A 57,123-nucleotide genomic window follows, 5' to 3' on the forward strand; every position below is an offset into this window, starting at 1 on the left:
CCCCCCCCCGGCCGCGGGCGCGGGCCAGTGACCCGCCCCCCCCGCGGGTGTGCGCAACCCCCGCCCGGGGGGGGGGGGGGGGGGGGGCCCCCCCCCCCCCCCCGCGGCCGCTGGCGTTCAGGCCGAGCAGCTCGCCTTCGTGCCAGACCAGGGCGAACAGGTCGCCGCCGATGCCGTTCTGCGTCGGCTCGACCACGGTCAGCGCGATCGCCGTGGCGATGGCGCTGTCGATCGCGTTGCCGCCCGCATACAGCATGCGCAGGCCCGCCTGCGCCGCGAGCGGCTGGCTGGTGGAGACGACGTTGGACGCCAGCAGCGGCATCCGTTGGGACGGGTAGGGGAAGGACCAGTCAAATGGCAGCATGGCGGACCTGGCTTGTGTCGTGAAAAAAAGGGGCGAAGGGGTGCGGCGCAGGCTTGCGGCGCTCAGATATGGAGGTCGACAAGGAACGGGTCGGGCCGCGCGAAGCTGCCCTTCAGCAGGTCGGCAAGCTGCTCCAGCGAGGTGGCCCGGGCCGCCTCGACGCCCATGCCGCTGGCGATCTGCACCCAGTCGATGTCCGGCGTGGACAGGTCAAGCATCCGCATGGCCGTCTCACCCGGCGATGCGCCGACGCTCTTGTACTCGTTGATCAGGATGTTGTACTTGCGGTTGTTCAGCAGGATGGTGGTGCAGGGCAGGTTCTCGCGCGCCTGCGTCCACAGCGACTGCAGCGAGTACATCGCCGAGCCGTCCGCCTGCAGGCTGATGACACGGCGCTGGCCGCCCGCGGCGATCGCCGCGCCGGTGGCGACCGGCAGTCCATCGCCGATCGCGCCGCCGGCCAGATGCAGCCAGTCGTGCGTGGGCGCGGAATGGGTGAACTGGTAGAAGCTGCGCCCGTAGCTGATGCTCTCGTCGGAAACGATGGCCTCATCCGGCATCAGCGCCGCCAGCGTCTGCGCGAGCCCTTCCGGCGTGATCGCGCCGGTCGCCGGCGCGGGGCGGGCGCCGGGATCCGGCATGGCGGCCGCCGGCGCATCGAGCGCCGCCACCAGCGCGGCCAGTGCCGCGGTCGCGTCCTGGTCCGGGCGGCACAGCGCATGCAGCTCGGTATGCGGCGCGGTTTGCCGCGACGGCTTGCCGGGATAGGCGAAGAACGCCACCGGCGGGATGGCGCCGACCAGCACGATATGGTCGAAGTCCTTCAGGAAGGCAACCGCCTGGTCCGTGCTGTACGGAATGCGCTGCAGCGGCAGGCAACCGCGACCCCGCCGCAGATGCGAGGTAATGAAGTCCGCCCGCAGCGTGGCGCCGGTGGCCTGCGCCACGCGCCAGGCCAGCGCCTGGCCTTCGGCGAAGACGGCGTTACCGGCCAGCAAGATCAGCACGTTCTTCTTCGTCCGCAACACGCGCGCGGCGTTCTCGACCGCGAAAGGATCGGTGGAGGCCGGCGCCAGCGGCGGCAGCGCCTGCGCGACCACGCCGCCATCGTCCCAGCAGGTATCCGAGGGCAGGATCAGCGTCGCAATCGTGCCGGGATAGGCGTTTGCCGCGTGCACCGCTGCCGCGCCATCCTTGCCCACGTCCTGCGCGCTGCCGGACGTGCGCACCCATGCGGACACCGACCGCGCCAGCCCATCGGTATCGCTGGTCAGCGGCGCATCGTATTGACGGTGCCAGCTCGCCTGGTCGCCCACCAGATTGACGATGCCGCTGCGGGCACGGCGGGCGTTATGCAGGTTGCCCAGTCCGTTGGCGAGGCCCGGGCCGCAATGCAGCAGTGTGCAGGCACTCTTGCGCGCGATGCGGAAATAGCCGTCCGCCATGCCGGTGACGACGTTCTCCTGCAGGCCAAGCACGCAGCGCATGCCGGGCGTCTCGTCCAGCGCCGCGACGAAGTGCATCTCGCTGGTGCCGGGATTGGCAAAACAGGTATCGACGCCCGCGGCGAGCAGCGTCTTGACCAGGCTGGTGGCTCCGTTCATGGATCTCTCTCGTGCCGTGCGTTGCCGGCTCAGACGCGCAGCTGGGTGACGAACTTGGTGTTCAGGTACGGCTCCATCGCTTCGGCGCCGCCCTCGGAACCGTAGCCCGAGTCCTTCACCCCGCCAAATGGAACCTCGGGCAACGCCAGGCCATGATGGTTGATCGACAGCATGCCGCACTCGAGCGCCGCGGTCAGATCGCCGGCGATCCTTGCCGAGCTGGTATAGGCGTAGGCCGCAAGGCCGAACGGCAGCCGGTTGGCTTCCTTCACCACCTCGTCGAAGTCCTGGAACCGCACGATCGGCGCGACCGGCCCGAACGGCTCCTCGTGCAGGATCGCGGCATCGGCCGGCACATCGACCAGCACGGTGGGTTCGAAGAAATTGCCCGGACCGTGCAGCCGCTTGCCGCCGATGGCCACCGTCGCGCCCTTGGCGACGGCATCGGCTACCAGCCGCTCCATCGCCGCCACCCGGCGCGGGTTGGCCAGCGGTCCCATGGTCGTGCCTTCGTCCAGGCCGTTGCCGACGCGGATCTTGCCGGCCTCCTGCACGAAGACCTCGACGAAGCGGTCGTAGCTGGCGTCCTGCACCAGGAAGCGGGTTGGCGAGACGCAGACCTGCCCGGCATTGCGGAACTTCGCCGCGGCCAGCAGCTTCGCGGCGCGTTCGACATCGGCATCGTCGAACACGATGGCCGGCGCATGGCCGCCCAGCTCCATCGTCACGCGCTTCATGTGCTGGCCGGCTTGTGCGGCCAGCAGCTTGCCGACCTCGGTCGAGCCGGTGAAGGTCACCTTGCGCACCGTGGGGTGCGCGATCAGGTAGGAGGAAATGTCGGCCGGATTGCCGAACACCAGATTGACCACGCCAGCCGGCACGCCGGCATCGACGTAGGCGCGAATCAGTTCGGCGCAGCTGGCCGGGGTTTCTTCCGGACCTTTGAGGATCACGGAGCAGCCGGATGCCAGTGCCGCCGACACCTTGCGTACCGCCTGGTTGATCGGGAAGTTCCAGGGCGTGAAGGCGGCGACCACGCCAACCGGCTCGCGCACCACCATCTGGGTGACCTCGCGCGAGCGCGAGGGGATCAGCCGGCCGTAGGTACGCTTGCCTTCCTCGGCGAACCACTCGATCAGGTCGCCCGCAGCCAGCGTCTCGGCCTGCGCCTCGGCGAGCGGCTTGCCTTGTTCCAGCGTCATCAGCGTGGCGATCTCCGGCGCGCGCTGGCGAATCAGCGTCGCCGCCTTGCGCAGGATCCGGCAGCGCTCATGAGCGGCGACATCGCGCCACAGCCGGAAGCCGTCTTGCGCCGCGGCGATCGCCGCATCCAGGTCCGCGCGCCCGGCGTGGGCCACGGTGGCCAGGGTGCCCCCAGTCGCGGGGTTCAGTACCGGAATGGCGGTGCCGTTGCCATCGCGCCACTGTCCGTTGATGAGCAGCTTGATATCGGGGTACATGGTTATCCCAGGCAGACTTCGCGAACCGACGCCTCCAGCAGCGCCAGGCCTTCCTCGAACACGCTGTCGGAGATGGTCAGCGGGAACAGGAAGCGCACCACGTTGCCGTTGACGCCGCAGGCGAGCAGCAGCAGGCCCTTGTCCAGCGCGCACTGCTGGATGCGCTTGACCAGCTCGGCCGCGGGAGCGCCGGTTGCCGGGTCGGCCAGCTCCATCGCCACCATGGCGCCGAGCGAGCGTACCTCCTGGATATGCGGCACCGCCTTCTTCAACGCCTTCAGGCGGGTGACCATGGCCTCGCCCAGTGCGTTGGCACGCTCGACCAGACCCTCCTGCTCGATCACCTCGATGACGGCAAGCGCCGCCGCCACGGCGATCGGGCTGCCCGCGTAGGTACCGCCCAGCCCGCCGGGTGCGGGCGCGTTCATCAGCGCGGCCCGGCCGGTCAGTGCCGACAGGGGGAAGCCGCCCGCCAGGCTCTTGGCCATGGTGATCAGGTCGGCCTCGACGGGGTAGTGTTCGAGCGCGAACAGCTTGCCGGTACGGGCGAAGCCGGTCTGTACCTCGTCGACAATCAGCAGGATGCCGTGCTCGTCGCAGATCTTGCGCAGCCGAACCAGCAGTTCCGGCGGCGCGACATAGAAGCCGCCCTCGCCCTGCACCAGCTCGATGATGATGCCGGCGATCCGCTGCGGATCGACATCGGCACGGAACAGGTGCTCCAGTGCCTTGATGCTGTCTTCCACGCTGACGCCGAGCGTCGGCGCGGGGTAGGGCACGTGCCAGACGTCGCCGCCAACGGCGCCGAAGCCGGCCTTGTACGGCTTCACCTTGCCCGTCAGGGCCATGCCCATCATGGTGCGGCCGTGGAAGGCGCCGGAGAAGGCGATCATCGCCGAGCGGCCCGTGGCGGCGCGGGCGACCTTCACCGCGTTCTCGACCGCTTCGGCACCCGTGGTGAACAGCGCGGTGCGCTTGTCGAAGGCGCCTGGCGTCAGCGCGTTGAGCCGCTCGCACAGCGCCACGTAGCCCTCGTACGGGGTCACCTGGAAGCAGGTGTGATGGAACAGGTCCAGCTGCTTCCTGACCGCCTCGATGATCTTCGGGTGGCGGTGTCCCGTGGCCAGCACGGCGATACCCCCGGCGAAATCGACCAGACGCCGTCCGTCGACATCCCAGATCTCCGCGTTCTGCGCGCGTTGCACAAAGCGGTCGGTCTGCACGGCGACGCCCGGCGGGCAGGCGGCTTGACGGCGGCGTTCGAGAGCGGTGGCGTGTTCGTTTGTCGGCATGATGGTCGGCTGTCGAAGAAGGGCGTCCCGGGACGTCCGGGCCGCGTGGAGCACGACTCTACTATTGCCGTGAAAAAACGCAAGTTGTTTTTCACAAAGATGAATCGAGGCGGCCGCTGCCCTCCTGCCCACCCTGGACGCGGTGACGCGACGGTCGGGCGTGGCCGCGTTGGGCGTGAGGTAGAATCCGCCTTCATCCTGATGAAGACCCGCTGGACGGGTCGTCGATACGGCGTCATGAAAAGCGTCCAGACCAAAGGCAAGAAGAGCCCATCCCCCAGGGCACCGGCGGCAACCAGCAAGCGCCCGGTGAAGAAGCGCGCCGCCGCACCCGTGGCGCCGGCGGCGGCACCGGAAACGCCGCTGAGCTGGATTGGCGAGGAAATCAAGAGTCTGCGCAAGGCGAAGGGCATGTCCCTGCAGGAGCTGTCGCAAGGGTGCGGCAAGTCCATCGGCTTCCTGAGCCAGGTCGAACGCGGGCTGAGCGTGCCGTCCATCAGCGACCTGCATGGCATTGCCCATGTGCTGGGGGTGCAGATCGGCTGGTTCTTCCCGCAAGGCGAGTTCGCCGATCCGATGGAGCGCACCGTAATCGTTCGCAAGGCGCAGCGTCGGCAGCTGACCTTCGCCTCCGGCATTGCCGACTATCTGCTGTCGCCCAACCTTAGCGGACCGCTGGAGCTGCTGTGGTCCGTGATGGAACCCGGCGCGGACAGCGGTTCGGCCTACCATCATTCCGGCGACGAGGCCGGTGTCCTGATTCGCGGCGAGCTCGAACTGTGGGTGGGCGACCAGCACTACGTGCTCGGCGAAGGGGACAGCTTCAGCTTCCCCAGCGGCACGCCGCACCGCTATCGCAACCCGGGCAGCATCAACGCAGAGCTGGTCTGGGTCGTCACCCCGCCGTCCTACTGACGCACGCGATCCCCTGGCCGGGCCGCAGGTAGCCCGGGCAGCCGCTTCGTTCCGTCGCCCCTTCGTTCCCCTTCTTTACTCTTCTCTTCGCCACGGCTCGACGCGGCCCTCCCGCAAGGGCTGCCGCGGTCGTCCGTGCTCGCACTCGCTCCCGCACGCAGCCACCCGCAACCGCCCGCTTGGGCAGCCCTGTTTCGGCGCGTGGCTCCCCCGAAGCCGCACGGTAATGGTGCCCGCGATGCCTCATCCGGGTGAAAACACCTACTGTACTTTCGGGTTCGTGAAAAATAACATGCAGTTTTTCAGTGGCATGTAAGTTGCTGAACGAGATGGCTGCCATCGCTTCTGCGCGTGCCTTGCCGGGCAGGGCGGGAAGACGCAGCGACGGCCCAGTCCCAGGACTGGGAATGTCGGGACGGAAGCTTCACGCTGCCTGTCGAACGCTGCTCAACGTCTGGCCGCCCTGGTCCCGAGTCTGAAACCCTATGGTGCGTTGCATGACCCGAAGCCTTATCAAATCCCTCTCCGTAGTGGGCGCCATGCTGCTGGCGCTGGTTGCCAATGTGCAGGCCCAAACCAATGACAAATGGCCGACCCGGCCCATCCGCGTGGTGGTGCCGTTCCCGGCTGGCGGCGGCACGGACAGCGTCGCGCGCTTCCTTGGCGAGAAGATGGCCACGGAACTCAATGCGTCCGTGTTGATCGAGAACCGTCCGGGCGCCGGCGGCATCATCGGCGCGCAGAACGCGGCCAGCGCACCGGCGGACGGCTACACCGTCTTCATCGGCTCCAACAGCACGCTGGTGACCAACCGGTATCTCTATAACAAGCTGCCGTACGACCCCGACAGCCTCGCCCCGATCGGCCTGATCGGCGTGCAGCCGCTGGTCGTGGTGATCAACAATGCGCTGCCCGTCAAGACGCTGGGCGAACTCGTGGCGTACGCCAAGGCCAATCCCGGCAAGCTGAACTACGCCTCGTTCGGCGCCGGCACCACCTCGCATCTGGCCGCCGAAATGTTCAAGCAGGCGGCGGGGATCGACATGGTGCACGTGCCGTTCAAGGGCGCCGCCGAGGCGATTCCGGCGCTGCTGGGCGGGTCGGTGTCCGTCTACTTCGATACCATCGTGTCGAGCCTGCCCCATATCAAGGCCGGCAAGATGCGGGCGCTGGCGGTCACTACCGCCAACCGCTCGGCAGTACTTCCGGATCTGCCGACCATCGCCGAGCAGGGATATCCGAAGTACGAGATGTTCCCCTGGTACGGCCTGACCGTGCACAAGTCCACCCCGAAGGACATCCAGGCGAAGCTCGGCGCCGCCCTGGCCAAAAGCCTGGCCGACCCCGACCTGCGCAAGCGTCTGACCGAGACCGGCACCGAGGTCAGGTACGCCGATACCGCGGAATTCACCAGGCTGATCCAGTCCGACGGCGGCAAGACCGAGCGCCTGATCAAGACCGCCGGTATCTCCATCCAGTAATCGCGGGGGCAGCCGGCATCCGCAGCGGTCGCATCGCCTGCCGCCGGCCTGCTACCTGGAAGGGGAATGGCTTTGCAACAGGCATTCATCTACCCGGACGTCAAGGACCGGGTCAGTGCCGAGGAGTGGCAGCAGCGGGTCGCGCTGGCGGCCTGCTATCGGCTCCTCGCGCACTACCGCATGACTGGTGCGGGATCTCGGCACCCACAAGGCAATGATCCTGCGCACCCACGGGCTGTTGACCGCGGGCGGGACGGAGCGGGAAGCCTTCGACCTGATGTATTAGCTGGAGCGCGCCGGTCAGGCGCAAATCGCTCAGGGCGTGAAGAACGACACCGGCGTCATCAACCGGTTCTCCTGGCTGATCAGATAGCCCGCGTCCGCGCTCAGCTTCAGGTAGTCGCGCCACGCCGGGTCGTTCTGCAGCGCCTGGCGCTTTGCCTCGCGATCAGCCGCGCTGTCATAGACCCAGATGTGCATGTAACTGTTGACATTGCCGGTCTCGGTCTGCAGATAGGCCAGCGGCTTGCCCAGGTGCCGGCTCTGGATCGCGAAGCCGTGCTCGGCGTACAGTGCCAAGTGCTTCTTGATGGTGCCCGGGCGGCAGGTGTAGGTGCGAACGTCGTACAGCATGCGGTTTCCTTGATGAAGAGCGAGTGGGTAAATGAATGCGGCGGGGCCTGTTTCGCGCGACCTATTCCGCGGTGGCGCCTGACTGCTTGACCAGCTGTGCCCAGCGCGCGACCTCCTGCGTGACATACTTCTGGAACGCGGCCTGATCATCGCCGACCGGGTCCGCGCCCAGCCCCTTGAGCCGTTCCTTGACCGCCGGATCGGCGACGCTCTGGACGATTGCCTGCGACAGCTTCTCGATTGCGGCCGAAGGAGTGCCAGCCGGCGCGAACAGGCCGAACCACGAGCGCGCGGTCATCGCCGGGAACGGTGTTTCCGAGAACGCGGGTACGTCGGGCAGGGCGGCGTGGCGCTGGATTCCCGTCACCGCCAGCGCCTTGAGCTTGCCGGCCTGCACTTGCGCGAGGACCTCCGGCAGGTTGGCGAACATGACCTGCACCTGGCCGCCCATCACATCGTTCAGGGCCTGCGCGCCGCCCTTGTAGGGAACGTGCGTCATCCTGGCGCCCGCCAGCGTACCGAATTGCTCGCCGGCCAGATGGGAAGCGGTGCCGGTACCGCCCGAGGCGTAATTGACGCGACCGGCGTTCGCCTTGGTGTAGGTCGCGAGTTCGCTCGCCGACTTGACCGGCACGGAAGGATTGACGACCAGCAGCAGCGGCACCGACGCCAGGTTGGACAGTCCGACGAAATCGCGCGTGAGGCTGTAGCCCAGCTTTTGATAGAGCGAGGCGTTGATTGCGTGGCTCGACGTTGCCATCAGCAAGGTGTAGCCATCGGGCTCGGCCCGCGCGGCGGTGACCGCGCCGATATTGCCATTGCCGCCCGCCTTGTTTTCCACGACGATCGATTGGCCAAGCCGCGTCGACATGGCCTGCGCGACGGTGCGCGCGATGACATCGGTGGCCCCGCCCGCGGCGAACGGCACGATGATGCGCAATGGATGATCCGGGTACTCCGCCATGGCATGAAGCGTCGTCAGGCCCAACGCGGCGGCCACGGCAAGCCTCCGCAATCGCGCGATTGCTTTTTGCATGTCTGTCTCCTGTGCCTGTGTGATGGCTTTTGTTGTCTTTTGGCTTGACCGAACACCGCAACGCCGGGGCGAGTTTGCTCCCCTCGCCCGCTTGCGGAAGAGGGGCCGGGGGAGAGGGCATGCGGCGGCGGCCATGCCACCGTGGCCGAGAAAGACCAACCCCTCTCCCCGGCCCTCTCCCCTTGAAGGGGAGAGGGAGAAAACCAGACGGCACCGACGCTCGGTGTCGCGACCGACACGCCCGTATCGGTCAAGCCATGGACACCACTCTACGCAGCCGACTTCCCGAGGCGTTAGGACAGATCAGAGGCTGAATTGGACTTTTTCGCAGACCGCGCCGCGTGTCATTCCAGCGGGCGGCAGTGCTGGCGGCGGAAGTCGCCCGGCGTGAGGCCGGTCTGCTTCTTGAAGAATCGCGCGAAGTAGGCGGGATCGTCGATGTTCAGGCGGTACGCGATCTCGCCAATCCCCAGTTCGGTATTGCTGAGCCAGCGCTTGGCTTCGAGCACCACGCGTTCCTGCACCACCTGGCTCGCGGTACGGCCCATCGCGCGCTTGACCGCGTCATTGAGTTGTCGCTCGCTCACGCACAGTGCCTCGGCGTACTGGCCCACCGTCTCGAAGCGCAGGTAGTGGCTGTCCACCAGCATGAAGAACCGCCGGGCCAGCGTCTGATGGGGACCGGCGCCCCCGGACGGCTCCCGGTCCGGGCAAAGCCGTCCCAGGCGCGTCAACAGGATCAGCAGGCAGGCCTGCACCACATCCCGATACCCGGGCTGGCGATCCCGCACCTCGCGCTCCATTTCGGCGAGCAACGGCAGCATGTCATCATGCCGATCCTGGGACAGATAGAGACAGCTGTTGCCACGCATCGGATCGTAGAACGGCACGCGGGCAACGTCGTCGGCGCGCGGGAACATGCGCGCGAAGAAGTCGGTGCTGAAGTTGAGCACATAGCCGTGCGGCTTGACCGACGAGGTCCAGGCATGGACCTGGCCCGGCGACAGGAAGAACACCGAATGGTCGCGCACCTCCAGATGCGCGAAGTCCAGCATATGCGTGCCGCTGGCCCGGGTCATCCACAGCAGGTGGTAGTAGTTGTGTCGATGGAGGAAACCGCGCGGGATGTCGTCGCGGTCTTCCAGCCGCACCAGATCGAAGAAAAACGACCCCTCGCCCGCGAAATCCGACGTCTCGAAGACGGGGAATTCACCGGAGCGGATGGAGGAGGGGGCGTCGGACAAGGGCAATATTCGCTGCGCCAAGGGTGGCCGACGTCATGCTATGCCAAATCGAGGGGCCGTTGACTCCGGCATTCCCCTGATATTCCTCCAGGCTCCGATCGCGCGGACGACGCCCGTCCCTTATGCTCGCGCATATCGTCAGCAATGCCAATACAAGGGTGCAGCCATGCGGGTAAGGGTAGAGAAATGGGGTGACAGCCTTGCGGTTCGCCTGCCGGAGGATGTCGTGGCGGCGTTCGGCCTCAAGGAGGGCGACGACGTTGACGTTCGCATGGACGGCTCCGGCGGGCTGGTCGTCAGCAGAGCCTCGGGCGCGAGCGGCTGCGTAGCGCGACTTCGCCGCTATCGAGGGCGTCTTCCCGCCCACTACAAGTTCGACCGGCGCGAGCTTGAATAGACGTGTCGATGCGGGGATTGCCCCTTCCGCCGGATGCACGACGAAGGGGCAGGGCAAAGGGGAACCTCAACCCACCACCGTCTCCAGCGCAACCCCATCCCGCCCGGGATCGGCGCCGCCCTGCAGCTGACCGCCGGCCATGCGAATCGCATGCACCCAGGCAATGGTGTAGTTGTACGGGTTGCGGATCACCTCGTACCCCCGCGCTTCCAGTTCGCGCGTCAGATAGCGCGGAATGCGGTTGCTCACGTCGATGGCATTGCTGGTCGACGAGAAGCGTGGGGCCGATACCGCCTCCTGCATCGTCATGCCGAAATCCACGACGTTGAGGATGGCCTGCAGCACGCCCATCGCGATCTGCGTGCCACCCGGCGCGCCGAGCACGATTTCGGGCTCGTCGCCGCGGAACACGATGGTCGGGCACGATGAGGTGAAGCGCCGCTTGCCGGGCGCAATGCTGCCCGCGCGCCCCGGACGGGGATCGAACACGCCCATGCAGCCGTTGTACAGGAAGCCGAGCCCGGGCGTGATCACGCCGGACGGCATCGCCAGCGAATGGGTCATCGACACGCAGTTGCCGTCGCCATCGACCACCGACAGGTGGGTCGTGTCCTTCGGCACCGCGTGGCCCGGGTTGACGCGGGTGATGTCCACCTTCTCCCCGGCGCGGATGCGCTCGACCGCTTCGCGGGCGTAACCCTTGTCCATCAGCTTCTGCAGCGGTACCTCGACAAACGCGGGGTCGCCGACGTGCAGGTCCTTGTCCCGGGTGGCGTGCTTCATCGCCTCGCACACCACGCGCAGGTACTCGGGGGTGTTGTGGCCAATGCCGGCCAGGTCGAACTGCTCCAGGATGTTCAGCATCTGGATCAGCATCACGCCGCCGCCCGGCGGACGGTTGGTGGTGATGCGGCGATCGCGGTAGGTGCCGGTCAGCGGCGTGGTGCGCTCGACCCGGTAGTTGGCCAGGTCCTCGCGGGACAGCAGCGCACCGTGCGCCTCCAGGTCTCGCACCATCCGGTCGGCCATCTCGTGCAGGTAGAAGGCATCGGCGCCTCCGCGCGCGATCTGCTCCAGCGCGTCGGCGAAGTCCGGGTTCTGCAGCGGCGTGCCGATGGTCTTCGGCGAGCCGTCCGCACGGCAATAGAGCCGGCGGCCATCCTCGCTGAAGGCCAGGCGCTCGCGATTGCTGGCGCGGCCCAGGGTCGCCTCGTCGATCCAGAACGAATACATGCCCGGCCGCACGAACCAGCCCTCGCGCGCCCAGCGAATCGCCGGTGCGATGACCTCCTGCCACGGCAGACGGCCATAGTCGCGATGGATCGCTTCCAGTCCGCGCAAGGTGCCGGGCGTGGCGATGGACTGGTAGCCGATATCGTTGAGTTGGTCGCGGATGAAGAAGCCGAAGCCGTCGCGCGCCTCGCCCTCCAGCTTGTCGGCCCACATGTCGGCGGTGGCGCGCGCCGGTGCCGTGGCATGGAAGTCGATGTACTCGTGCGCCTGGTGCGACGGCATATAGACCGCCGCCGTGCCGAATCCGGCGATGCCGCACATCAGCGGATCGACCACCGTCTGCGCGAAGGCGCAGGCCACTGCCGCGTCGGCGGCATTGCCGCCCGCGCGCAGGATTTCGATGCCGGCCTCGGCCGCTTCCGGCTGCGGGCAGACCACCATGCCTTTTTTCATGAAGATTCCTGTCATGGGTCGGTGGGCGCTTAGCGGGCGCGCAGGTCCAAGTCGCCGATCGCGTTCTTCCACTTGACCGTGTCGTTCACGGTCAGCTCCATCAGCCGATTGCTCGGGCCGGGCATCGGCGTGATCTGCATCGAGCGCATCTTCTCGACCACGGCCGGGTTGGCCAGGAACTTCTGCGTGGCGGCATGCAGCGCCTTGACCGACCCGGCCGGCGTGCCGGCCTTGGCCGCGATGCCGGACCAGCCGATGTCCTCGAAGCCGGTCAGGCCGACTTCCGGCGCGGCCGGCACGTCCGGCAGGTCGGGCACGCGCTTGCCGGCGAAGACCACCAGCGGCACCAGCTTGCCGGCCTGGATCTGCGGCAGCGCGGTGCTCAGCACCGGCGCCATGATCTGGGTCTGGCCCGACACCGTGGCGACCACGCCGTCCGGCTCACCCTTGTACGGCACGTGGGTCACCTTGAAGTCGCGCTGCTTGAAGAGCATCTCGCCGACCAGGTGCGTGGAGTTGCCCAGGCCCGACGAGGCGAAATTGATCGAGCCGGGTTTGGCGCGCGCGGCGTCGATCAGGTTGTCCAGCGTACGCAAGCCGGTTTGCGGGTTCGCCACCAGCACGAACGGGACGTTGGTCAGCGTCGCCACCGGCACGAAATCCTTCTCCGGCGAGTAGGCCAGCGGGGCATAGGCAAACTTGTTCAGCACCATCTGCGACACGCCGGCCAGGAACAGCGTGCAGCCATCCGCGGGCTGGGACAGCACGCTCTTGGCCGCGATGATGCCGCCCGCGCCCGGCTTGTTCTCCACCATCACCGTGGTGCCCAGCTCCCTGCTGGCGTGTTCCGCCCACATGCGGGCGATGGTATCGGTGCTGCCGCCCGCCTGCTGCGATACCACGAGCCGGATCGGACGTCCGCCCGACCCGGGTTCGGCACAGGCCGCGGCCACGTTGAAGGAAACGAGGGCGGTGGCGGCAACGGCGGCCAGTTGCTTCAGGGCTGAAAAGTTCTTCATAGGTCGGCAGCGGAGAAGATCCACGGAGATGAGAAAAGATCGGAAAAACCCGTCGAGCGACGCCAGGTTTTCCGCATTATTTCCCCGTCGTGCCATCGCAACCAGTGAATTGTTGCGATACTTCCATTAGTATTTGCTCATGACTACGGCAATGGAAAGTGTCGCCTGGGCGCGCCGGTTGCGCATGCGGCATCTCGAATCGTTCCTGATCCTCGTTGACGCCGGCACGCTGTCGGCCGCCGCGGAGCGGCTGCACATGACACAGTCCGCCGTTTCCCACTGGCTCAGCGAGATGGAAGCGCAGACCGGAGCGCGGCTGGTCGTGCGAGGCCGCCGGCTGCAATTGACCCCGGCTGGCGAGGCGGTGCGCAAACTGGCGGTGCGCGTGCTCGGCGAGATCTCCCGCGCGCATCAGGAACTCGGCTCGATCGCGCGCGGCGCGGTGGCGCGGCTGCATATCGGCAGCGTCTTCGCCGGCGTCGCGCATCTGATCCCGCAGGCCATCATTGCCTTCCAGCAGCGCGAGCCGGATGTGTCGATCCAGGTCACCGAAGGCGTCTTCAATACCCTGCTGGAGCGGCTGGAGCGGCGCGATTTCGATCTGATCGTCGGCTCCATGGACGCCCGGGCCTATGGACCGCATCTGGCCAACGAGCTGCTGTTCGAGGACGCCATCGGCATCGTGGTGGGCCGGCACCATCCCCTTGCCGAGGTCGCGCAGCCGAAATGGACGGACCTGCTGGCCTACCCGTGGGTCATGCCGCCGCGCGAGACGCTGATGCGCACACGGCTCGATACCGTGCTGCTGGAGCGCGGCGCGGCGGGACTGCAGCCGCGCGTGGAAACCGGGTCGGTGCTGACCATCGAAGCGATGGTGCGGCACACCGACCATATCGGCGTCTGTTCGGCCGCGATGGCGCGGCATCTGGATTCGCTCGGCCTGGTGCGGGCCTTGCCGATCGCCGACGCGGAGCCGTTCGGGCCGGTCGGCGCGGTCTGGCGGCAGGGCGGGGCGGACGAGGTGGTGCACCGCTTCGTGCAGTGCCTGCGCGAAGCGGCGGCGCGGATCAGCCAGACTGCTTGCCTGCCTTCCGACGGCCGAGGCCGCGGTACCCCACGGTGACGCGCTCCCTTCCGGAGTTGGGGGTGCGCGTCAGGCGCAGACACCGCGGAGTTCCGTTCAGAACGTATGCTTGACGCCCAGCACCACACCGGTCTGGTCGACGCCCGGTGCAACGCTTCCGCCGTTTGCCACGCCGAGGGTCGACCCTCCCTTGTTGTCCATATATGCCGCGTTCAGGTACAGCTCCGTCCGCTTGGACAAGGTGTACCACAGCGCCGCCGCATAGCTCGTCGCATCGTCGGCGGAATCGCGGCGGTCGGCGCGATAGACGCCCGCGCGCAATGACAGGGCTGGTGTCACCGCGTACGCGCCGCCGAGCCAATACAAGTGCGCGCGCAATGAAGGGCTGGCAATGGTGCCTTGCAGGTAGCGATACCCTGCCATCGCGGAGAACGGGCCATCGGTCCACAGCAGGGCGCCCGCATAGCGGCGCTCGGTATTCCCCTGGGTGACCGCAGCCGTGCCGCGCCGCTGATCGAAGCCGAGGATGATGCCGAGCTTGCCCAGAGTGTAGGAGGCGCCCGCGCCGATCTCCTGACCGATGCGGTAGTTGCCGGGCACCTCGCCGCCATTGGCGACGTTGCCGTCGTAGCCTGCGCTGTAGAGCGCCGTCACGGTCAAATCGCCAAAGTCGGCGCTGTACTTGATGGCATTGTCCGCGCGGTTGGCGAATTGGCCGTCCTGCGCAAGCACGCCATAGCTGGCATAGCGCAACGGATCCGCCGGCACGAACAGCTCGTACAGCGTATTGATCTGCCGGCCAAGCGTCAGCCGGCCCCAATTGCCCTGGATCCCGAGCCACGCCTGGCGGCCGAACAGCCGGCCACCTTGCCCGGAGGTGCCGGCGTCGCTATTGAAGCCGCTTTCCAGTGCGAAGATTGCCTTGAGTCCACCGCCCAGGTCTTCGGTGCCGCGCAGCCCCCAGCGCGATCCAGTCACGTTGCCCGAGGACATCCGGTACAAGGCGCCGGAGCCGTCCGCGCCGGCATGGTTCAGGTATTCGATGCCGGTATCGACCAGCCCGTACAGCGTGACCGACGTCGTTGCCGGCCCGCGGGCTTGTGCCTGCGCGTCCGCCGCAGGCATGCACGCGAGCACGAGCGCTCCCACGGCAGGCAGGGTTGCCTTCCTCATGTCTCCTCCTTCTTGTTGTTGTCATGCTGCGCCGGTCTGCTGTTGCCTATGCCGGCTGGGGTGAGCGCGGCCAGCTGCGGCCGCTACATCGGTACTGGACCCGGGCTGGCCGCACCGGGCACAGACGTGGCCAGCGCCAGTCAATCGACCCGCGCCAGCGATGTGGTGTAAAGCGCGGCTTTGCGGGCGTATTCCTCGGCGTTGGCGCGCAGGTTATCCACTTCCTCCTGCGTCAGCTCCCGCACCGCCTTTGCCGGCGAACCGAGGATCAGCGAGCGCGGCGGAAACTGCTTGCCCTCGGTAACAAGGGCGCCGGCGGCCACCAGCGATTCCGCGCCGATCGACGCATTGTTCAGCACCACGGCCTGGATGCCGATCAGCGCGCCGTTGCCCACGGTGCAGCCATGCAGCATGGCCTGATGGCCGATGGTGACGCCGGTGCCGATGGTCAGCGGGCTGCCCGGGTCGGTATGCAGCACCGCGCCCTCCTGCACGTTGCTGCCGGCGCCGATGCGGATCGGCTCGTTGTCCGCCCGTATCGTCGCGCCCGGCCACACGCTGACCTGCCCGGCCAGTTCTGCGCGGCCGATGATGGTGGCTTCCGGGGCGACATAGGCGGTGGCGTCGATCGACGGCGCCATGTCGCCAAGCTTGTAGATGGTCATGATTGCGGGTTGCGTTGGCGTGGGGGATTACTCGACCTTGACGTTGGCCTTCTTGACCAGGCCCGCGTAGCGCTCGGCCTCGCTGCGGAAGAACTTCGCCGCTTCCTCGGACGTCGTGGGCTTGATCACGGTTGCCTGCTTGCGCAATGCCTCGACCACCTCCGGCGTGGTAAAGGCCGCGGCGAATGCATCGTGCAGCCGCTTGACTTCGGCGGGCTTCATCCTCGCCGGGCCGATCAGGGCGAACCAGCCTTCCGCGTGATAGTTGGGCAGGCCCTGTTCGGCAATGGTGGGGACGTCCGGCGCCAGCGGCGAGCGCTCGCTGCCGCAAAGCCCGACTGCACGCAGCGCGCCGGACTTCAGGTGCGGCAACGCGGCGTTGAGCGCCACCACGCCCATCTCCACCTGACTGGCGAGCAGATCGGTGACCATCGGGCCGGTGCCCTTGTAGGGGATATGACGCGCCTTGACGCCGGCCTCGCTGAGGAACATCTCGCCGGCCAGGTGAATGATCGTGCCATTGCCCGAGGACGCCAGGTTATAGCCATCCGGCTTGGCCTTGAGCAGTGCCACCAGTTCCGGAACGCTCTTTGCCGGCACCTTCGGGTTCACCACCAGCACCAGCTGCGTGGCGCCGATCACGCTGATGGGTGTGATGTCCTTGATGGCGTCGAACGGCATCGACTTGAACACGCTGGGATTGATCACGTGGTTGTTCGACACCAGCCCGAGCGTCGTGCCGTCCGGCTGCGCCTTGACCACGGCCGCCGCGCCGGTGATACCGCCCGCGCCCGGCAGGTTCTCGAACACCACCGGTTGCCCCAGGGCCTTGCCGAGCGCCGGGCCAGCGGTACGGGCGATCGAATCCACGCCGGAACCCGCGCTGATCGGCAGGATCACGCGCAGCGGACGGTCGTTCTGCGCCAGGGCGGGCGATGCGCCAAGCATCGTGCCGGCGCCAGCCACCGTCAGCGCGCCGAGGGCACCGACGGCGCCGAGCGTGCGAAGGACGGACCGCCGCGCGGCCCGCTTTGCGGGAAAGGAATGCATGGTTGTCTCCGTCGTGTTCTTGTCGGGTTGAGAGGCGCCGCAGGCGTCAGGCGCTGCTGGCGCCGCCGAGCTGGCCGAGGATCTCCTCGGTATGCTCACCGGCCCGCGGCAGAGGCCGCCGCACCCCCGGGCGCTTGCCGCCCATCAGCAGCGGCAGCAACACCGTCGGCGCCATCGAGCCGTCCTCGACCTGCATCGGCACCAGCCCACCGCTTTGCTTCAGGTGCACATCGTCCAGCAGCTGGTCCGGACGAACGATGGGCGCGTAGGGAATGCCCGCGGCTCCCAGTTGCGGCGTCAGGGCGTCGGCGCGATGGTGCTGCAGGATGGCGCCCAGTTCCTCCAGCAACTGCGGCCGCACCGCGACGCGGGCCGCGTTGTCGCGGTACTCGGGCCGCTCGATCAGCTCCGGATGCTGCAGCACCCGGCACAGCGTGGCGAACTGCTTGTCGCTGACCGCGCCGATGAACAGCTGCTCGCCATCGGCCAGCGTGAAGACGTCGTAGACGCTCCAGGCCGAGACGCGCGAGGGCATCGGCGGCGGCGCCTCGCCCGTCATGGCGAACTGCTGCATATGCTGCGAGGCGAGGAACACGCAGTTCTCGAACAGCGCGCTCTGGATCTCCTGCCCGCGGCCGGTGCGGTCGCGCTCGCGCAGCGCGGCGAGCACGCCGATGGCCCCGAACATGCCGCCCATGATGTCGTTGACCGAGGTGCCGGCCCGCAGCGGCCGGCCCTTGGGGCCCGTCATATACGACAGGCCGCCCATCATCTGCACCACTTCGTCCAGCGCAAGGCGCTTCTCGTAGGGCCCGGGCAGGAATCCCTTGTGCGAGACATAAATGAGGTGCGGATACTTCGCCGACAGCGTCTCGTAGTCCAGGCCCAGCTTCTGCATCAGGCCGGGGCGGAAGTTCTCCAGCAGCACGTCGCTCTGGCCAGCCAGTTCCGCAGCGGCGGCGCGCCCTTCATCGGTGGTGATATCGAGCACCACGCTTTTCTTGTTGCGGTTGAAGGCGCGGAAAAACCCGATGCCAAGGCCGGGCAGGTTGCGCGTCTTGTCGCCGCCGGGCGGCTCCACCTTGATGACTTCGGCCCCCAGGTCGGCGAGGATCATGCCGCAGGTCGGCCCCATCACCATATGCGTGAACTCGACCACGCGAACGCCGGCCAGCGGCAGGTTGTTGTCTTCGGATTGCATCGGATCGTCTCTTGGTCAAGCCGCGGCGCGTGCGGACGCGCCGGCGAAGTTCCTGGGCAAGCCGGCGCGCCACAGCGTGCCGTGCAGGGTCTCTCCCTTTAGCCAGCCCGCCACCCGGTGCCGCAGCGCAAGCAAGGCGCCGATATCGAGACCGGTGTCGATCCCCATGCTGGCGAGCAGGTAGGCAAGGTCTTCGGTCGTGACGTTGCCGCTTGCGCCGGGCGCATGCGGGCAGCCGCCGATGCCGGCAAGGCAGGCGTCGAAGCGGTTCACGCCGGTCTGCAGGGCCGCCATGACATTGGCCAGCCCCAGTCCGCGCGTATCGTGGAAGTGCCCGCACCACAGCCGCTCGCCCACCAGCGCGCGAGCGCGGCCGAACAGTTCCGCCACCATGCGCGGGTCCGCATAGCCGACGGTATCGGCCAGGCTCACGCGATCGGCGCCCGCATCGAGCAGCGCCTGCAGCAGGCGCAGCACTTCGTCGGGCGACACCTCGCCCTGCAGCGTGCAGCCGAACGCCGTACCGACGCCGCCTTCGATCAGCGTCCTGGCCCCGGCCGCATCCCGCGCCGCCCGGATGCGGGCGACCTCGGCCACCACCTCGTCGGGCGTCTTGCGCAGGTTGGCCACACTATGGGCGTGACTTGCGGAGAGCGGCACCAGCAGCAGATCGGCGCCGCTGGCCAGCGCGTTTTCCGCGCCGCGCAGATTGGGTACCAGTACCGAGACGAACAATTCGGGCAGGGTGCGGGCGAATGCGACCAGCTCGGCGGTATCGGCCAATTGCGGCAGCAGGCGCGCCGGCACGAACGAGCCGACCTCGATCTCGCGCTGGCCAGCGTCATAGGCCGCCTGAATCCACTCGCGCTTGTGTTCGGTGGGCACGATGGTCTGGATACTCTGCAGCCCGTCGCGCAACCCCACTTCGCGGATCACTGCGCGAGCGGGGAAGCCATTGGCGTGGTGGGTCGGATCGGGGGCGGTCATGGCGCGGTAAGCAAGCAGGGGCGACACACGCAATGTATGACGTTCTTGTGGCACACTGAAGCGATGTTTTGTGCACGCTATCGTTCCAAAATGGAAAGTCTCGACGTGGGGGCATCATGCGCGACCTCGACCTGACCACCTTGCGGCTTTTCGTCGCCGTCTGCGAGACGCAGAACATGGCCCGGGCCGCCGAAGAGGCGCATGTCGTGCCGTCGGCGGTCAGCAAACGCCTGGCGCAACTGGAACAGACCGTCGGCGCCAAGCTGCTGGAGCGGCGGCGCCGCGGCGTGGCGGCGACCGCCGCGGGCGAGATCCTGCTGGGGCACGCCCGCGCCATGCTGGCGGCGGCCAACCGCGTGGCGCGCGACATGGAGGACTATGGATCGGGGATTCGCGGCCAGGTCCGGCTGCTCGCTACCGTCTCGACCATGGCCGAGTCGCTTCCCGACGATATCGCCGCGTTCCTGCAGGAGCCGGGGCACCGCGACGTCGGCATCACCGTGGAGGAGAGCCTGAGCCTGGAAGTCGTGCGCTCGCTGCGCGAAGGCTCGGCGCCGCTGGCCATTTGCTGGGATGCGGCCGACCTGGAGGGCTTCCAGACGCGGCCCTACCGCTCGGACCATCTGGCCGCGGTGGTGCACCGCTCGCATCCCCTGGTCCAGAGCGGGCGCTGCAGCTTCGCGCAGACGCTGGAATACAGCCATATCGGCATGCCGGCCCAGACCGCGGTGCAGACCATGCTGAACCGCCATGCGGCGATCCTCGGTCAACGGATCGACTACCGGGCGGTGGTATCGACCTTCGATGCGGCGCTGCGATGCGTCCGCGCGAATCTCGGGGTGGCGGTGATACCCGCGGAGATCGCGCTACCGTTCGCCGACGCGCTCGGCATCGTCGTCATTCCCCTCGAGGATTCGTGGGCAAGACGGCGCTTTGCCATCTGTTCGAGAGATTTCGCGGCGCTGTCGCCGGCGGCGAAACTTCTCGTGGAGTTCCTGCAGACGCGGGCGCGGCAAGGGTGAGGGCACAAGGTGCCCCGGCGGAGCGTGCCGGCCTCCGGGGACGGACCGGGGAGGCATAGCCGTCTCTTTAGCACTTCTGAGTGTCTTGTTGGTTACCTTTGCAGGCGGCGCGCCTACATCAGTTGTTGCGTTCCCACATACGCATTTCTACCTAATGTTGCGTTGCGACAAGAGTCGTCCTACAATTCGGGAAAACCCGAGTTAGGGTTATCCCTGAAAAGCAAAGGAAACGACCATGAACGCACAAGCCGACATCAAGATGACCGACCAACTGGAACGCGACCTGATCGAACGCGAACTGGACGCGCCTCGCCTGGGCTTCGCCTACGACGTGAAGCGCCTGGTCGCTGCTGTTCAGAACGTGATCGCTCGCCTGCAAGCCGAAGCTGGCAAGGCCAAGATCACCTACGCGAACGGCTGATATCGCACCGCAGCAAAACGCAGAAAGAGCAGTAGCAGTCCTACAAAAGTAGTCCTGGTTGAGTGGCACCGCAGTACCCGCAGTACCAAAGATCGCTGGCCGCCGAAATGGGCAGCCAGCGCCGCGTGAAGTGACGCGGCAGGCGTAAAAATGACGATCGGGCGCTCGCCCTGACTGCAGGTACGTTCCAGTACCCTGCGGCGAACAGGAAACCGGCCTGGTAACGGCCCCGAGAATGTGTCGGGACCGCTACCAGGCCGGTTTTTTTGTTGCCGATACCGATACCGCCAGATGCGGGACCTGCGCGAAGCATTCGATCAGCATTTCGGTGAGGACCCGTACCTTGCGCGACGGGTGCTGGCCTGGCGGGCGGACGACATAGGCGCCTGCCGGGCGTACCGGATGGCGTGTCATCACGGGAACCAGCGCGCCGGAGGCCAGATGTTCGTGGATGAGGCCATCGGGAAGGTAAGCGATGCCAAGCCCTGCCAGCGCGGCAGCGACCAGCGCCGCGCCGTTGTCGGCTTTGAAGCGCCCCTGCGGACGAACCGTGATGACCCTGTCGCCATCCATCAGTTGCCAGGCCTCGGTTCCCTGCATCAGGGCCTGATGCCCGAGCAGCTCGTCAGGGGTCTGCGGGGCGCCGTGCGCTTCGATATAGGCCGGACTTGCCACGACCGTCCCATAAATGGGGCCGACGCACCGGGCAAGCAGATTGGAGTCCGGAAGATGACCCAGCCGTATCGCGCAGTCGTACCCGTCTGCGACGAGATCGACGATGCGGTCGCTGTAGCAGGTCTGGATATGGAGCGCCGGATGGCGCCGCGCCATTTCCGCGAGCACGGGCGCCAGGTGGGTCGGGCCTAAGGAAACCGGTGCGGCAATTCTCAGGCGGCCGCGAAGTTCGCCGGCGGGCAGGATCGCTTCGCGTGCCAGGTCGATCTCGGCGCAGGCTCTGGCCGCATGGTCGCGGAAGGTGGCCCCGGCTTCCGTGAGCGCGGCACCCCGCGTGGTCCTGGCAAGCAGCTGGATGCCGAGCTCCGCTTCCAGCCGTGCGAGCCGACGGCTGACGATCGACTTGGCCACGCCGAGCCGCAGCGCCGCAGGCGACACGCCGCCAGCATCGGCGACTTCCACGAATGTCCGTAGCGCTTCGATGTCCAATTGAACGTTCCCCGTTTCGTGACACAGCTCGCCGCAGGATGGTACTACCGTATCCGGCATGGGAAGGTGACAATAGCATTATCAGGCACTGCGCCATCGTCGATGGCTGGAACGCAACCGGAGAAGAGACATGATCGAACTGGTGATCGAGCAGCGGCGCCGCAATCTGGGCGGCAGCTTTGAAGTCGGCCGCGTATTGCCATTCGTCAAGCGGCGCATGGTGGGCCCCTTCATCTTCTTCGACCATATGGGGCCACTCGATCTGGCGCCCGGTATCGACCGCAGCGTCGATGTCCGGCCGCATCCGCACATCGGTCTGTCCACCGTGACGTATCTGTTTTCCGGCCAGATCATGCACCGCGACAGCCTGGGCTACGAACAGGCGATCCAGCCCCGGGAAGTGAACTGGATGACCGCGGGCAGCGGCATCACCCACAGCGAGCGGTTCGAGCAGGCACGGGCGCACGGCGACCATCTGCATGGCATCCAGGCGTGGGTCGCGCTTCCGGACGGGCAGGAGGAGATCGCGCCATCCTTCTCCCATCATGCCGGCAGCGACCTGCCTCGGTGGGACGAGGCAGGCGTGACCGGCCATCTGATCGCCGGCAGCGCCTATGGCCTGACGGCCGGCGCGGAAACGCATTCGCCGCTGTTCTACGCGCATCTGGAGATGGCGCCCGGCGCCACGGCCGAGATTCCGGGTGGCTACACGGAGCGGGCGCTCTATATCGCCAAGGGTGCGGTGGAACTCGACGGCATGCGCTACGAGAGCGGCAGGATGCTGGTGCTCGGTCCGGCTGCCTCGCGGGTGCGCGCATCGGAACCGTCTGCGGTGATGGTCCTTGGCGGCGAGCCGGTTGGCCAACGGTTCATCTACTGGAACTTCGTCTCGTCTTCGAAGGACCGCATCGAGCAGGCGGCATCGGACTGGAAGGCGGGAAGGATGAAGCTTCCGGACGCGGACAACGCGGAATTCATCCCGCTGCCGGACGACCCGGGGACGCCTGCGCCGGCGATGTCGTAAGCGGGACCCTGTCCCCTATCTGGACGGCGAACCGACGAGCGGCTCCGGGATCGGCTGGACGTGCAGCCGGTCGCGTCCGGACATGGCGTCTCCCTGCACCTGCTCGGACAGTCGCTCGGCATCCCGCTGACGAATGTCCGCGGCAGCCTCTTCGACATCGGCCTCGGCAAAACCCAGCGCGCGCAGCGCCTGCGCACCCATCAGGTAGGCCGATTCGACCGTCTCCCGGATCTGGTACTCGACGCCCGCGCGGATCAGCTGCACCGCGTGGCCACGGTCATAGCTGCGCACCAGGAGCGTGGCCTGAGGGAACGTGTGCTGCGCCAGCTCGACGATCTGCAGCGCGGCCTTCGCATCGTCGATGCAGATCATGATCGCGTCGGCTTCGCCGGCACCGGAGTGCTGCAGCGTGTCGAGCCGGAGCCCGTCGCCGAAATAGACCTTGAAGCCATACCGTCCCGCATCGCGGATGCGGTCCGGATCCATGTCGATCACGGTCAGGTCGACTCCCCTGGACAGCAGCGCCTGCGAAGCAATCTGTCCGAAGCGGCCGAAACCGATCAGGAGGACCCGGCCGTGCAGATTGCAGGCGACATCGACGCCCTCCATCGATGTCCTCGCCTGGAATAGCCGGTTGGCCGCGAGCATCAGCAGTGGCGTCAGCGCCATGGACAGGATCACGACGGTGGCGAACAGCGCGTTCTGCCGGGCATCGATGACGCCGCCGGAGGTCGCGGCGGCATAGAGCACGAAGGCGAATTCCCCGCCCTGCAGGAACATGGACGTCCGATGGAGGGCCTGATGACTGGAGCCGCCGAACAGGCGCGCGACAGCGTAGACCACGACGCCCTTGGCGACCATGAAGGCGGCGAGCATGGCCAGCAGAAGCTGCCATTGCGCCGCGACGACGGCGAGGTCCAGCGACATGCCGACCGCGAGAAAGAACAGTCCCATGAGCAGGCCGCGGAACGGTTCGATATCGCTCTCGATCTGGTGCCTGTAGCTGGAACTGGACAGCATCACGCCGGCAAGGAAGGCTCCCATTGCCATCGAGAGACCGGCCACCTCCATCAGCAGCGCTGCACCGAGAACCACCAGCAGCGCGCCCGCCGTCAGGACTTCGCGGGTGCGCGCGCGCGCCAGCAGGGCGAAGAACGGGTTCAGGCACCAGCGCGACACCACCAGCAGCGTCAGCAGCGCCGCGGCCGCCATCAGCATGCGCGTCCATCCTGCCTGGCCCTGCGCCAGCGGGGAGAGAAAGCCCACCACCGCCAGCAGCGGCACGATCATCAGATCTTCAAACAGCAGAATCGCCACCGACCTTTGGCCTTGCGCGGTGGAAATCTCGCCGCGCTCCTGCAGCACCGACATGATGACTGCCGTCGAGGACAGCACGAAGCCCGCCCCGGCAATGAACGCGACCGTAGCGGGAAGGTGGAAGATGGCCGCGCCCGCCAGCGTGAGAATGGCGATCGCCGCGCCGACCTGCGCCAGGCCCAGGCCGAAGATCTGGCCACGCATCGCCCATAGCTTGGCGGGCCGCAATTCCAGTCCGATCACGAACAGGAACATCACCACGCCCAGCTCGGAGAAATGCAGGATGGATTTCGCATCGGAGAACAGGCCGAACACCGATGGCCCCACCAGTACGCCCGCGGCGAAATAGCCCAGGACCGAGCCGAGGCCGAGCCTGCGGAACAACGGCACTGCGACCACGGCTGCGCTCATCAGGACGACAGCCGGTCCAATTGTCTGCCCCAGGCTCGCTTCTGCCATCGGGTTTCCTTTTCAATCTTGGGTGGGTGAAGGGGACGGGCACGGGCCTGGGCCAGCCAAGCGGCTGTCGTGCTTCCCGGCAAGCGAGGATACCTTGGCGGCAGCCGGTGAGCCAGCCTCGATCCGCCATTCGGCGTTCCATATCCGGCGACACAGCTCGGCACCAAACGGCACTACCGGGTGGACGACGGCAACGACACAATGCCCCTGCTTCGAGGGAATGCCGCCGCTGGCGATGTTTCGTTGAAGACCGATGCCAGACGTTCCACAAACTGACGTTCAACCAGGGGTGCACTCATGACTTTCCGAAACGGCCTTGCTTCGCTTCTTCGTCCCGAAGATTCGGTACTGGTTCTGATCGACCACCAGCCCTATCAGCTGGCGAACGTGAACAGCCACGAGCCGCAGATGGTGATCAACAATACGGTGGGTCTGGCCAAGGCTGCCAAAGCCTTTGGCGTCCCGACCATCCTGACGTCGGTGCTCGCGGCCCGGGGAGGACTGCTGTTCCCCCAGATCACCGATGTGTTTCCCGAGCACGAGGTGATCGACCGCACCTTCATCAACACCTGGGAGGACCGGGCGGTGGTGGACGTGGTCAAGGCCACGGGCCGCAAGCAGCTTGTCATTGCCGGCCTGTGGACCGAAGTCTGCGTGGCGATGCCGACGATTCAGGCGCTCGGGGAAGGCTGGGATGTCACGGTGATCACCGATGCCTGCGGCGCCGTTTCCACGGAGGCACACCAGGTCGCCATCCAGCGGATGATCGCGGCGGGCGCGAACATGATGACGTGGCTGGCGTTGGCGGCCGAATGGCAGCGCGACTGGGCCAGGGAAGAGAGTGCCGCCAGGCTGACAGAGGTGATCGCGCAGCATGCCGGCGGCAGCGGCATCGCTTACCTGTGGGAGCAGCAGCTGCTCAATACGCCGGTGCCGAAGAACGCGGCATGACCTGAGCCGGGAACGCCGCGACGCACAGGTTCGAGGCCCGGCCGGGGAGCATTCACCCTTCCCCGAACTCCTGCCGGGTCCGCACCGCCCCCGGACACTGCGCGTCCAGCGATTCCCGGTATCGCACACATCCGCGCAGGAACTGCGGCCACTCCGGCACCGCCGGAAGCTGCGCGGCGCCATCGGGCAGCAGCGCCCACATATCCGGATGGTGCCAGCAAAGCGCGTGACCGGATGCGTCGCGGTGCCTGCGTATCGCGGCCCGCAGCTTGCGGACCTCCTCGATCAGCCGCTCGCGCGACATGGTGTCCAGGTCTTCGTCCATGGCGTCCTCGCTGTCGTGGCTCGCTCGGTCAGGCGCCGTCGTGCGGCGCCAGCCCGGGCGCAACCTATCGATTGTAGACAGCGGGACGGCCAGGATTACCGCTTCACCGCGCCGAACGGATGGTACTGGTACAGCCAGGTCTCCGACAGCGGCTTGCCGTCATGGCGCAGGAACAGCCGCATATCGACGGGGTCGTTGCCTTCGGTGGTCAGGTCGAACTGCGCCCGCCAGTGGCCAGGCACGCCATTGGGCACCGCCTCGGTGAAGACATAGGAGAACTTGCCGCGCGAGGCCCACAGCACGGCCTCGGGCTTGGCGCCGAAGGGCAGCTTTTCCAGCGGCCCACCCTTGAACTCGACCATGAATTTGCGCACGCCGGACGGGCGCGGCTGTCCGGGCTGGCCGCCGTTGCCCAAGCGGGTGGCGACGCAGCGGGCCAGCTCGGTCGGGTAGGGCTCGTCGGCGAGCCAGTGCAGCCGGTAGCGCAACTGGAAGGCCTGGCCGGCCTTGGCCGGTGCCTGCGGGACCCACATGGCGACGATGTTGTCGTGGATCTCGTCGTCGGTCGGAATCTCGATCAGCTGCACGGTGCCGGCGCCCCAGCCGTCGCGCGGCTCGACCCACAGGCTGGGCCGGCGCTCGTAATAGACGCCGTCCTGATAGTGGTCGAAGTTGCGGTCGCGCTGCAGCAGGCCGAAGCCGCGCGGATTCTCGTCCGCGAAGGCCGAGGCCATGGTGCGCGACGGGTTGTTCAGCGGCCGCCAGATGCGCTCGCCCTTGCCGGTCCACATCGCCAGGCCGTCGGAGTCGTGCACTTCCGGGCGCCAGTCCACGCCGGTGGCCTTGACCGTCTCCGAGTACCAGAACATCGAGGTCAGCGGGGTCAGGCCCAGGCGCGCGACGTCCTTGCGCAGGAACACCGTGCAGTCGATGTCCATGATGACGCCCTTGGCGCGCTGCATGGTGAAGCGGTAGGCGCCGGTGACGCTTGGGCCGTCGAGCAGCGCGTGGACCACCACGGTGTCGCCGCCTTCGCTCGGGGGCTCGAAGTAGAAGTGGGTAAAGGTCGGGAATTCCTCGGGTTTGCCGGCCTCGGCGACGTCCACCGCAATGCCGCGCGCGGACAACCCGTACTGGTACAGCTCGCCGATCGCACGGAAGTACGAGGCGCCGAGGAAGGCCACCCAGTCGTTCTTGCGCCAGTCCAGCTTCTCCTGGTCGCCGGTGCGGCTCTCCTGGAAGCGGAAGCCGGCGAAGCCACTGCCGCGCGGCAGCTTGCGGGCCGGACTGTCGGCTGGCATGTCGAACAGATTCTCGTCGTAGACGATCTCCCGCGCGGCCAGCCCGCTGCGTCCGCCCTCGATGACATGCATGCGCACCGGCACCCGGAAGTAGGTGCCGAGATGGAAGAACGTGACGGGAAACTGTCCCGGGCCGTTGGCAAACAGCGCTTCGTCGGTGCGATAGCGGATCTTGCCGTGCGCGTCGTAGTCGATTTTCTCGAGGATCTCGGCGGGGGCGGTTGGCGGGGCGACGTAGGCACGGGAGGCCATCTCCCGCGCGCGCTGGATCAGCGCGTCGTGGCTGAAGGGTTGTCCCTTGCGCAGGCGGATGCGGCCGGTGGCGAGAGCGGCAGGCGAGATGCCCAGGCCCGCGAGCGCCGCGCTGGTGGCGGCGGAGACCAGCACGGTCCGTCGTGTCATGTTCGGCATGCGATAGCGGTGGCGAGTGCCCTTGTAATCAAGTTGCTGAAAAGACGCGCCGAATGCAAAAAAGTTCGATCGGCGCGCGCGGCGAACGTCGGATGGTAACGCAACGGAGCTGTGCACCCGACGGCGTGCCCATGCGGTCCGAGGCAGGGCAAGGGCACGGTAGGGTCGATGCGGCCGAACGCAGGTTCGCTCCGGGTGTGCCGCACCAATGGTGCGGACCTTGCTTGCGCAGGTGTCTTGCGCGCTGGAGTTGCACGCGAACCCGTGGCCCGTCTGGGGGCTGCGCACAGGAGGACCCATGCCGGCATACAACCCCCCCACGGACGTCGCCAACGAGGACGCCCCGGTCGACACCTCGACACAACCGACGGCGCTTGAACAGACCCCGCAAGGGAGCACCGCGCCGCCCCCCATCGACCCGGCCGCCGAGGCGCTGCTGCCCGAGCCGATTCCAGTGCAGATGCGAATCAATGGGGTCGACTACCAGTTGCGGCTGCGCCCTTGGGTGACCCTGCTCGATCTGCTGCGCGACCGGCTGGACCTGACCGGCACCAAGAAGGGCTGCGATCATGGCCAGTGCGGTGCCTGCACCGTGATCGTCGATGGCCGGCGGATCAACGCGTGCCTCGCGCTCGCCGTGGCCTACGACTGCGCCGACATCACGACGGTGGAAGGGCTGGGCAGTCTGGCCGGCAACCCGGAGGGCCTGCACCCGCTGCAGCAGGCCTTCATCGACTGCGACGCATTCCAGTGCGGCTACTGCACCCCCGGGCAGCTGTGCTCCGCCGTGGGCATGATGAACGAGCCGGCCCCGGTGAACGCGGCGGAGATCCGCGAGCGGATGAGCGGCAATATCTGCCGTTGCGCGGCCTATCCGCAGATCGTCGAAGCGGTCTCGCGCGTCGTGTTCTCCCAGCGAGAGACGGCAGAGGAACCGCCCGCCGCCGCAGTCGGACAAGGAGAGCCGCAATGAACCCATTCCGCTATCAACGCGCCGACTCCGTACCGGCCGCGCTCGGCGCGATCGACGCCGCCATCTCCACGAGCACGGCGGGCGCGGGTCAGCGGCGTATCGCGCGCTTTCTCGCCGGCGGCACCAACGTGCTGGATCTCATCAAGGAAAACGTCTGGCATCCGGCGGTGCTGGTCGACCTGGGACGGCTGCCGCTGGGGCAGATCGAAGCGCTGCCCGATGGCAGCATCCACTTGGGGGCGATGGCGCGCAATGCGGAAACCGCCGAGCATCCGCTCGTGCGCGAGCGCTACCCGATGCTGCGCGCGGCGATCCTGTCCGCCGCATCGCCGCAGATCCGCAACATGGCGACCAATGGCGGCAATCTGCTGCAACGTACCCGTTGCTACTACTTCTACGATGCCGGCGTGCCGTGCAACAAGCGCGAGCCGGGCACGGGATGCCCGGCCGCCAGCGGGCTGGCACGCCAGCATGCGATCCTCGGCGCCAGCGAACACTGCATTGCCACGCATCCGTCCGACATGTCCGTCGCGCTGGCGGCGCTCGACGCCACCGTCCATGTCGAGTCGATGCGCGGCACCCGGGAGATTCCGTTCGAGCAGCTGCATCGGCTGCCGGGCGACCGTCCCGAGCTCGATACCACGCTGGAGCCGGACGAGCTGATTATGCATATCAGCCTGCCTCCGGCCGATGCCTTTGCGGCGCATAGCACTTACCTGAAGGTGCGCGAACGCGCGTCCTATGCCTTCGCGCTCGTGTCGGTGGCCGCCGCACTCGACCTGGAGCCGGGCGGAACGATCCGCGGCGCGCGGCTGGCGCTGGGTGGGGTCGCCCACAAGCCGTGGCGCGACCGTGAAGCGGAGGCGCTGCTGGTGGGACGGCAGGCGGAGCCCGCGGCGTTTGCGGAGGCCGCGCGCTTCGTGCTGCGCGATGCCCGCGCATGGGGCGGACCGGCGCTGCCGGAAAGCACGCCGGGCAATGGCTGGAAGATCCCGCTCGCCGAGCGCGCCATCGTGCGCGCCTTCGAGATGGCCGCCGCCGGCATCGTCACCAACACCGGCCCCGATGCCGCTCGCCAGGAGATCGCAGCATGACCAGGACGACGTTGGAAACGATCGACGAGGGCCAGCAGCCAATGGCCGCGCCTGGCACGGGGCAGGCCGGCATCGGCATCCCGGCCCGGCGGGTGGACGGTCTGGCCAAGGTCACCGGACGCGCGCGTTATGCGGCCGAGCATCCCAGCGAGGATCTGCTGTACGGCGTGGTCGTCAACAGCACCATCGCGCGGGGACGAATCCTGTCGATGGACACCGGCCGCGCCCTGGCCGTGCCGGGCGTGGTCGATGTGCTGACCCACGAGAACCGGCCCGCGCATCGGGCGCTGGACCGGTACTACAAGGACATGGTCGCCCCGGCGGGATCGCCCTTCAAGCCGTTGCACCGAGACGAGATCGAATGCAGCGGGCAGCCCATCGCACTGGTGGTGGCGGAGAGCTTCGAGGTGGCGCGCTACGCGGCGTCGCTGGTGCAGGTGCGCTACGACGTCTGGGAGCACGGCACCAGCCTGCTGGAACATCTGGACGAGCGTCATCCGCCGAATCCGGAGAAGACCGGTTATACCCCGCCGCCACCACCCAAGGGCGACGCGGACGCCGCGTACGCGCAGGCGCCGGTGAAGACCGAAACGGTCTGCTACTCGGGCGTGGAGCACCATAATCCGATGGAGATGCACGCCAGCACGGTATGGCGCGACGCGCGCGGACATCTGCTGATCCACGACAAGTCACAGGGGTCGCAGAACTGCCGGGACACGCTGATGAACGTGTTCGGCCTGCCCGAGCGCAAGATCACGGTGCGCAACCCCTTCGTGGGCGGGGCCTTTGGCTCGGGGCTGCGTCCGCAGTACCAGCTGTTCCTGGCGGTCATGGCGGCGCTGAAGCTGGAGCGCTCGGTGCGTGTCGTGCTGACGCGCCAGCAGATGTTTACCTTCGGCCATCGGCCGGAGACGTGGCAGCGGGTGCGGCTCGCCGCCGAGCGCGATGGCCGCCTGCGCGCGCTGATCCACGAGGCGGTCACCGAAACGTCCCGCCGGGAGGACTATGTCGAGGTCGTGGTTAACTGGTCCGGGCAGCTCTACAACGCCGACAACGTGCGGCTGGAACACCAGCTGGTCGATCTCGATGTCTATACCCCGATCGATATGCGGGCACCGGGCGCGGCGCATGGCGTGCATGCGATCGAGGTGGCGATGGACGAGCTGTCCTACGCGCTCGGCATGGACCCGCTGACATTGCGGCTGGTCAACTATGCCGAGAAGGATGGCAACACCGGCCTGCCGTTCTCGAGCAAGGAGTTGCGCGCCTGCTACGACCGGGCCGCCGAGCGCTTCGGCTGGCACCGCCGCCTGCCAGCGCCGCGCGCGATGCGCCAGGGCAATGAACTGGTCGGCTGGGGCATGGCGACCGGCACCTGGGACGCGATGCAGATGCAGGCGCGGGCAAGCGCCACCTTCCACGCGGACGGCCGGCTGGAGGTGACCTGCGCCGCCAGCGACATCGGCACCGGCACCTATACCGCCATCAGCCAGATCGCGGCCGAGGCGATGGGGCTGCCGCTGGAGCAGGTGATCTTCCGCCTGGGCGATTCCGACTTGCCCAAGGCGCCGATCGAGGGCGGTTCGTCGCATGTCGCGACGGTCGGCTCGGCGGTGGACGGCGCCTGTGAGCGGCTGCGCCGCCTCATCTGGCGGCTGGCGCGGGAGATCCGCGGCGGCGGCATGGAAGGCACCAGTTTCAACGAGGTGGAATTCCGCGACGGCACCATCCGCCTGCGCGACGATCCTGCTCGCGCGCTGCCGCTGCCGGGCGTGCTGCGCGCCCGGCGCAAGGACAAGCTCGCCGTGCGTTATCTGTCCGAGCCGAACCAGAAGGCGCAGAGCGCGCATACCTGCGCCGTGCATTCGGCCGTGTTCTGCGAGGTGCGCGTGGACGAAGCGCTGGGCACGGTGCGCGTAGCGAGGGTGGTCAGCGCAATTGCTGCGGGGAGGATCATCAATCCGATGACCGCGCGCAGCCAGATCGTTGGCGGCATCGTCTGGGGCATCGGCCAGGCCCTGCACGAGGAAACGCTGACCGATCACCGGCTTGGCCGCTTCATGAACCACAACCTGTCGGAATACCACGTGCCGACCAATGCGGACGTGCACGACATCGACGTGATCTTCGTCGAGGAGGACGACCGCATCGTCAGCCGGATGGGCGCCAAGGGCGTGGGTGAGATCGGCATCGTCGGCGTGAGCGCCGCGATCAGCAATGCGATCTACCACGCGACCGGCAAGCGGCTGCGCTCGCTGCCGATGACGCCTGACAAGGTGATGGCGAGCTGAGGCACGCGTTGCCTCTGCCTTCATCCATAAGATGGCGCTCGACTGTCGGCGCGCATTGGATGCGCCAACCGTAGCCGGCGTCATCGTATCGAGTGCCAAGACTGCCAAGGAGAGCGCATGGCGTTGACCCAACCGATGACGCCGTCCCGGGCCCAGCGGATCGCCGTATTCCGCGCGCTGAATCTGGGCGACATGCTATGCGCGATCCCGGCGTTGCGGGCCCTGCGGCGGGCCCGGCCGCAGGCCGAGATCACGTTGGTAGGCCTGCCGTGGGCGCATATCCTGCGCCCGCGCTACGGCGGCTATGTCGACCGCTTCGTCGCCTTCCCCGGGGGCGCCGGGTTGCCGGAGCGCCAGCCCGCCGCTGGCGAGCTGGAAGCGTTCTTCGCCGGCATGCGCGAGGCCGAGTTCGATCTGGCCCTGCAGATGCACGGCAGCGGACCGGCCAGCAATGCTGTCGTGGCGGCATTCGGCGCGCGGCGGGCGATCGGGCTCGGCGACCGCGCCCCGGAAGATCGCATCGAGGTCTGGCCGTACGACGATGCCCGCCATGAAGTGCGGCGCTGCCTGCATCTGCTCGAGGCGGGCCTTGGCATCGGCGAGGCCGACGATGCGCTGGAGTTCCCGCTGCACGAGGAGGACTGGTGGGAGCTGCAGCGCTATCCCGAGCCGCATGCGGCAACGACCGCGCCTTATGTCTGCCTGCAGGCCGGCGCCCGCGACCCGGCCAAGCGCTGGCCCGTCGCCCACTTCGCCAGGGTAGGGGACGCGCTGGCGGCGAGCGGCTATCGTGTCGTGCTGACCGGGTCGGGCGCGGAACGGGAACTGGCGCGGCAGGTTGCCGACCGGATGCGTGATCCGGCGGTGAACGCGGCCTGCGACATCTCGATCGGCGGCCTTGCCGCCCTGCTGTCGGGCGCTTCGTTGCTGGTGTCGAACGATACCGGGGTGGCGCACCTGGCGGCAGCGCTTCGGGTGCGCAGCGTGGTGATCTTCTTTGCCACCGACCTGCGCCGCTGGGGGCCGCCGGACAACGGCCGGCACCGGGTTTGTCAAGCAGCGGTCGCGCCCGAGCCGGAGGCGGTGCTGGAGCAAGCCCTGGCGCTGCTGTCGGCTACCGAGCGGCGGGAGGTGTCGCGGAATCGAACTGCTCCAGTGCCATCGTGACGACCTGCGGCACCGGGATGTCGTCGATGAACGATGCCCGGTGCGCGCACTGGCTGCCGATGCAGCTCGCGTTGCAGACCGGGCAGTGGATACGGTGAGACACGCCAACGCGATGCAGCCGCGCGGACAGCGGCCCATAGCTGTGCAGATTGCCGATCCAGTACAGCGTCACGGTGGAAATGCCCAGCGCGCGCGCCAGATGGGCGGGACCGGTATCGTTGGACACCAGCAGGCGCGAGCGCGCGAGCAGCGCGCATAGCCCGCCGACCGACAGCAGCCCTGCCGCGTCGATGGCCGGCTCGCGCATGCGCTGGCGGACGTCGCGCACCAGCTCGGCCTCGTTCGGGCCACCGTTGATGACGACCTGCGCGCCACGTCGGGAGAGGGCGTCGCCCACGGCCGCGAATCCGGCGGCGTGCCAGCGCCGGCGCGGATCGGTTGCGCCCGGTTGCAACACCGCAATCGGCGCATGCAGGTCCGGTAGCGCCTGCTCCAGTTCCGCGACGTCGGCGCCGGTCAGGGCCAGCGCCGGTTCCGTCGCCGGCGCCACCGCACCCACCAGGCCGACGCATTCCTGCAGCAGCCTCGCGCGCGGGTGCAGATCGATATCGGGCTGCCGATAGGGAAAGTTGCGATCGAGCGCCGCGGCATCCGGCGAACGAAACCCGGCGCTGACGCGCGCGCCCAGCTGCAGCACGAAGGGATTGCTGAAGCGGCCGCCCCCGTGCAGCTGCAGCGCCAGGTCGAAGCGGCGCGACCGCATGGTCGCAACAAAGTCCACCGCCGCCGGGTCGTGCTTCCTCCCCGCGTCGGTCGCATCCCCTGGCGCTGGCGCGGTGATTCCCGGGATCGGTGGCAGGCAGATCGCCTCGTCCACCGGGCCTGGCCGGTCGCGCAGGAATTCGGTGTGCCAGCGGTTGCCGAGCAGGGCAAGGGTGGCATCCGGGTAGCAGGCCTTGAGCGCGTCCAGCGCCGGCAGCGTCAGCACGAAGTCGCCGACGGCGTTGGCTCGGAGCACGACGATGCGCCGGACATCGGGCACCACGGGGCCGGGCCAGTCTTCCGAGATTGTCATGGGATCAGGCCGGCAGTCCGGCGTCCGGGGTTTGCAGCGAGTCCGCGCGTGTCACCGCGGCGGCTGCCGGCGTGTGGCAGGTGGCGGCGGCAGCCGTGGCAGCCCTGAGTCCAGACCACTTCGGCAAGTCCACCTCGCGATTGGGCACGGTGGTGGGCAATTCCTGATGGTGCGCGCCAGAAGGCAGGATGCCACAGCCGCCGTACCGCTCCATCACCTGCAGCTGCGCATACACATCTTCCCCGCAGTGCTCGTCGGGGACGCGGTCCCAGAAGGCGAAGCCGCCGCAGTCCAGCAGCTTGTGCCGGTCGTACAGCACGCAGCCCCCGGCCCAGGCGACCTTGTACAGCTTCCAGGCGCCGTCGGCGAGCGCGGCCGCGCGCTGGACATGCCAGAGGTTGGCGGCGTTATGCAGCAGGTGGCGCGACCACGCCGGCGAGTGCGGCTCCACCCGTTCGGGTTGCACCACGTTGTCCGTCCAGTATTCGATGTGCTGCTGATGCGGCCGCTCGTCGTCCCGGTAGGACAGCCCGATCACCGCGCTGCCGATGAATCCGCAACCGCTGGCATCGAGCGCCTCCACCATCCGCTGCAGCGCCTCCGGCTCGAGGATCACGTCGTCGTCGAGGAACAGCACGTACGGCGCGTCGGCGCGCTGCAGCAAGGCGTGCCGTTGCTGGGCGAGGCCGCGGCGCGGCAGGTTGCGGTCCAGCTCGACCGCATGGCCGCGCGCCCGCAGCAGGCGCACTACCGCCTGGCATTCGGGCGCGTCGTAGCCGGGCGCGCCATCGGACTGATCCAGCACGATCACGCCGAAGTCGGCGAAGCGCTGGCCGATCAGGGCGGCAAGCGTGACAGCGAGCGCCGCAGGCCGGTTGCGCGTCGGGATCAGGATCTGGACGCGCGCGCTCAACGTACCTGCTCCTGGGCGCCGCCCGCGCGATAGAGGAAGGGATTCAGCGTCGGGTCGTTGTACATCTTGAACTGCCGGTGTACGCGGTACAGGCAGGTCCCCGACAGCATGCCCGCCAGCAGCCGCCGCAGGCAGGAACCGAGATGGGCGTGCTGCTGGCGCAGGCTGTCGAGCTTCGCCCGGCAGCGCTGGATATGCTGGGGGTCGGCGTCGCGGCGCTCGCACTGCAGCGCCATATGATGGATCTTCAGCGTGCCGATGGACATGCGGTCGACGATCGAGCCCGCGGTTTCACTGTTGACCCAGGCGTCCGCCTGCGGCGACACGCCGTGCTCGGCGGCCAGATCGAGAATCACGTCGTCCATCGCCTCGATGGCATCGTTGCGCAGCTGGTTGTAGCGGTCGATCGCCCGTTTGTTGGCGGCGATCTCGCTGTCGGGGACGTCCTTGCGGCGCGCCTTGTCCTCTTCGTTCCACAGCAGGGTGTTGTAACGGTGATTGTCCAGGGCATGCACCAGCAGCGGATGCAGGCTCGGCAGGCGGGGCAGCACGTCAGGCCATTGCGGCATGGCCATCGCGGCGGCGTGCAGCGCCTCGATCTCGGCGACCTCTCCCAACGGGTTGGTGGCGGTAGCCGGGCCTCGCTGGATGCGCGCGGCGGTATCGGGCAAGGGAGGAGACGCGGTCATGATGGTTTTCCTCCAGAGTGAGCGATCGGCGCATCGATCGATGCGCCGGCACCAGCAATCGCCATGCCGAGGCCGACGGACCATCGTACTGCTGCATCGCCGTCGGGCAACCCTCCCCGGCGCGGCGGGCCGAAAACAGCGCAAAGTGCAGCACAGCGGTAAGTTTTACCGCTCCTCGCGAGAAGACAACGCACCGTGCGATGCGGGCACCGTCAACTGGCCGGCTTGCGCATGCGATGTCAACCGCCGCGCAAGACGGCCAGCGGCGCAGCGCAGGGACGCGGCAGGGATGCCGCAAAGCGCGTCGCCACAAGGGCAGGAAGCACTTGCCAACCTGCGCGCAGCGACGGCACGCCACTTGCGGCCGGCCACGCGGTGCGCCTGTGGCATCGACATGGCACGACCCTTTCTTCATTCGCACTTGCCGCTTCTTAGGCTCTTTCGCTATTGTGGAAGCACGGCCACTTGTTCGAGCCTTGGTCCGGGGGAGTCCCGGGTTCCCGAGTGCCGCGAACCCGTTTCGGAAAAACTGTAAAAGTGTTCTTCCGATTACATACGGAACATGAAGCGTGCTCTATACTCAAATGCACGTCCGCGCACTTCTTTTACTGGTGACTGGAGACCGATATGAACAGTACAGCCGTGCCAAGAGGCGCTAGCGAACCGTTCCGGCAATTGCGCGCGCTGCGCCGCGCACGCAAGCTGAAGCAGGAGGACGTTGCCCGCAAGGCGGGAATTTCGCGGGAAGCCTATCTGCGTGCCGAATCGGGCCAGGCCGACCCTCGCATGTCGACCTTCCTCGCCGCGTGCGAGGCACTCGGTCTCGAAGTCGTGCTGGCACCGCAGCATCTGGCGCAGGACGTCAATGCGTTCATTGCCAGCCGCAACGGCGGCGTGACTGCCGCGTCGATGGCGGGACAGGGCGGTTCGGCCCCCTCGCAGTCCGTGCAAGGATCGACCGGTTCCAATGCGACACCGGCCGGCGGCATGGGGTCGATGCAAGGGGAGGGGCAGAAGCCCGCCTGACCCGCGCAGTGAAGGACAAGGGACGCCCTGGCAAGGGGGGTCCCTGCCTTCGGTCCCGGTTTTACCTCGCCTCCGCTCCAGTGGCGCTGCGCCGCGGTGCTCTCGCGCCGCTGTGTCGGCTCGCGCGTGGCGCTGCGTGCCGTGCCCGGCGATGCGTTTCCCTCCACGGGACGCGTCTTTCGTTATCCGGCCGACGGCGCCGTGCCGCGCGCCTGCCGTTTCCTGCCTTGACCCCGCACCCCCGGGGCCGTCTCCCCTCTTCCTGCTGAAAGTGGCATCGCTCGCGCCGACGCGACGCGATGGCGACCCTTCGTGTTCGAACGGGGCCGCCCCCGACCGGTTTGACACGTCCCGGGCTGAAGATTACGATACGGTAAATCGATTTCGTAATCCGTAATTCCGGACGACTTCGCGACATAACGAGAGGAGACCCCCATGTCCAAAGCCTTCGCCTCCCAGGCCGACCTGCAAGAGAAGCAGGTCACCTTCACCAAGCTGTCCGAGAACGCCTACGCCTATACGGCCGAAGGGGATCCGAATTCCGGTGTGGTGATCGGCGACGACAGTGTGCTCATCGTCGACACCACCGCGACGCCGGCAATGGCGCAGGACCTGATCGCCCGCATCCGCGCCATCACCGACAAGCCGATCAAGCACGTGGTGCTGTCGCACTACCACGCGGTGCGCGTGCTGGGCGCCTCGGCGTACTTCGCCGAGGGCGCGCAGAACATCATCGCCAGCCGCGGGACGTGGGAAATGATCGTGGAGCGGGGCGAGGCGGACATGAAGTCCGAGATCGAACGCTTCCCGCGCCTGTTCTCCGGCGTCGAAACCGTGCCTGGCCTGACCTGGCCGAACGTGGTGTTCGAGCGCGAACTGACGCTGTTCCTCGGCAAGCTGGAAGTGAAGATCCTGCACCTGGGGCCCGGCCATACCAAGGGCGACACGGTGGTGTGGATTCCCTCGCAGCGCATCCTGTTCTCCGGCGACCTGGTGGAATACGACGCGGCGTGCTATTGCGGCGACGCGCAGCTGGAGGAGTGGCCCGCGACGCTGGACGCGTTGCGCGATCTTGGCGCGGAGGCGCTGGTGCCCGGACGCGGCCCTGCGCTGACCACGCCGGAACAGGTCGAGAAGGGGCTGGCCTATACGCGCGACTTCGTCACCACGCTGCTGCAGCGGGGCCGGGAAGCGGTGGCGCAGAAGCTGGACCTGAAGGGCGCGATGGCGCATACGCGCGCCGCGATGGACGAGAAGTTCGGCCACGTCTTCATCTACGAACACTGCCTGCCATTCGACGTGGCGCGTGCCTACGATGAGGCGAGCGGCATCAAGCATCCGCGCATCTGGACCGCGGAGCGCGACAAGGAGATGTGGGCCGCCCTGCAGGACTGAGCGCGCAAGCCAACGACGATGCCGTGAGCCACGGAACAGTGGACGAGGTAGTGGAGACAGACATGACGGATCAGCAACGCAGCCCGGCGCCGCCGGACAGCCGCACCTTCGAATACCGGCGCTGTGCCGAGCAGCAGGGCGTGGGCAGCCCCGCGCCGCGGCCGGTGGTGGTGATCGGCGCCGGGCCGGTGGGTCTGGCCACCGCCATCGATCTGGCGCAGCAGGGCGTGCCCGTGGTGGTGCTGGACGACGACTGCACGCTGGCCACCGGCTCGCGCGCCATCTGCTTCGCCAAGCGGACGCTGGAGATCTTTGACCGGCTCGGCTGCGGCGAGCGGCTGATGGCGAAGGGCGTGCGCTGGAATGTCGGCCGGGTGTTCTTCGATCAGGAGCAGGTGTTCAGCTTCGACCTGCTGCCCGAGAGCGGCCATGGCCGGCCCGCCTTCATCAATCTGCAGCAGTACTACCTGGAAGGCTATCTGGTCGACCGCGCCGCGCAGCTCGACGGACTGGAGCTGCGCTGGAAGAACCAGGTCACGGCGGTGCGCCAGCACGACTCGCACGTCGAGTTGACGGTGCAGACGCCGGACGGCGACTACGGGCTGACCGCCCGCTACGTGGTGGTGGCGGACGGCGCGCGCAGTCCCGTGCGGCGCGCGATGGGGCTGGAGAGCCATGGGCGCACCTTTCGCGATCGCTTCCTGATCGCCGACGTGCGCATGGAAGCGGGCTTTCCCAGCGAGCGCTGGTTCTGGTTCGATCCGCCGTTCAACCGCAATCAATCGGTGCTGCTGCACCGGCAGCCTGACAATGTCTGGCGCATCGATTTCCAGCTGGGCTGGGATGCCGATCCCGAAGTGGAGCGCCAGCCGGAGCGCGTCTTGCCCCGCCTGCGCGCGCTGCTCGGTCCCGAGGCGCGTTTTACGCTCGAGTGGGTCAGCGTTTATACCTTCTCCTGCCAGCGGATGGAGCGCTTCCGCCATGGCCGCGTGCTGTTCGCGGGAGACGCCGCGCACCGCGTCTCGCCATTCGGCGCGCGCGGCGCCAACAGCGGCGTGCAGGACGCGGAGAACCTGGCGTGGAAGCTGAAGCTGGTGCTGTCGGGCGCGGCGCCCGATGCGTTGCTGGACAGCTATGCGAGCGAGCGCGAGGCGGCCGCCGACGAGAACATCCTGCATTCCTCCCGTTCGACCGATTTCATTACACCGAAGAGCGCGGTCAGCCGCACCTTCCGGGATGCCGTGCTGCGGCTGGCGCGGGCACACCCGTTCGCCCGCCAGTTCGTCAATAGCGGCCGCCTGTCGACGCCGGCAGTGCTGACCGGCTCGCCGTTGAACACGCCAGACGAAGACCGTTTCGAAGGGGCAATGGTGCCGGGCAGCTGCTGCGCCGATGCACCGGTTCGCCGCCAGGATGACAGCGACGGCTGGTTGCTGCATGCGCTTGGCAACCGCTTCGTGGCGCTGGTCTTTGCCGGCGAAACGGGCCTGGCGCCCGAGGCGATCGCCGCGCTGGAAGCGCTGGCCGCCAATGCCGTGCCGGTTGCCACGCTGTGCGTGGTGCCGCCCGGCTTCGGTGCCGCCTTGCCGCGCGAGGCGACGGTCGTCATCGATGCCGAGGGGCTGGCCGCAAGCCGCTATGACGCCCGGCCCGGCAGCTGCTATCTGATCCGGCCGGACCAGCACGTTTGCGCCCGCTGGCGGCGGATCGATGCGGCGGCGATCGAGGCCGCGCTGGCGCGGGCGCTGGGCAGGGCAGGTTCTCAGGCCGCGCCGGGTGCCTCCACGTCCGTGGCCGCAGCGGCCGCGCCCGCCCCGGCGGTCCCGCCCAGCCTGGTCACGGCGCCCAACCTTCCCCGCCCCGACGACGTGTACGAGGCGCTGATCGACATGCACCGCGACCTGACCGAGCGGCAGAGCCACGCTGCGAACGCGCAACTGATCCTGCTGCTTGCCAACCATATCGGCAACGACGAGGTGGTCAGGCAAGCGATCGCCGCCGCGCGCGCCTGCGTGCCGGCAGCGGACCCACCGGTCGAGGCGGCAACCGGCAGCGCGCTACCGCACGCCGTACCGTTGCCCGCGTGACCGTGCCGCTGCTGCCCCGCCTACCCCGGCTACCCCTTTCGATTCTTGCTCCCTTGCCAGGACCATCACGATGAATGCCAGCCTACCCCTCCAGTCCGTCGCGCAGACCCTGCGCTACCAATCGGGCTTTGCCAATGAATTCGCGACCGAGGCGCTGCCCGGCGCGCTGCCGGTGGGACAGAACTCGCCGCAACGCGCACCGTATGGCCTCTATGCGGAGCAGCTGTCCGGCACCGCGTTCACGGCGCCTCGCGCCCACAACCGCCGCTCCTGGCTCTATCGGATCCGCCCGGCGTCGATGCACGGCAAGTTCGAGCCGATTACCGGGCACCGCTTCGTCAGCCGCTTCGACGAGGTGCCGGCCTCGCCCAACCAGATGCGCTGGAGCCCGATGCCGATTCCCGATGCGCCGACCGACTTCATCGACGGCATCGTGACGATGGCCGGCAACGGCGGCCCGGCGGCAATGACGGGCTGCGGCATCCATCTGTACCTGGCCAACCGGTCGATGGAGCGCCGCTTCTTCTACAACGCCGACGGTGAAATGCTGATCGTGCCGCAACAGGGACGGCTGCACATCGACACGGAATTTGGCCGGCTGGAAGTGGAGCCGCAGGAGATCGTGGTGATGCCGCGCGGCGTGCGCTTCCGTGTCGCGCTGCCCGACGGCACCGCGCGGGGCTACATCTGCGAGAACTACGGCGCGCTGCTCAAGCTGCCCGACCTGGGCGTGATCGGCTCCAATGGGCTGGCCAACCCCCGCGACTTCCAGACGCCGGTGGCATGGTACGAGGACGAGGAGGGCGACTTCGAGCTGGTGGCCAAGTTCCAGGGCGGATTGTGGCGAGCCCACATCGACCATTCGCCGCTGGATGTGGTGGCCTGGCATGGCAACTATGCGCCCTACAAGTACGACCTGCGCCGCTTCAACACGATCGGCTCCATCAGCTTCGACCATCCCGACCCATCGATCTTCCTGGTGCTGCACAGCCCGTCGGATACGGAGGGCGTCGACAACATCGACTTCGTGATCTTCGGCCCGCGCTGGCTGGCAATGGAGCACTCGTTCCGTCCGCCCTGGTTCCACCGCAATATCGCCAGCGAGTTCATGGGGCTGATCGAAGGCGTCTACGACGCCAAGGCCGAAGGCTTCGCCCCCGGCGGTGCCAGCCTGCATAACTGCATGAGCGGTCACGGGCCGGATGCGGGGACGTTCGAGCGCGCGTCGGCGGCCGACACCAGCCAGCCGCATCGCATCGCGGACACCATGGCCTTCATGTTCGAAACCCCGACCGTGATTCATCCCACCCGGTACGCGGTCGAATCGCCCGCCTTGCAGGCCGACTACCAGCACTGCTGGCAGGGGCTGCGCAAGCATTTCAATCCCAACCAGCGTTAAGGTCCGCCCCCATGCAAGACAGTTCCATGCAATCCGCTCCCGCCCAAAGCTGGATCGAGTCGGCCAATCGGGCCGATTGCGATTTTCCGCTGCAGAACCTGCCCTACGGCATCTTCAGTACCGCGGCGGGGCAGGGCCCCCGGGTGGGCGTGGCGATCGGCGACCGGATCGTCGACCTGTCGGTGCTGGACCAGGCCGGCCTGCTGCCGGCCGAGGCGGCCGGTACCTTTGCTTCCGCTTCGCTGAACGCCTTCATCGGGCGGGGCCGGCCGGTATGGCAGCAGACGCGCCGCCGGCTGACGGCGCTGCTCTCGGGCGAGGATGGCAGGCTGCGCGACGATGCCGCGCTGCGCGAGCGCGCCCTGGTGCCGATGAGCGCTGCCACGTTGCATCTGCCGGTGCAGATCGGCGGCTATACCGACTTCTACTCGTCGCGCGAACATGCGACCAACGTCGGCCGCATGTTCCGCGACCCTGACAACGCGCTGCTGCCCAACTGGCTGGAGATTCCGATCGGCTACAACGGCCGCGCCAGCTCCGTGGTGGTCAGCGGTACGCCGGTGCGCCGGCCCAATGGCCAGATCAAGCTGCCCGACCAGCCGCGCCCGCTCTACGGTGCCTGCCGCAAGCTCGACTACGAGCTGGAAATGGGCTTCATCGTCGGCAAGGAATCGACGCTGGGCGAGCCGGTGCCGATCGACGCGGCCGATGATTACCTGTTCGGCATGGTGGTGCTCAACGACTGGAGCGCGCGCGACATCCAGCAGTGGGAGTACGTACCGCTGGGCCCGTTCAACTCGAAGTCCTTCGCCACGTCGATCTCGCCCTGGGTGGTGACGATGGACGCGCTGGAGCCGTTCCGCCGCGACAATCCCGAGCAATCGCCGCAGCCGCTGCCGTACCTGCGGCAGTCGCGCCCGAACGCCTACGATATCCAGCTGGAGGTCGGCCTGCGCCCGTCGGGGGCGCAGGCGGCCAGGCGGATCAGCCGCACCAGTTTCCGCTCGATGTACTGGACCATGGCGCAGCAGCTTGCGCACCATACCGTATCGGGTTGCAATGTGCGGGTGGGCGACCTGATGGCGTCGGGCACCATCAGCGGCACCGAGGCTGACTCGTATGGCAGTCTGCTGGAGCTGACGCGCAACGGCGCGGCGCCGCTGGACGTCGGCGACGGGATGCGGCGCGCCTTCCTGGAGGACGGCGACGAGGTCGTGATGCGCGGCTGGTGCGAGGGTGCGGGCTACCGGATCGGCTTCGGCGAGGTCAGCGGCCGCATCCTGCCCGCTGCCGCCATCGAGTAGCGGTCAGCGCGTCCCGACCATCAGCACGTTGGCGCCGTGCGCATCGCGCGGCAGCGGCACCTCGCGCATGGTCAGGCCCACTTCGCGCAGCAGCTGTCGCCACTGCTGCGCGGGCCGGCAGTACAGCGGCGTGGTGCGGCCGGCGCGGACCAGATTGACGATGCGGTCCACGGTCCGGCTGTAACGGGCACGCCAGCCGGCGCTCGCATCGCCAATGCGCAGCAGCACGGTGCCGCCGGGTGCGAGGCAGCGCAGTGCGTCGCGCAGCAGCGCCTCCTGCGCGGGATAGTCAAGGTAATGCAGCATGTCGAGGATCACCACCAGGTCCCACTTGCCGGTCTGCCGCTGCTCGACCATCTGCCGTAGCACGACGCAGGCGTCGGCCTGGCGGATCTCCACTGGCCAGGGCGTCAGTCCGTCCAGCGCCTGCTGTGCGCGGGCGGCATCGGCCGGCGTCCATTCGATGCCCAGATAGGACACGGGCGAGGGCGGCGGGGGCCATCCCTGCGGCCAGGCCTGCGGATGGCAACGCTGTGCGGCGAAAAGCCATGCGGCAAGCAGGCCCTGCCCGCAGCCGATGTCGAGGATGCGCGGGCGCGGCGGCAGCAGGCCCTTGGCGAGCGCGATCGCAAACACCGGATCCATGCGCAGCTTGAACTGGCTGAAATGCCGCGCCAGCGTGTCGGACGCCTGGTAGGGCGCGCAGGCCCGCGCCAACAGCGTCTCGCCATCGGGGACCGGCCAGCCGACCGCGGAATCGGACGATTGCAGCACGGCGGGGCCGTCCCGGGCTGCGGCACCATTTGCCTCGGAGCGTGCGGCGTCTTCCGGCAGTTCCCTCATGCCGGCACCGCTTCTTGCAGGGTCACGTGCCGCAGCCCCGCCGCTTCGATGGCCTGCAGCACCCGGGGCAGCACGGTCAGGATCATCGGCTTGCCTTCGCGATCGCTGCCGGGGTTGCCGTCGTGCATCAGCAGGATGTCGCGTGCCGCCAGTCCCCGCAGCAGGCGGCGTGCGACGCCGTCGGGATCGGCATTGCGCCAGGTATCGAAACCGCGCCGCGTCCAGCTGGCCAGCCGCAGTCCCTGGCGGCACAGCGCGGGCTCCAGCAGCGGATTGCGCAGCCCGGCCGGGGCGCGGAAAAAGCGTGGCGTCCGTCCGGCCAGGTCGGTCAGCACGCGCTGCGCATCGGCGATCTCGCGCGCGATCCGGGCCGGGCCGAAGGTGGAGAAGTGCAGCCAGTGATGCTCGGTGTGGTTTTCGATCGCATGACCGCGCGCCACGATCTGACGCAGCAAGGCAGGATGCCGGCGCGCCGTCTCGCCAACACAGAAGAAGGTCGCGCGCGCGCCATAGGCGTCGAGCAGATCCAGTACGGCCGGGGTGACGGCGGGATTCGGTCCGTCGTCGAATGTCAGCGCAATCACGTTGCCCGCCGAAGCCGGCAGGCGCCGCAGGTTCGGGCCGAGCAGCGTGCTGCGCGGCCACAGGCCCGCCCCTGCCAGCACCACGTCGGTGGCGGCGACGGAGCCCAGCGCCCAGGGCAGCAACGCGGGCGAGGCGACGCAGGCGCCAAGCGCGCCGACATGGACCGCCGCTGCAGCGCCCAGCCATGGAGAGGGCCGCCATGGCCGCGTCGGCGGCGTCGGGGTCAGTCCGGAGGGAAGAGGTTCGGGCATGCGGGTCATGCTCTGGTCTCCTGGGGCATCGGCCCCTCAGCTACCAATGATGGCGAGGATCGCGCCGGCGTCAAGGTCTTGTTGGCATTTCGCTGGAAGCACGCGGCGCGCTTCGTTTCTATCGGATCGGTGCAAGCACCGGCATCAATTTGCCGCAGGTGAACTATTCTGCAATCAGGCGGGTCTGCCAGCATAACGATGTCTTTCGGCGTCCGGGGTAGCAGTGGCGAGCCGCGCCCCCGCCATGGACGCCGGTGTCCCCAATCCAACGCTTTGGAGTCCGGCCGCATGACAGAACGTTCCAGCACGCACCTGGTGATCATCCCCAGCTACAACCCGGGACCCAAGGTGCGAGAGGTGGTTGGCGAAGCACGTGCGCTGTGGAATCCCGTCTGGGTGGTTGTCGATGGCAGCACGGATGGCAGTACCGATTGGCTGCAGGAGCAGGCACGCAACGATCCGGGACTGCGTGTGCTGGTGCTGCCGCGCAACAGCGGCAAGGGCGCTGCGGTGCTGCACGGATTGCAGCAGGCGGCGGCCGAGGGCTTCACGCATGCGCTGACGATGGATTCCGATGGACAGCATCCGGCCGCGCTGATCCCGCGCATGTTCGAGCTGTCGCGCCGCAATCCGGATGCGATGATCCTGGGGCGGCCGGTCTTCGATGCGAGCGCGCCGCGCGCCCGCGTGTACGGGCGCCGGCTGAGCAACGTCTTTGCCGACCTGGAAACGCTGTGGTCGGGGATCGGCGATTCGCTGTACGGCTTCCGCGTCTATCCGATTCGTCCGCTTTGCGCGGTGATGGAAGGCCATCGCTGGATGCGCCGGATGGATTTCGATCCGGAGGTAGCGATCCGGCTGTGCTGGCGTGGCGTGCGGCCGATCAACCTGGATACGCCGGTGCGCTACTTCCGCGCCGACGAGGGCGGGGTGTCCCATTTCCACTATGTCCGCGACAACGTGTTGCTGACGTCGATGCATCTGCGGCTGCTGGGCGGCTTCCTGCTGCGGCTGCCGATGCTGGCGTACCGGCGCCTGGGCGAGCGGGTCAGTACCGACACCAAGTCGGCTGCCTGAAACGGGAAGGGGGTGGCGATGCCACCCCCTTTCGATCCGCCTGGTAACGCTGCGCTAGATTCGTCCCATGACCACCAGCGCAATGACGATCAGCACGATCAGGCCGAGTCCGCCGCTGGGCCAGTATCCCCAGCCGGTGCTGTACGGCCACGATGGCAACGCACCGATCAGCAGGATGATCAGGACGATCAGAAGTATGGTGCCTAGGGTCATAAGGGGCTCCTTTGCCGAGGCTCGCCTCGCGTTATTCGTTGGTTTTCGACCGCTTGCAAGCCGCTTCACGGCCAGCATGCCAGGGCCCGCCGGCGGTGATTACACAATAGACGCGAGGCGCGCGCAGACCATCTGCACCAGCGCTGAAAGCGATGTAGGAATCGGACGACGGCGCCGCTTCAACACTTCAGCGCGTCAGCGCGTCAGCGCGGCAGCCGGCGGATCAGCGACGAGGTGTCGCCCCTGCCGCCACCCTGGCGTTGCAGTTCGCCGTAGAACTGATCCACCAGCGCGGTGACCGGCAGGCTGGCGCCGTTGCGCCGCGCTTCGTCCAGGCACAGGCCGAGATCCTTGCGCATCCAGTCGACCGCGAAACCGAAATCGAACTTGTCCTGCACCATGGTCGGACCGCGGTTCTCCAGCTGCCACGAACCGGCCGCGCCCTTGCTGATGACATCGAGCACCAGCGGCATGTCCAGCCCCGCGCGCATGCCGAAGGCGACCGCCTCGGACAGGCCCTCCAGCAGTCCCGCGATGGCGATCTGGTTGACCATCTTGGCCAGCTGCCCGGCGCCGGGGCCGCCGATGCGGGTCACGGCGCGTGCGTACGAGGCAATGACGGGTTGCACACGGCTGAAGACGGCTTCATCCCCGCCGCACATGACCGTCAGCACGCCGTTCTGCGCGCCCACCTCGCCGCCGGACACCGGGGCGTCGATGAACTCGAAATCGCGCTGCGCCGCTTCCTGGTACAGCTCGCGGGCGACGTTGGCGCTCGCGGTGGTGTGGTCGATGAAGACACAGCCCGGCGCGGCGCCATGGAAGGCGCCGTCCGGCCCGGTCAGCACCTGCCGCAGGTCGTCGTCGTTGCCGACGCAGGAGCAGACGATTTCGGCATCGCGCGCGGCCTGCGCCGGCGTCGCGGCCGCGCGTCCGCCGAAGCGACCCACCCAGTCCTGTGCCTTGCTGGCGGTACGGTTGTAAACGGTGACATCGTGGCCCTTGCTGGCCAGATGGCCCGCCATATGAAAGCCCATGACGCCCAGGCCGATGAATGCGACACGCATGAAGACGACTCCGTTGGTTCTGGTTGAACAATGGTGCAGGATCCGGCGTGCAGTGGCCGGTGTGCCCGAGTATAAGCCGCACGCCCCGGCCGTTGCTGCCAGCGCTAGCCCGGTGGCGGCTCGCCCGGCCGGTCTTGCGGCATGGCGGTCGGCGCGGCGGCGGCCGCCATGCTCGACAGCGAGCCGCGCAATGGCGGCCGCACCAGGTTGGCCCGCCATGCCCCGCGCATGACGCGCTCGATCTGGTTGAACGCTTCCCGCGAGATGATGTTCTCCTCGCGCATGGTGCGCAGCTCGCCCATGCCCTTGCCCAGCGCGAACAGCATCAGCAGCCGCTTCTCCAGCGCGATGGTGTAACTGCCGAACTGGGCGCGCATCTCCTGCAGGGCCGCGCCCGCGGCGCGGTAGCGGTCCTCGAGCACGCCATCGAGCAGTGCCGCCATGCGGGGCCCGAACACCGGCGTGAGCATGGTGCGGTTGTATTCGCGCAGCCGCTGCAGCACGGTCTGGCGCACGATCATCAGCTCGAAACGGTCGGCGAGCGCGCGCGCCAGCGGGCGGTCGATGCCCAGGCGCCGATGCAGGAAGAGCGCCGCCCGGTAGCTGGGCTGGTAGTCGAGGATGTGGCGTGCCGCCCGGTTGTAGCCGATGCGGCCGCGCTCGCGTGCCGCGTCGATCATCTGCCCGGTGTTGCGCATCATCGCGTCAAGGTTCGCCACCGACACCACGCCGTTGCCGAACTCGGGAATCAGTTCGCTTTCGCGGGTGGCCAGCGTCACCAGCGCGGTAGTCAGCCGTGCGCGGTCCGGCAGCGCGCTGTCGAAGTCGAAGTCTGCGGTACCGGCCTCGATATCGCGCCGGTACTGCAGAGAGACTTCCCGTGCCGCCGAAGGGGGCAGCTCGAACCCTCGCGCAAGCCCCTCCAGCGCCCGCTCGACTTCTTCCGTCGACAGGCGGATGGCCTGCCGCTGCAGGGCCAGTTCCTGCGGCGACAGCACGTCCAGTTTCAGCCGCCGGATCACCCAGCGCAGCGTGGTGCCGTTGACCAGCAGGCTGACCAGCACGAAGCCGGTGGCGAGGATGGCGACGAAGTGCCGGGCATCCTCCGGCAGCGAGCGATGCTCGGCGATGCCCAGCGCCAGCACCAGCGTCACCGCGCCGCGCAGGCCGCCCCAGGCAATCGCCAGCTTGTAGGCCGAATCGATGGGGGCGCTGAGCCGCGCCCACGTCAGCAGCGGCACCAGGCCGAACAGCGTCGCGATGCGCGCGGCCAGCGCGGCGATCACCAGGGCCAGCAGCAGCAGGCCGTGGTGCGGCGTGACGCCCTCCAGCAGCGAGGGCACGCGCACCGCTGCCAGCAGGAAGACCACCGCGCCGGCGATGCCCGCGAATTGCTCCCAGATCAGCAGCAGATGGCGCCAGTTCGGCGGACTGACCCGCGTTGGGCCGAGCGCGCTGAGCATCAGTCCAGCGCAGACGACCGCCACCACGCCGGAGACGCCCATGATGTGTTCGCTGAGCAGATAGAGGGGATACGGCAGGGCCAGCGTCAGCGCGGCCTCCGCCATGGCGATCGATGCCAGCCATGGCAGCACGTCGGCCAGCAGCCTGCCGGCAACGGCGCCCGCCAGCACGCCGCCGCCGAAGGCCCATGCCAGCTCCTGCAGGCCTCCGGCGAGCGTCGCATCCGGGCCGTCGCCGGTGAACATCGCGATCAGCACGCCGACCAGCGCGATGGCGGCCGCGTCGTTGAGCAGGCTCTCGCCTTCCACCAGCCGGATCAGGCGCGCCGGGGCGCCGACATCGCGGAAGATGGCGATCACCGCGGCCGGGTCGGTGGTGGCGACGACCGCGCCCAGCAACAGGCAGATGATCAGGTTCTCGCCGCTGGCCGCCGCCATTACCGCGCCGATGACGCCGGTCGCCACCACCACCGCGACGACGGCCAGCAGCAGGATCGGCGCGGCGTCGGGCAGCATGCTGCGGACGTTGGCGGTCAGCGCGGCATGGAACAGCAGCGGCGGCAGGAAGATCCACAGGTAGGCCTCGGCCGGCAGGGCCGGGTCGATCAGCGGATGCAGCAGATGCTGGGCGAAGCCGGGCAGCATGGCGTCCAGCGTCACGTAGCCCGCACCGATGGCGATGCCGATGGCGGACAGCAGGGTGGACTCCGGCAGGCCGGAGCGATGGGCGGCGACCTGCACCACGGCAATGATGGCGAGCAGGCCGCCGAGCAGGATCAGGATGTCGACGACGATATTCACTGTCCTGCCCTCGCTGCAAGGCGAAGCAAGGGGATGGCGACGGCAAGCGGGGCGGCCACGGCGGTCCTCGAATACGGCTGGCGGAAGGCTCGACCTTAGCGCGAAGCGGCCGCCGGATTCAAGGACGATTGCCGGGAACGCGGTCCGCCCGGGGTCAGAGCGGCCGCGGCCGTGCCTGTGCCAGCCCGGCCACCGCCTCATCCAGCTCCAGCAGCAGCTGCCGTACCAGTTCGGCGGCCGGCATCGCACGCGACAGGGCGACGGCCTGGCCTGCCCATTGCGCGGCGAAGTCGGCGCTGCCTTGCGCCTTGGCGGCGGCGTGCAGCGCCTTGCCGGCATCATAGGCGATCGGATAGTCCGGGATGCCGGGGGCTTCGGCCGCCAGGCCAAGGGCGGTGAAGCGGTTGCTGAGGCCGCGTGCCGGCCGCCCGGAGATCGCCCGGGTCATGGTAGTGGGCGGCGCGGCCCGGGACAGCAGCACCGAGCGGTAGGCCTCGTCGGCGGCCGATTCCGGGCAGGGGACGAAGGCAGTACCCAGCTGGGCGGCGTGCGCGCCGAGGGCAAGCGCCGCGGCGATGCCGGCACCGTCCATGATGCCGCCAGCGGCAATGACCGGCAGGCCGGTTTCGCGCACCAGCAGCCGGGTCAGCGCCAGCGTCCCCAGGCCCTCGTCGAACTCGCGCGGATCGAACACCCCGCGATGACCGCCCGCCTCGACCCCTTGCGCGACGATGGCGTCGATGCCCGCCGCCTCGATCTGCCGGGCCTCGGCCAGGGAAGTCGCGCAGGCCAGCAGCACGATGCCGGCCTCGTGCAGCATGCGCACGATCTCTTGCCCTGGAAGGCCGAAGTGGAAGCTGACCACCGCCGGCCGCTCTTCCACCAGCATCTGCACCATCGCCGAATCGGTGCGCAACGACTGATAGATTTCCCGCAGCGATGCCGGCGGGGTGGCGCCGAATTCGGCGAACACGGACGCCAGGTATTGCAGCCATGCCCCTTCCCGCGTGCTATCCGACTGTGCCGGTTCATGGCAGAAGAGATTGACGTTGAACGGGCCGGCGGTCAGGGCCCGCGTGGCGCGGATCGCTTCTCGCGCTGCCTCGGCGTTCATGGCGCCAATGCCGAGCGAACCGAGCCCGCCGGCATTGCTGACGGCGGCGGCAAGCGCCGGCGTGCTGACGCCTGCCATGGGTGCCTGGATGATGGGGGCGGCGATGCCGAGCCGGTTCAGCAGGGACGAGTCGGTAGGGTGCATGGTACGGGTCCGGGTTCGGTTGAGGGAAGGCCACGCCAGGGCGCCATGGCCGCGGCTGCCGGGAAGCAGGATGGATAAAAGAGGGCAGGCAAGTCACGCACGCCGAAGTTCCCGCAGCAGGGCGTCCAGCGCGGGCGTGGTGTAGCCGGCGCGGCGCACCAGATAGGTATGCACGTTGCGCACGGGGACGGTCTGCAGGTTCGCCGCGTCGGCGTGCCGCTCCAGCAGGGAACGCGGCACGATGGCGGCGGTGTCGCCGGCGCAGACGCTGGCCAGCATGGCATGGTAGGAAGGCATCTCGACCACCGGCAGCGGTCGCATCGGCTTGCCGTCGGCATCGCCTTGCCGCAGCCACGCTTCGGCGCAGGCACGATAGGTGCAGCCCACGGCGAAGGCGGCGAGCTGGCGCACCTGCAGGTCCGCCGGCCGCCTGGGACGGGCATGGCCGGCCGGAAGCGCAAGAACCAGCGATTCGCTGAACAGGAAGGTGCCCTCCAGGTCGGGCGCGAGTTCGTCCATGTCGGCCTCGCGCGCGGGCGCGGTGCCGGGGTGGGCCACCAGCGCGCAATCCAGGCGGCTGGCCAGCACGTCGTCCACCAGCGCCATGGTGGTTCCGGTGCGCAGCTGCACGGCGACCGCCGGCCAGGCTGCGTGATAGCGTTGCAAGGGGGCCGGCAGCCGCACCGCGGCGGTGCTTTCCATCGAGCCGACCCGCAGCAGCCCGGCCGGCACGTCACCGCGCACGGCCTGCCGCGCTTCCTCGGCGAGCGCGAGCAGCTGCTCCGCATAGCCCAGCAGGCGTTGCCCTTCCTCGGTCAGCGTCATGCGCCGGGGGTTGCGGTCGAATAGCGCCACGCCCAGGTCGCCTTCGAGCTGGCGCACCCGGGTTGTCACATTCGACTGCGCGCGTTGCAACGCCCTGGCCGCGCGGGTCACGCTCTGCTCCGCGGCCACGGCGCGAAAGATTTCCAGGCTGGACAGGTCCACGATACTCCCGAAGCCGACGCCCGCACGATCTCGAAACGAGATCGGGAGTCGCTATAACATTCTTGTTCGGGAATATAGCCGATGGCCGCGGCAAAGGGTAGCGGCGGCAGCGTCAGGGAGCCGGAAGGAGGGGGAAGGTGGGCCCGAGGAAGTGGCCCGTCCGGGCGATCGGGGGCTGCGGTGACGGCGCGGCGTCAGGGGGCACGCGCGCCGTCATCGGGCGTCATGGACGCTCAGGCACCGTCGGTGCGGGCGTCGCGCACATCAGCGCGGGCCCCATCGCTGAACGGATCGCGCACATCGGCCTTGGCGCCGTCGGCATACGGACTGCGCGCGTCCGCGCGTGCGCCGTCGGTATAAGGGTCTGCCGGCGCGGGCGTGGCGTGCGACAGACCGGCCATGGCGGCCAGCGACGCGGTCAGCGAAGCGGTGAGCAGGGCGTTCTTCAGGGTGCGCATGTTGGCGTTCTCCAGGAGGGGCAGCCGGCAGGATTGCCGCTGCATTGGAGGCAGTCTAGGGCGAGGCCACGCACGGCAGCATGACGTCAGCATGACAATGCTGTCATGCAGCAAGCGGTGCCCTGCGGCAGCAGACCGGTCCAGTTGTCCACCGCCGCCGCGCCGCGGAGCACGGTTTTCGCTTGCGATTCTGATTACCGGACGGTTCTATCGCCACCGGCATATTGCGGTGCCGGCGCTACGGATCGGGGCGCTGCAGCGCACACCCTGTAGAATCCGGTTGACCGGCGGCTGCCAGGCCGCCCGATCTGTTTCCTGTCTGTTGTCCTCTTTGATGCCTCCGGCCGCGCGCGCCGGCGGCGCTGCCTGAAATCGCCATGTCCGAGTTTGATGACGCCAGACTAGCCGCGGTCGAATGGATCCGCGCGCAAATGGACCGCTATGGCCTGTCGCTTGACGATCTGGAAGCGGCGGGCTGTTTCGACGAGACGGTGCCGAATCCGACGGCCGCCGATGTGCCACAGCCCGAGTCGCAGGCCGCCCACGCTGCGCCGGCCCCGCAGGCCCGGCCCGCCGCCACACCGCTGTACCGCAACGCCCTGGGCCAGACCTGGGATGGCACGGGCGACATGCCGGACTGGCTGCAGCGCGCCGTCAATGCCGGGCAGAGTCCCGATTTCTATCGGGTCGGCTGAATCCGTTCTCCTGCATCCGGGTTTGCCGGTGCAGGCAGCGCCTGCGGCCGTATCGCCGGCGCAACAACTTCCCGCCGCTCCCTTTCCCCGCGCCCGTCCAGGCGGTGCAGCCCTATGCAGCAGGCGCACCTGGAGCCGGTGCGTTTGCTGCTTCTTCTCGTAACGTTTGTTTACAATGTGGTTCTGCGTTCACTAGCAGAATCGCATCCGCGCCTGGGAAGCGTGGTCATCTTCCCAACGGTAATCGTCCGGTCGGACGACCCGCCAGCGCATGTGAACTGATTTCTGTGCAGCCGCGAGAAGACGGCTTGCAGCAGTGGGGGAAGCCGGGAGGGTGCGAACAGACACGCCCCGGCAGATAAAAGTCGGCGGGGCCACCGAAGCGGCCCCGCCGGGAAACGGGGAAATCCATGTACGGGTCGTTTCGGGCCGCTTTTGCGGCCCGGTGTGTCCTTGCGCGCCTGCGCAAGGCGGGGGGAGCCGCGCGCAGCCATTTCGTCGCGGGAATGCTGGCGCTGGCATCGCCGGCGGTGCTGGGTGCCGATCTGGTGCTCAACCACACCGATTCGCCGGATCCGTTGCCGGCGGGTGGCGTCGTCACCTATACGCTGCGGGTCGACAACAATTCCCCGGGAGAAACGGCCACCAATGTCGTCCTGACCGATACGCTGCCAGCCGGCGTGGACTTCATCGAGGCAGTGCCGACGCAGGGAAGCTGTTCGGCGCCGTCAGGCGGCAGCTTCAGTTGCCAGCTCGGTTCGATCGCCGGTCTGGCGCAGGCGTCCGTGGCGGTGCGTGTGCGCACCGTCGTCAGCGGAACCATCGTCAACGCCGGCTCGGTATCCGCCAGCGAAGCGGATCCGGACGGTGCGAACAACGCCGCCAACCAGACCACCACGGTGACCCGCGGGGCCAATCTCGGCATCGCGCTGACGTCCTCCGCGGCGTCGGTCCAGTCCGGCGGCAGGCTCCGATACGCCATCACGGTGACCAACGCCGGCCCCGACGCGGCCACCGATGTGCGTGCTGTCGCCACGCTACCGCCGGGATACATCGCCACCTCGATTCCTGCCGGTTGTACCCAGACAGGCATGTCGGTGCGTTGCGACCTGACCGGCAGCATCGCCAACGGCGGCCAGCGCAGCCTCGGCGAGATCGATGGCGTGGTGTCGGCCGGTTCCGGTTCCAGCCTGACCACCGCAGCCGCGGTGTCGGTGGTGTCGCCGTCGGCGCCGCAGGACCCGATCAGCGAAAACAACTCGGCGACGGCCACCACGAGCGTGGCGGTGGGCAGCGATACCAGGCTCGTCAAGACCGCCAGCGTCTCCACCCCGGTCATCGTCGGTACCGACTTCACCTACCGGCTGGCCACCTCGTACACCGGCGACGCGCCGCAGAACCTGACCGTCAGCGATACGCTGCCGGCGCAGATCGTGCCGCAGAGCAGCGCCCCCTTTGTCTCGAACGGCTGGAGCTGCACGATCGCCGGTCAGGCGGTGAACTGCACTCGCGCCGCCGGCGGCAGTGCTCCGGGTGCCAACATCGATATTGGCGACATCGTCATCCCGGTGCGCGCGGCGTCCTCGGCCGTGCTGGTTACCAATACCGCGACCATCAACGCATCCACGCCGGACCCGGATCCGTCCAACAACACCGGACAGGTGTCCTTTACGGTGACCGATCCGTCGGCGGATCTGCAGGCGTCCAAATCCGGCCCCAACCCGGCGCTGGTGACGACCGGATCCACCTGGGACTGGTCGATCCGGCTGCGCAACCTTGGCCCGAGCCAGCTGGTGGGTACCGCGCGCATGGTGGATACGCTGCCGGTCGGCATCCGCGTCACGCAGGTCACCGTGCCGAACGGCTGGAGCTGCCTGCCGGCGGCCCCGTTCGACACCACGGCCAGCGCCCGGACCATGACCTGCACGCGCGAATACACCAGCGCAGCGCCGCTTGCGTCGGGCGCGCAGGCTCCGCTGCTGACGTATCGAGCCCAGGCCCTGGCCGACGGCAACTTCTCGAACACCATGTGCGTGTCGGCCGTGGCGTCTGCCAGCGGCACGCCCGCGAGCGACACCAATGGCGACAACGACTGCGCGTCGCACGGCGTGTCCTCGCAGCCGTCGGCCGATTCGGCCGACCTGCGCGTCATCAAGACGGCCAACCCGGGCACGGTGCCCGCCGGCGAGGTGCTCACCTATTCGATCGAGGTCGTCAACGCCGGCCCGTCGGCGTCCACCAACGTCACCCTGCGCGATGCGCTGGGCGTGCTGATCAACAATGGCAAGGGCGCTACCGGTGCCGGCTTCATCGATGCGACGGTCAACAGCGGTGCGGCCAGCGGCGGCGCTTGTACCGACAGCGCCGGTGGCACCGGCGTGCGCAATCTCAGCTGTACGTTCACCCGGATTCCCGTCTGTACTGCCGGCACCGACTGCCCGGTGGTGACGGTGCGCGTACGGCCTGGCGGCAACGGGGGCAACCGCACCAATAGCGCGACCGCATTGTCGGACGAGGTTGCCGACCCCGACTACGACAACAACACTGGCTCGGTCACCACGAACGTCGATGCCCGCGCCGACATCACGATGGAGAAGAGCGCGACGCCGCCCACCGTGCCGGCGGGCCAGAACCTGACCTACGTGCTGACGGCGCGCAACGCGGGTCCTAGCGCGGCCGCCAACGTGCAGGCGGTCGACACGCTGCCGCTGGGCGTCTATTTCGTCAGCGCGACGGCCGCCGGCGGCGGCAACTGTTCGTCCACCCTCAGCCCGGGCCAGGTGACGACGGCCGGATCGCGAACCGTGACCTGTACCTGGCCTGAAGTCGGCAATGCGGGCCAGCAGAGCGCCACGATCGTGGTGCGGCCTGGCACCGCGCTGCGCAACACCAGCGTGCGCAACGACGTGGCGGCGACCACGGCGACCATCGAGACCGACACGACCAACAACAGCGCCTTCGTGCTCGCCAACGTCTCCAATCCGGCAATCGACCTGCTGGTCAACAAGAGCGACAGCGTCGATCCGGTGGCGATCGGCGATGAGGTGGTCTATTCCGTCGTTGTCACCAACAACGGGCCGTCGCACGCGGAAAACGTGCAGGTCAAGGACACCCTGCCGCCCACCCGGCTGCGCTTCCTCGGCATGACGGCCCCGTCTGGCGCCACTTGCACGACGCCGGCCATCAACAGCATCGGGGGCGATATCGACTGTTCGCTCGGCATGATGCCGGCCGGTACCTCGCAGACGCTGCTGGTGCGGATGCAGGGCGAAAGCAAGGGCACCGCCACCAACTCCGTCGCGCTCAACTCGAGCGAGATCGCGGCCGGCGCGGACGTCAACGCAGGCAACAACTCGACCATCGAGACCACCTCGGTGCGGACCAAGGCCGATCTGCTGGTCGTCTCGAAGACGGCCAGCGTGCCGACGGCCGACCTGCTGCGCGAGTTCACCTGGACGGTACAGGTGCACAACAACGGCCCCACCGAAGGCGACAACGTGCGGCTGTCCGACACGCTGCCGGCCAATATGGTGCTGGCCGGGGTGCCGGTCGCCACGGTGGTCACCGGCAGCGCGGGCGGGCTCAGCTGTACCGGCGCGGCCGGCGGCAACAGCGTGCAGTGCTCCTTCGGCACGGTTTCGGCCAATGCGACGATTTCGGTCGCCATTCCGGTCAAGGTGACCGCCGTGACCACCGCCGCGCCGCAAGTCTTCAGCAACAGTGCGAGGGTCACGACCGATTCCAAGGACGAGGACCCGTCCAACGACACCAGCAGCGGCACCGTGACGGTCCGCTCGTCGTCGATCGCGGGCAGTGTCTACGTCGATGCCAACGACAATGGCGTGCGCGAGGCCGGTGAAATCGGACTGGCGGGCATCGGCATGACGCTGACGGGCACGGCGTTCGACGGCTCCGCAGTCAATGCCACCACCACGACCGATGCCAGCGGCAACTGGCGCTTCGAGCGGCTGCCGGAGGGCACGTACCGCGTGGCCGAGGGTCCGGTCAACAACCCCGCCTATGCAGACGGCCGCGAAACGCCGGGCAGCGCGGGCGGCAGCGCCGCCAGCAACGATGTCATCGACGGCATCGCACTGGCGGGCGGCACCGCCGCGACCGGCTACCTGTTCGGCGAAATCCAGGCCGGCGGTATCAGCGGCCGGGTCTACTACGACCGCGACGCGGACGGCGTGCTGGACGGCGGCGAGACCGGCATCGCCGGCGTGACGCTGACGCTTGCGGGCACCGACAACCTCGGGGCGCCGGTCAGCCAGACCACGGTCACCGATGCGAACGGCGCGTACGCGTTCACTGGCCTGCGCCCCG

50 protein-coding genes and 1 pseudogene (1 of these 51 only partly in view) are annotated in these 57,123 nt (G+C 68.1%); 22 read left to right on the plus strand and 29 right to left on the minus strand.

Features of this window, described 5'->3' with window-relative positions; all coding sequences use genetic code 11:
* The 4 genes from K6V06_RS12365 to gabT all read right to left on the minus strand — a co-directional run.
* The coding region (locus tag K6V06_RS12365; protein WP_222243816.1) for a gamma-glutamyltransferase at positions 1-364 on the minus strand (364 nt) is incomplete at its 3' end.
* A gap of 62 nt (positions 365-426) precedes the next feature.
* On the minus strand, positions 427-1,968 hold the full coding sequence (locus K6V06_RS12370) for an acetolactate synthase large subunit (protein WP_222243818.1): 1,542 nt from the start codon (positions 1,966-1,968) through the stop codon (positions 427-429).
* Between the two features lie 29 nt (positions 1,969-1,997).
* Complete coding sequence (locus K6V06_RS12375; protein WP_222243820.1) at positions 1,998-3,428, minus strand: NAD-dependent succinate-semialdehyde dehydrogenase; 1,431 nt, start codon at positions 3,426-3,428, stop codon at positions 1,998-2,000.
* A 2-nt stretch (positions 3,429-3,430) separates the two neighbouring features.
* The gene (gene gabT / locus K6V06_RS12380; RefSeq protein WP_222243822.1) at positions 3,431-4,720 is read right to left on the minus strand and encodes a 4-aminobutyrate--2-oxoglutarate transaminase; all 1,290 of its coding nucleotides are present in this window, start codon (positions 4,718-4,720) and stop codon (positions 3,431-3,433) included.
* Between the two features lie 237 nt (positions 4,721-4,957).
* Here gabT and K6V06_RS12385 point away from each other — a divergent pair, with 237 nt between their 5' ends.
* The 3 genes from K6V06_RS12385 (at position 4,958) to K6V06_RS12395 (ending at position 7,402) form a co-directional block, all read left to right on the plus strand.
* A complete protein-coding gene (locus tag K6V06_RS12385; protein WP_222243824.1) occupies positions 4,958-5,635 on the plus strand; it encodes a cupin domain-containing protein in 678 nt (225 codons plus the stop codon).
* A gap of 497 nt (positions 5,636-6,132) precedes the next feature.
* On the plus strand, positions 6,133-7,116 hold the full coding sequence (locus K6V06_RS12390) for a tripartite tricarboxylate transporter substrate binding protein (protein WP_255581804.1): 984 nt from the start codon (positions 6,133-6,135) through the stop codon (positions 7,114-7,116).
* Between the two features lie 187 nt (positions 7,117-7,303).
* Positions 7,304-7,402, plus strand: a complete 99-nt coding sequence (locus tag K6V06_RS12395) for a class II aldolase/adducin family protein (protein ID WP_370637458.1) — start codon at positions 7,304-7,306, stop codon at positions 7,400-7,402.
* Positions 7,403-7,431: 29 nt separating this feature from the next.
* Here K6V06_RS12395 and K6V06_RS12400 read toward each other — a convergent pair whose 3' ends face one another.
* The 3 genes from K6V06_RS12400 to K6V06_RS12410 form a co-directional block, all read right to left on the minus strand.
* Complete coding sequence (locus K6V06_RS12400; protein WP_222243825.1) at positions 7,432-7,749, minus strand: NIPSNAP family protein; 318 nt, start codon at positions 7,747-7,749, stop codon at positions 7,432-7,434.
* A 61-nt stretch (positions 7,750-7,810) separates the two neighbouring features.
* The gene (locus K6V06_RS12405) at positions 7,811-8,785 is read right to left on the minus strand and encodes a tripartite tricarboxylate transporter substrate binding protein (protein WP_222243826.1); all 975 of its coding nucleotides are present in this window, start codon (positions 8,783-8,785) and stop codon (positions 7,811-7,813) included.
* Between the two features lie 344 nt (positions 8,786-9,129).
* Positions 9,130-10,029 carry a helix-turn-helix domain-containing protein gene (locus tag K6V06_RS12410; protein WP_222243827.1) on the minus strand — a complete coding sequence of 300 codons (900 nt, stop codon included), beginning with the start codon at positions 10,027-10,029 and terminating at the stop codon, positions 9,130-9,132.
* Between the two features lie 166 nt (positions 10,030-10,195).
* On the opposite strand from K6V06_RS12410, the gene K6V06_RS12415 reads away from it, so the two are divergent.
* A complete protein-coding gene (locus tag K6V06_RS12415) occupies positions 10,196-10,426 on the plus strand; it encodes an AbrB/MazE/SpoVT family DNA-binding domain-containing protein (protein ID WP_222243828.1) in 231 nt (76 codons plus the stop codon).
* 66 nt (positions 10,427-10,492) lie between these two features.
* Here K6V06_RS12415 and ggt read toward each other — a convergent pair whose 3' ends face one another.
* On the minus strand, positions 10,493-12,100 hold the full coding sequence (ggt, locus tag K6V06_RS12420) for a gamma-glutamyltransferase (RefSeq protein WP_222244033.1): 1,608 nt from the start codon (positions 12,098-12,100) through the stop codon (positions 10,493-10,495).
* Between the two features lie 41 nt (positions 12,101-12,141).
* Complete coding sequence (locus K6V06_RS12425) at positions 12,142-13,131, minus strand: tripartite tricarboxylate transporter substrate binding protein (protein WP_255581806.1); 990 nt, start codon at positions 13,129-13,131, stop codon at positions 12,142-12,144.
* A 151-nt stretch (positions 13,132-13,282) separates the two neighbouring features.
* Between K6V06_RS12425 and K6V06_RS12430 the strand changes: the two genes are divergently transcribed.
* Positions 13,283-14,254, plus strand: a complete 972-nt coding sequence (locus K6V06_RS12430) for a LysR family transcriptional regulator (RefSeq protein ID WP_255581807.1) — start codon at positions 13,283-13,285, stop codon at positions 14,252-14,254.
* A gap of 57 nt (positions 14,255-14,311) precedes the next feature.
* Here K6V06_RS12430 and K6V06_RS12435 read toward each other — a convergent pair whose 3' ends face one another.
* The 5 genes from K6V06_RS12435 to K6V06_RS12455 form a co-directional block, all read right to left on the minus strand.
* Positions 14,312-15,388 (minus strand): porin, encoded by a 1,077-nt coding sequence (locus K6V06_RS12435; protein WP_222243829.1) that lies wholly within the window; start codon positions 15,386-15,388, stop codon positions 14,312-14,314.
* 140 nt (positions 15,389-15,528) lie between these two features.
* A complete protein-coding gene (locus K6V06_RS12440) occupies positions 15,529-16,053 on the minus strand; it encodes a gamma carbonic anhydrase family protein (protein WP_222243830.1) in 525 nt (174 codons plus the stop codon).
* A gap of 27 nt (positions 16,054-16,080) precedes the next feature.
* On the minus strand, positions 16,081-17,103 hold the full coding sequence (locus K6V06_RS12445) for a tripartite tricarboxylate transporter substrate binding protein (protein WP_222243831.1): 1,023 nt from the start codon (positions 17,101-17,103) through the stop codon (positions 16,081-16,083).
* 46 nt (positions 17,104-17,149) lie between these two features.
* Positions 17,150-18,304, minus strand: coding sequence for a CaiB/BaiF CoA-transferase family protein (locus K6V06_RS12450; protein WP_222243832.1), 1,155 nt, complete (start codon positions 18,302-18,304; stop codon positions 17,150-17,152).
* Positions 18,305-18,319: 15 nt separating this feature from the next.
* Positions 18,320-19,291 (minus strand): hydroxymethylglutaryl-CoA lyase, encoded by a 972-nt coding sequence (locus tag K6V06_RS12455; RefSeq protein ID WP_222243833.1) that lies wholly within the window; start codon positions 19,289-19,291, stop codon positions 18,320-18,322.
* Positions 19,292-19,407: 116 nt separating this feature from the next.
* Here K6V06_RS12455 and K6V06_RS12460 point away from each other — a divergent pair, with 116 nt between their 5' ends.
* On the plus strand, positions 19,408-20,313 hold the full coding sequence (locus tag K6V06_RS12460; RefSeq protein WP_222243835.1) for a LysR family transcriptional regulator: 906 nt from the start codon (positions 19,408-19,410) through the stop codon (positions 20,311-20,313).
* A gap of 235 nt (positions 20,314-20,548) precedes the next feature.
* Positions 20,549-20,734: a hypothetical protein gene (locus tag K6V06_RS12465; protein ID WP_222243838.1), complete on the plus strand. Its 186-nt coding sequence runs from the start codon at positions 20,549-20,551 to the stop codon at positions 20,732-20,734.
* A gap of 249 nt (positions 20,735-20,983) precedes the next feature.
* Here K6V06_RS12465 and K6V06_RS12470 read toward each other — a convergent pair whose 3' ends face one another.
* Positions 20,984-21,898, minus strand: a complete 915-nt coding sequence (locus K6V06_RS12470) for a LysR family transcriptional regulator (RefSeq protein WP_222243840.1) — start codon at positions 21,896-21,898, stop codon at positions 20,984-20,986.
* 130 nt (positions 21,899-22,028) lie between these two features.
* Between K6V06_RS12470 and K6V06_RS12475 the strand changes: the two genes are divergently transcribed.
* Positions 22,029-22,922 carry a pirin family protein gene (locus tag K6V06_RS12475; protein WP_222243842.1) on the plus strand — a complete coding sequence of 298 codons (894 nt, stop codon included), beginning with the start codon at positions 22,029-22,031 and terminating at the stop codon, positions 22,920-22,922.
* A gap of 15 nt (positions 22,923-22,937) precedes the next feature.
* On the opposite strand, the gene K6V06_RS12480 is transcribed toward K6V06_RS12475, so the two are convergent.
* On the minus strand, positions 22,938-24,698 hold the full coding sequence (locus K6V06_RS12480; protein ID WP_222243844.1) for a monovalent cation:proton antiporter-2 (CPA2) family protein: 1,761 nt from the start codon (positions 24,696-24,698) through the stop codon (positions 22,938-22,940).
* 297 nt (positions 24,699-24,995) lie between these two features.
* Between K6V06_RS12480 and K6V06_RS12485 the strand changes: the two genes are divergently transcribed.
* On the plus strand, positions 24,996-25,649 hold the full coding sequence (locus K6V06_RS12485; RefSeq protein WP_222243846.1) for a hydrolase: 654 nt from the start codon (positions 24,996-24,998) through the stop codon (positions 25,647-25,649).
* 52 nt (positions 25,650-25,701) lie between these two features.
* On the opposite strand, the gene K6V06_RS12490 is transcribed toward K6V06_RS12485, so the two are convergent.
* Both K6V06_RS12490 and K6V06_RS12495 read right to left on the minus strand, forming a co-directional pair.
* Positions 25,702-25,974, minus strand: a complete 273-nt coding sequence (locus K6V06_RS12490; RefSeq protein WP_222243847.1) for a hypothetical protein — start codon at positions 25,972-25,974, stop codon at positions 25,702-25,704.
* A gap of 95 nt (positions 25,975-26,069) precedes the next feature.
* The gene (locus tag K6V06_RS12495; RefSeq protein ID WP_255581809.1) at positions 26,070-27,677 is read right to left on the minus strand and encodes a glucan biosynthesis protein; all 1,608 of its coding nucleotides are present in this window, start codon (positions 27,675-27,677) and stop codon (positions 26,070-26,072) included.
* 469 nt (positions 27,678-28,146) lie between these two features.
* On the opposite strand from K6V06_RS12495, the gene K6V06_RS12500 reads away from it, so the two are divergent.
* From K6V06_RS12500 to K6V06_RS12515, 4 genes are all read left to right on the plus strand, one after another.
* Complete coding sequence (locus tag K6V06_RS12500) at positions 28,147-28,659, plus strand: (2Fe-2S)-binding protein (RefSeq protein WP_255581821.1); 513 nt, start codon at positions 28,147-28,149, stop codon at positions 28,657-28,659.
* Positions 28,656-29,753, plus strand: a complete 1,098-nt coding sequence (locus tag K6V06_RS12505; RefSeq protein ID WP_222243850.1) for a xanthine dehydrogenase family protein subunit M — start codon at positions 28,656-28,658, stop codon at positions 29,751-29,753. The genes K6V06_RS12500 and K6V06_RS12505 overlap by 4 nt, the downstream gene beginning before the upstream one ends.
* Entirely contained in the window at positions 29,750-32,044 is a 2,295-nt protein-coding gene (locus K6V06_RS12510) for a xanthine dehydrogenase family protein molybdopterin-binding subunit (RefSeq protein ID WP_222243851.1), read from the plus strand. The genes K6V06_RS12505 and K6V06_RS12510 overlap by 4 nt, the downstream gene beginning before the upstream one ends.
* 117 nt (positions 32,045-32,161) lie before the next feature.
* Positions 32,162-33,211 carry a glycosyltransferase family 9 protein gene (locus K6V06_RS12515; protein WP_255581810.1) on the plus strand — a complete coding sequence of 350 codons (1,050 nt, stop codon included), beginning with the start codon at positions 32,162-32,164 and terminating at the stop codon, positions 33,209-33,211.
* Here the strand turns inward: K6V06_RS12515 and K6V06_RS12520 are convergent.
* From K6V06_RS12520 to K6V06_RS12530, 3 genes are read right to left on the minus strand one after another with little or no spacing between them, the layout of a single operon-like run.
* Positions 33,159-34,286, minus strand: coding sequence for a glycosyltransferase family 9 protein (locus K6V06_RS12520; RefSeq protein WP_222243852.1), 1,128 nt, complete (start codon positions 34,284-34,286; stop codon positions 33,159-33,161). The two genes, K6V06_RS12515 and K6V06_RS12520, sit on opposite strands and share 53 nt — an antisense overlap.
* A 4-nt stretch (positions 34,287-34,290) precedes the next feature.
* Positions 34,291-35,199, minus strand: coding sequence for a glycosyltransferase (locus K6V06_RS12525; RefSeq protein ID WP_222243853.1), 909 nt, complete (start codon positions 35,197-35,199; stop codon positions 34,291-34,293).
* Entirely contained in the window at positions 35,196-35,888 is a 693-nt protein-coding gene (locus K6V06_RS12530) for a DUF4254 domain-containing protein (protein WP_255581811.1), read from the minus strand. Before K6V06_RS12530 ends, K6V06_RS12525 begins: the two co-directional genes overlap by 4 nt.
* Positions 35,889-36,515: 627 nt before the next feature.
* Between K6V06_RS12530 and K6V06_RS12535 the strand changes: the two genes are divergently transcribed.
* The 6 genes and pseudogenes from K6V06_RS12535 (at position 36,516) to fahA (ending at position 43,099) form a co-directional block, all read left to right on the plus strand.
* Positions 36,516-36,914: a helix-turn-helix domain-containing protein gene (locus K6V06_RS12535; RefSeq protein WP_222243854.1), complete on the plus strand. Its 399-nt coding sequence runs from the start codon at positions 36,516-36,518 to the stop codon at positions 36,912-36,914.
* A gap of 435 nt (positions 36,915-37,349) precedes the next feature.
* Entirely contained in the window at positions 37,350-38,309 is a 960-nt protein-coding gene (locus K6V06_RS12540) for an MBL fold metallo-hydrolase (RefSeq protein ID WP_222243856.1), read from the plus strand.
* Between the two features lie 62 nt (positions 38,310-38,371).
* Positions 38,372-40,090 (plus strand): annotated as a pseudogene (locus tag K6V06_RS12545) (FAD-dependent oxidoreductase); the annotation flags it as partial.
* A gap of 9 nt (positions 40,091-40,099) precedes the next feature.
* Complete coding sequence (locus K6V06_RS20720) at positions 40,100-40,396, plus strand: DUF2783 domain-containing protein (protein ID WP_370637464.1); 297 nt, start codon at positions 40,100-40,102, stop codon at positions 40,394-40,396.
* Positions 40,397-40,466: 70 nt separating this feature from the next.
* A complete protein-coding gene (gene hmgA, locus K6V06_RS12550; protein ID WP_222243860.1) occupies positions 40,467-41,795 on the plus strand; it encodes a homogentisate 1,2-dioxygenase in 1,329 nt (442 codons plus the stop codon).
* Between the two features lie 26 nt (positions 41,796-41,821).
* Positions 41,822-43,099: a fumarylacetoacetase gene (gene fahA / locus K6V06_RS12555; protein WP_222243861.1), complete on the plus strand. Its 1,278-nt coding sequence runs from the start codon at positions 41,822-41,824 to the stop codon at positions 43,097-43,099.
* 3 nt (positions 43,100-43,102) lie between these two features.
* On the opposite strand, the gene K6V06_RS12560 is transcribed toward fahA, so the two are convergent.
* Complete coding sequence (locus K6V06_RS12560) at positions 43,103-43,942, minus strand: bifunctional 2-polyprenyl-6-hydroxyphenol methylase/3-demethylubiquinol 3-O-methyltransferase UbiG (RefSeq protein WP_222243862.1); 840 nt, start codon at positions 43,940-43,942, stop codon at positions 43,103-43,105.
* Complete coding sequence (locus tag K6V06_RS12565) at positions 43,939-44,787, minus strand: polysaccharide deacetylase family protein (protein WP_370637459.1); 849 nt, start codon at positions 44,785-44,787, stop codon at positions 43,939-43,941. The genes K6V06_RS12560 and K6V06_RS12565 overlap by 4 nt, the downstream gene beginning before the upstream one ends.
* Before the next feature lie 279 nt (positions 44,788-45,066).
* On the opposite strand from K6V06_RS12565, the gene K6V06_RS12570 reads away from it, so the two are divergent.
* Positions 45,067-45,855, plus strand: coding sequence for a glycosyltransferase family 2 protein (locus tag K6V06_RS12570; protein ID WP_222243863.1), 789 nt, complete (start codon positions 45,067-45,069; stop codon positions 45,853-45,855).
* 54 nt (positions 45,856-45,909) lie between these two features.
* On the opposite strand, the gene K6V06_RS12575 is transcribed toward K6V06_RS12570, so the two are convergent.
* From K6V06_RS12575 to K6V06_RS12600, 6 genes are all read right to left on the minus strand, one after another.
* A complete protein-coding gene (locus K6V06_RS12575; protein WP_222243864.1) occupies positions 45,910-46,068 on the minus strand; it encodes a DUF3309 domain-containing protein in 159 nt (52 codons plus the stop codon).
* A gap of 203 nt (positions 46,069-46,271) precedes the next feature.
* Positions 46,272-47,135, minus strand: coding sequence for an NAD(P)-dependent oxidoreductase (locus K6V06_RS12580; protein WP_222243865.1), 864 nt, complete (start codon positions 47,133-47,135; stop codon positions 46,272-46,274).
* Positions 47,136-47,239: 104 nt separating this feature from the next.
* The gene (locus tag K6V06_RS12585; protein ID WP_222243866.1) at positions 47,240-49,399 is read right to left on the minus strand and encodes a sodium:proton antiporter; all 2,160 of its coding nucleotides are present in this window, start codon (positions 49,397-49,399) and stop codon (positions 47,240-47,242) included.
* Between the two features lie 154 nt (positions 49,400-49,553).
* On the minus strand, positions 49,554-50,657 hold the full coding sequence (locus K6V06_RS12590) for a nitronate monooxygenase family protein (RefSeq protein WP_222243867.1): 1,104 nt from the start codon (positions 50,655-50,657) through the stop codon (positions 49,554-49,556).
* Between the two features lie 93 nt (positions 50,658-50,750).
* The gene (locus tag K6V06_RS12595; protein ID WP_222243868.1) at positions 50,751-51,644 is read right to left on the minus strand and encodes a LysR substrate-binding domain-containing protein; all 894 of its coding nucleotides are present in this window, start codon (positions 51,642-51,644) and stop codon (positions 50,751-50,753) included.
* 233 nt (positions 51,645-51,877) lie between these two features.
* Positions 51,878-52,102 (minus strand): hypothetical protein, encoded by a 225-nt coding sequence (locus K6V06_RS12600; RefSeq protein WP_222243870.1) that lies wholly within the window; start codon positions 52,100-52,102, stop codon positions 51,878-51,880.
* A 377-nt stretch (positions 52,103-52,479) separates the two neighbouring features.
* On the opposite strand from K6V06_RS12600, the gene K6V06_RS12605 reads away from it, so the two are divergent.
* Both K6V06_RS12605 and K6V06_RS12610 read left to right on the plus strand, forming a co-directional pair.
* Complete coding sequence (locus K6V06_RS12605; RefSeq protein ID WP_222243873.1) at positions 52,480-52,797, plus strand: H-NS family nucleoid-associated regulatory protein; 318 nt, start codon at positions 52,480-52,482, stop codon at positions 52,795-52,797.
* A 506-nt stretch (positions 52,798-53,303) separates the two neighbouring features.
* On the plus strand, positions 53,304-57,123 hold the 5' portion of the coding sequence (locus K6V06_RS12610; protein WP_222243875.1) for an SdrD B-like domain-containing protein. 4,160 nt of this gene lie beyond the right edge of the window; 3,820 of the gene's 7,980 nt are visible here — the first part of the coding sequence; its start codon is at positions 53,304-53,306; the stop codon falls past the right edge of the window.

The organism is Cupriavidus sp. AU9028, from assembly GCF_019795295.1.
GTDB lineage: Bacteria > Pseudomonadota > Gammaproteobacteria > Burkholderiales > Burkholderiaceae > Cupriavidus.

Bases quoted from the DNA above. Each gene is read 5' to 3' on its own strand.
- K6V06_RS12370 (WP_222243818.1), bottom strand. From the start codon at position 1,968: ATGAACGGAGCCACCAGCCTGGTCAAGACGCTGCTCGCCGCGGGCGTC.
- K6V06_RS12375 (WP_222243820.1), bottom strand. From the start codon at position 3,428: ATGTACCCCGATATCAAGCTGCTCATCAACGGACAGTGGCGCGATGGC.
- gabT (WP_222243822.1), bottom strand. From the start codon at position 4,720: ATGCCGACAAACGAACACGCCACCGCTCTCGAACGCCGCCGTCAAGCC.
- K6V06_RS12385 (WP_222243824.1), top strand. From the start codon at position 4,958: ATGAAAAGCGTCCAGACCAAAGGCAAGAAGAGCCCATCCCCCAGGGCA.
- K6V06_RS12390 (WP_255581804.1), top strand. From the start codon at position 6,133: ATGACCCGAAGCCTTATCAAATCCCTCTCCGTAGTGGGCGCCATGCTG.
- K6V06_RS12400 (WP_222243825.1), bottom strand. From the start codon at position 7,749: ATGCTGTACGACGTTCGCACCTACACCTGCCGCCCGGGCACCATCAAG.
- K6V06_RS12405 (WP_222243826.1), bottom strand. From the start codon at position 8,785: ATGCAAAAAGCAATCGCGCGATTGCGGAGGCTTGCCGTGGCCGCCGCG.
- K6V06_RS12415 (WP_222243828.1), top strand. From the start codon at position 10,196: ATGCGGGTAAGGGTAGAGAAATGGGGTGACAGCCTTGCGGTTCGCCTG.
- ggt (WP_222244033.1), bottom strand. From the start codon at position 12,100: ATGGTGGTCTGCCCGCAGCCGGAAGCGGCCGAGGCCGGCATCGAAATC.
- K6V06_RS12425 (WP_255581806.1), bottom strand. From the start codon at position 13,131: ATGAAGAACTTTTCAGCCCTGAAGCAACTGGCCGCCGTTGCCGCCACC.
- K6V06_RS12430 (WP_255581807.1), top strand. From the start codon at position 13,283: ATGGAAAGTGTCGCCTGGGCGCGCCGGTTGCGCATGCGGCATCTCGAA.
- K6V06_RS12435 (WP_222243829.1), bottom strand. From the start codon at position 15,388: ATGAGGAAGGCAACCCTGCCTGCCGTGGGAGCGCTCGTGCTCGCGTGC.
- K6V06_RS12440 (WP_222243830.1), bottom strand. From the start codon at position 16,053: ATGACCATCTACAAGCTTGGCGACATGGCGCCGTCGATCGACGCCACC.
- K6V06_RS12445 (WP_222243831.1), bottom strand. From the start codon at position 17,103: ATGCATTCCTTTCCCGCAAAGCGGGCCGCGCGGCGGTCCGTCCTTCGC.
- K6V06_RS12450 (WP_222243832.1), bottom strand. From the start codon at position 18,304: ATGCAATCCGAAGACAACAACCTGCCGCTGGCCGGCGTTCGCGTGGTC.
- K6V06_RS12455 (WP_222243833.1), bottom strand. From the start codon at position 19,291: ATGACCGCCCCCGATCCGACCCACCACGCCAATGGCTTCCCCGCTCGC.
- K6V06_RS12460 (WP_222243835.1), top strand. From the start codon at position 19,408: ATGCGCGACCTCGACCTGACCACCTTGCGGCTTTTCGTCGCCGTCTGC.
- K6V06_RS12465 (WP_222243838.1), top strand. From the start codon at position 20,549: ATGAACGCACAAGCCGACATCAAGATGACCGACCAACTGGAACGCGAC.
- K6V06_RS12475 (WP_222243842.1), top strand. From the start codon at position 22,029: ATGATCGAACTGGTGATCGAGCAGCGGCGCCGCAATCTGGGCGGCAGC.
- K6V06_RS12480 (WP_222243844.1), bottom strand. From the start codon at position 24,698: ATGGCAGAAGCGAGCCTGGGGCAGACAATTGGACCGGCTGTCGTCCTG.
- K6V06_RS12485 (WP_222243846.1), top strand. From the start codon at position 24,996: ATGACTTTCCGAAACGGCCTTGCTTCGCTTCTTCGTCCCGAAGATTCG.
- K6V06_RS12490 (WP_222243847.1), bottom strand. From the start codon at position 25,974: ATGGACGAAGACCTGGACACCATGTCGCGCGAGCGGCTGATCGAGGAG.
- K6V06_RS12495 (WP_255581809.1), bottom strand. From the start codon at position 27,677: ATGACACGACGGACCGTGCTGGTCTCCGCCGCCACCAGCGCGGCGCTC.
- K6V06_RS12500 (WP_255581821.1), top strand. From the start codon at position 28,147: ATGCGAATCAATGGGGTCGACTACCAGTTGCGGCTGCGCCCTTGGGTG.
- K6V06_RS12505 (WP_222243850.1), top strand. From the start codon at position 28,656: ATGAACCCATTCCGCTATCAACGCGCCGACTCCGTACCGGCCGCGCTC.
- K6V06_RS12510 (WP_222243851.1), top strand. From the start codon at position 29,750: ATGACCAGGACGACGTTGGAAACGATCGACGAGGGCCAGCAGCCAATG.
- K6V06_RS12515 (WP_255581810.1), top strand. From the start codon at position 32,162: ATGGCGTTGACCCAACCGATGACGCCGTCCCGGGCCCAGCGGATCGCC.
- K6V06_RS12520 (WP_222243852.1), bottom strand. From the start codon at position 34,286: ATGACAATCTCGGAAGACTGGCCCGGCCCCGTGGTGCCCGATGTCCGG.
- K6V06_RS12530 (WP_255581811.1), bottom strand. From the start codon at position 35,888: ATGACCGCGTCTCCTCCCTTGCCCGATACCGCCGCGCGCATCCAGCGA.
- K6V06_RS12535 (WP_222243854.1), top strand. From the start codon at position 36,516: ATGAACAGTACAGCCGTGCCAAGAGGCGCTAGCGAACCGTTCCGGCAA.
- K6V06_RS12540 (WP_222243856.1), top strand. From the start codon at position 37,350: ATGTCCAAAGCCTTCGCCTCCCAGGCCGACCTGCAAGAGAAGCAGGTC.
- hmgA (WP_222243860.1), top strand. From the start codon at position 40,467: ATGAATGCCAGCCTACCCCTCCAGTCCGTCGCGCAGACCCTGCGCTAC.
- fahA (WP_222243861.1), top strand. From the start codon at position 41,822: ATGCAATCCGCTCCCGCCCAAAGCTGGATCGAGTCGGCCAATCGGGCC.
- K6V06_RS12560 (WP_222243862.1), bottom strand. From the start codon at position 43,942: ATGAGGGAACTGCCGGAAGACGCCGCACGCTCCGAGGCAAATGGTGCC.
- K6V06_RS12565 (WP_370637459.1), bottom strand. From the start codon at position 44,787: ATGACCCGCATGCCCGAACCTCTTCCCTCCGGACTGACCCCGACGCCG.
- K6V06_RS12570 (WP_222243863.1), top strand. From the start codon at position 45,067: ATGACAGAACGTTCCAGCACGCACCTGGTGATCATCCCCAGCTACAAC.
- K6V06_RS12575 (WP_222243864.1), bottom strand. From the start codon at position 46,068: ATGACCCTAGGCACCATACTTCTGATCGTCCTGATCATCCTGCTGATC.
- K6V06_RS12580 (WP_222243865.1), bottom strand. From the start codon at position 47,135: ATGCGTGTCGCATTCATCGGCCTGGGCGTCATGGGCTTTCATATGGCG.
- K6V06_RS12590 (WP_222243867.1), bottom strand. From the start codon at position 50,657: ATGCACCCTACCGACTCGTCCCTGCTGAACCGGCTCGGCATCGCCGCC.
- K6V06_RS12600 (WP_222243870.1), bottom strand. From the start codon at position 52,102: ATGCGCACCCTGAAGAACGCCCTGCTCACCGCTTCGCTGACCGCGTCG.
- K6V06_RS12605 (WP_222243873.1), top strand. From the start codon at position 52,480: ATGTCCGAGTTTGATGACGCCAGACTAGCCGCGGTCGAATGGATCCGC.